This window comes from Paenibacillus sp. TCA20 (assembly GCF_000732325.1).
In the GTDB taxonomy this organism is placed as follows: Bacteria; Bacillota; Bacilli; order Paenibacillales; family Paenibacillaceae; genus Paenibacillus; species Paenibacillus urinalis.
Window position 1 is genome coordinate 1 of the sequence record NZ_BBIW01000015.1, and the last position, 57,671, is coordinate 57,671.

41 protein-coding genes, 2 pseudogenes and 1 riboswitch (1 of these 44 running past the window's edge) are annotated in these 57,671 nt (G+C 45.0%); of the genes and pseudogenes, 38 read left to right on the forward strand and 5 right to left on the reverse strand.

What is annotated here, in order from left to right; genetic code table 11:
- Positions 1-753, forward strand: a pseudogene (locus tag TCA2_RS26395) (hypothetical protein); the annotation flags it as partial.
- 326 nt (positions 754-1,079) lie between these two features.
- Positions 1,080-1,748: a PilZ domain-containing protein gene (locus tag TCA2_RS22130; protein ID WP_238546480.1), complete on the forward strand. Its 669-nt coding sequence runs from the start codon at positions 1,080-1,082 to the stop codon at positions 1,746-1,748.
- 82 nt (positions 1,749-1,830) lie between these two features.
- Here the strand turns inward: TCA2_RS22130 and TCA2_RS28095 are convergent.
- Both TCA2_RS28095 and TCA2_RS27730 read right to left on the reverse strand, forming a co-directional pair.
- Positions 1,831-2,438: pseudogene (locus TCA2_RS28095) on the reverse strand (GGDEF domain-containing protein).
- 55 nt (positions 2,439-2,493) lie between these two features.
- Positions 2,494-3,477 carry a cache domain-containing protein gene (locus TCA2_RS27730; RefSeq protein ID WP_238546482.1) on the reverse strand — a complete coding sequence of 328 codons (984 nt, stop codon included), beginning with the start codon at positions 3,475-3,477 and terminating at the stop codon, positions 2,494-2,496.
- Between the two features lie 192 nt (positions 3,478-3,669).
- Here TCA2_RS27730 and TCA2_RS22140 point away from each other — a divergent pair, with 192 nt between their 5' ends.
- On the forward strand, positions 3,670-4,941 hold the full coding sequence (locus TCA2_RS22140) for an FG-GAP-like repeat-containing protein (protein ID WP_047913785.1): 1,272 nt from the start codon (positions 3,670-3,672) through the stop codon (positions 4,939-4,941).
- A gap of 58 nt (positions 4,942-4,999) precedes the next feature.
- On the opposite strand, the gene TCA2_RS22145 is transcribed toward TCA2_RS22140, so the two are convergent.
- Entirely contained in the window at positions 5,000-5,854 is an 855-nt protein-coding gene (locus TCA2_RS22145; RefSeq protein WP_047913786.1) for an SDR family oxidoreductase, read from the reverse strand.
- Between the two features lie 136 nt (positions 5,855-5,990).
- On the opposite strand from TCA2_RS22145, the gene TCA2_RS22150 reads away from it, so the two are divergent.
- The 8 genes from TCA2_RS22150 (at position 5,991) to TCA2_RS22185 (ending at position 18,441) form a co-directional block, all read left to right on the forward strand.
- Positions 5,991-6,269: a hypothetical protein gene (locus TCA2_RS22150; RefSeq protein ID WP_047913787.1), complete on the forward strand. Its 279-nt coding sequence runs from the start codon at positions 5,991-5,993 to the stop codon at positions 6,267-6,269.
- A gap of 117 nt (positions 6,270-6,386) precedes the next feature.
- Positions 6,387-6,653, forward strand: coding sequence for a DUF2798 domain-containing protein (locus TCA2_RS22155; RefSeq protein ID WP_047913788.1), 267 nt, complete (start codon positions 6,387-6,389; stop codon positions 6,651-6,653).
- 119 nt (positions 6,654-6,772) lie between these two features.
- A complete protein-coding gene (locus TCA2_RS22160) occupies positions 6,773-8,665 on the forward strand; it encodes a TerB N-terminal domain-containing protein (protein ID WP_052512268.1) in 1,893 nt (630 codons plus the stop codon).
- A 16-nt stretch (positions 8,666-8,681) separates the two neighbouring features.
- Positions 8,682-10,043 carry an ATP-binding protein gene (locus TCA2_RS22165; RefSeq protein WP_047913789.1) on the forward strand — a complete coding sequence of 454 codons (1,362 nt, stop codon included), beginning with the start codon at positions 8,682-8,684 and terminating at the stop codon, positions 10,041-10,043.
- Positions 10,040-12,244: a DEAD/DEAH box helicase gene (locus TCA2_RS22170; protein WP_370510380.1), complete on the forward strand. Its 2,205-nt coding sequence runs from the start codon at positions 10,040-10,042 to the stop codon at positions 12,242-12,244. The genes TCA2_RS22165 and TCA2_RS22170 overlap by 4 nt, the downstream gene beginning before the upstream one ends.
- 393 nt (positions 12,245-12,637) lie before the next feature.
- Positions 12,638-13,108, forward strand: coding sequence for a heme-degrading domain-containing protein (locus TCA2_RS22175; RefSeq protein ID WP_047913790.1), 471 nt, complete (start codon positions 12,638-12,640; stop codon positions 13,106-13,108).
- Positions 13,109-13,318: 210 nt separating this feature from the next.
- Positions 13,319-14,824, forward strand: a complete 1,506-nt coding sequence (locus TCA2_RS22180) for an extracellular solute-binding protein (protein ID WP_052512269.1) — start codon at positions 13,319-13,321, stop codon at positions 14,822-14,824.
- Between the two features lie 200 nt (positions 14,825-15,024).
- The gene (locus TCA2_RS22185; protein ID WP_052512270.1) at positions 15,025-18,441 is read left to right on the forward strand and encodes a pectinesterase family protein; all 3,417 of its coding nucleotides are present in this window, start codon (positions 15,025-15,027) and stop codon (positions 18,439-18,441) included.
- Positions 18,442-18,507: 66 nt separating this feature from the next.
- Here TCA2_RS22185 and TCA2_RS22190 read toward each other — a convergent pair whose 3' ends face one another.
- The gene (locus TCA2_RS22190) at positions 18,508-19,302 is read right to left on the reverse strand and encodes a helix-turn-helix domain-containing protein (RefSeq protein ID WP_047913791.1); all 795 of its coding nucleotides are present in this window, start codon (positions 19,300-19,302) and stop codon (positions 18,508-18,510) included.
- A 114-nt stretch (positions 19,303-19,416) separates the two neighbouring features.
- A riboswitch (ZMP/ZTP riboswitch) is annotated at positions 19,417-19,494 on the forward strand.
- A gap of 99 nt (positions 19,495-19,593) precedes the next feature.
- On the opposite strand from TCA2_RS22190, the gene TCA2_RS22195 reads away from it, so the two are divergent.
- The 19 genes from TCA2_RS22195 (at position 19,594) to TCA2_RS22285 (ending at position 45,256) form a co-directional block, all read left to right on the forward strand.
- Positions 19,594-20,205 carry a DJ-1/PfpI family protein gene (locus tag TCA2_RS22195; protein ID WP_047913792.1) on the forward strand — a complete coding sequence of 204 codons (612 nt, stop codon included), beginning with the start codon at positions 19,594-19,596 and terminating at the stop codon, positions 20,203-20,205.
- Between the two features lie 177 nt (positions 20,206-20,382).
- Positions 20,383-21,318 (forward strand): LytTR family transcriptional regulator DNA-binding domain-containing protein, encoded by a 936-nt coding sequence (locus TCA2_RS22200; RefSeq protein WP_238546483.1) that lies wholly within the window; start codon positions 20,383-20,385, stop codon positions 21,316-21,318.
- A gap of 169 nt (positions 21,319-21,487) precedes the next feature.
- A complete protein-coding gene (locus TCA2_RS22205) occupies positions 21,488-22,342 on the forward strand; it encodes an ABC transporter ATP-binding protein (protein WP_047913794.1) in 855 nt (284 codons plus the stop codon).
- The gene (locus TCA2_RS22210; protein WP_047913795.1) at positions 22,339-23,085 is read left to right on the forward strand and encodes an ABC transporter permease; all 747 of its coding nucleotides are present in this window, start codon (positions 22,339-22,341) and stop codon (positions 23,083-23,085) included. Before TCA2_RS22205 ends, TCA2_RS22210 begins: the two co-directional genes overlap by 4 nt.
- A gap of 52 nt (positions 23,086-23,137) precedes the next feature.
- Complete coding sequence (locus TCA2_RS22215; RefSeq protein WP_238546484.1) at positions 23,138-23,341, forward strand: DUF6440 family protein; 204 nt, start codon at positions 23,138-23,140, stop codon at positions 23,339-23,341.
- A gap of 325 nt (positions 23,342-23,666) precedes the next feature.
- Positions 23,667-25,352 (forward strand): carbohydrate-binding protein, encoded by a 1,686-nt coding sequence (locus TCA2_RS22220; RefSeq protein WP_047913797.1) that lies wholly within the window; start codon positions 23,667-23,669, stop codon positions 25,350-25,352.
- A 342-nt stretch (positions 25,353-25,694) separates the two neighbouring features.
- The gene (locus TCA2_RS22225) at positions 25,695-27,221 is read left to right on the forward strand and encodes a helix-turn-helix domain-containing protein (protein ID WP_047913798.1); all 1,527 of its coding nucleotides are present in this window, start codon (positions 25,695-25,697) and stop codon (positions 27,219-27,221) included.
- A 44-nt stretch (positions 27,222-27,265) separates the two neighbouring features.
- Positions 27,266-29,089 (forward strand): sensor histidine kinase, encoded by a 1,824-nt coding sequence (locus TCA2_RS22230; protein ID WP_047913799.1) that lies wholly within the window; start codon positions 27,266-27,268, stop codon positions 29,087-29,089.
- Positions 29,079-30,638 carry a response regulator gene (locus tag TCA2_RS22235; RefSeq protein WP_047913800.1) on the forward strand — a complete coding sequence of 520 codons (1,560 nt, stop codon included), beginning with the start codon at positions 29,079-29,081 and terminating at the stop codon, positions 30,636-30,638. Before TCA2_RS22230 ends, TCA2_RS22235 begins: the two co-directional genes overlap by 11 nt.
- Before the next feature lie 118 nt (positions 30,639-30,756).
- Complete coding sequence (locus tag TCA2_RS22240) at positions 30,757-32,433, forward strand: extracellular solute-binding protein (RefSeq protein WP_047913801.1); 1,677 nt, start codon at positions 30,757-30,759, stop codon at positions 32,431-32,433.
- A gap of 140 nt (positions 32,434-32,573) precedes the next feature.
- Positions 32,574-33,539 carry a sugar ABC transporter permease gene (locus TCA2_RS22245; RefSeq protein ID WP_047913802.1) on the forward strand — a complete coding sequence of 322 codons (966 nt, stop codon included), beginning with the start codon at positions 32,574-32,576 and terminating at the stop codon, positions 33,537-33,539.
- On the forward strand, positions 33,539-34,492 hold the full coding sequence (locus TCA2_RS22250) for a carbohydrate ABC transporter permease (RefSeq protein ID WP_081872760.1): 954 nt from the start codon (positions 33,539-33,541) through the stop codon (positions 34,490-34,492). Before TCA2_RS22245 ends, TCA2_RS22250 begins: the two co-directional genes overlap by 1 nt.
- Positions 34,493-36,046, forward strand: a complete 1,554-nt coding sequence (locus TCA2_RS22255; RefSeq protein WP_047913803.1) for a glycoside hydrolase family 43 protein — start codon at positions 34,493-34,495, stop codon at positions 36,044-36,046.
- 66 nt (positions 36,047-36,112) lie between these two features.
- Positions 36,113-37,132, forward strand: a complete 1,020-nt coding sequence (locus tag TCA2_RS22260; protein WP_047913804.1) for an endo-1,4-beta-xylanase — start codon at positions 36,113-36,115, stop codon at positions 37,130-37,132.
- 88 nt (positions 37,133-37,220) lie between these two features.
- On the forward strand, positions 37,221-38,207 hold the full coding sequence (locus TCA2_RS22265) for a glycoside hydrolase family 43 protein (protein ID WP_047913805.1): 987 nt from the start codon (positions 37,221-37,223) through the stop codon (positions 38,205-38,207).
- 254 nt (positions 38,208-38,461) lie between these two features.
- A complete protein-coding gene (locus TCA2_RS22270) occupies positions 38,462-40,000 on the forward strand; it encodes a glycoside hydrolase 43 family protein (protein WP_047913806.1) in 1,539 nt (512 codons plus the stop codon).
- A gap of 141 nt (positions 40,001-40,141) precedes the next feature.
- The gene (locus TCA2_RS22275; RefSeq protein ID WP_081872762.1) at positions 40,142-41,812 is read left to right on the forward strand and encodes an extracellular solute-binding protein; all 1,671 of its coding nucleotides are present in this window, start codon (positions 40,142-40,144) and stop codon (positions 41,810-41,812) included.
- Between the two features lie 67 nt (positions 41,813-41,879).
- Positions 41,880-43,646 carry a sensor histidine kinase gene (locus TCA2_RS22280; RefSeq protein WP_152557826.1) on the forward strand — a complete coding sequence of 589 codons (1,767 nt, stop codon included), beginning with the start codon at positions 41,880-41,882 and terminating at the stop codon, positions 43,644-43,646.
- Complete coding sequence (locus TCA2_RS22285; protein WP_047913808.1) at positions 43,631-45,256, forward strand: response regulator; 1,626 nt, start codon at positions 43,631-43,633, stop codon at positions 45,254-45,256. Before TCA2_RS22280 ends, TCA2_RS22285 begins: the two co-directional genes overlap by 16 nt.
- Before the next feature lie 112 nt (positions 45,257-45,368).
- On the opposite strand, the gene TCA2_RS22290 is transcribed toward TCA2_RS22285, so the two are convergent.
- Positions 45,369-46,121, reverse strand: a complete 753-nt coding sequence (locus TCA2_RS22290; RefSeq protein WP_052512271.1) for a helix-turn-helix domain-containing protein — start codon at positions 46,119-46,121, stop codon at positions 45,369-45,371.
- A 272-nt stretch (positions 46,122-46,393) separates the two neighbouring features.
- On the opposite strand from TCA2_RS22290, the gene TCA2_RS22295 reads away from it, so the two are divergent.
- The 8 genes in view from TCA2_RS22295 to TCA2_RS22330 are tightly spaced (at most 58 nt apart) and all read left to right on the forward strand, a layout consistent with a single transcriptional unit that may run on beyond the window.
- Positions 46,394-47,764, forward strand: coding sequence for an extracellular solute-binding protein (locus TCA2_RS22295; protein ID WP_047913809.1), 1,371 nt, complete (start codon positions 46,394-46,396; stop codon positions 47,762-47,764).
- A 32-nt stretch (positions 47,765-47,796) separates the two neighbouring features.
- Positions 47,797-50,694: an extracellular solute-binding protein gene (locus TCA2_RS22300; RefSeq protein ID WP_047913810.1), complete on the forward strand. Its 2,898-nt coding sequence runs from the start codon at positions 47,797-47,799 to the stop codon at positions 50,692-50,694.
- Positions 50,695-50,752: 58 nt separating this feature from the next.
- On the forward strand, positions 50,753-51,670 hold the full coding sequence (locus tag TCA2_RS22305; RefSeq protein ID WP_238546488.1) for a carbohydrate ABC transporter permease: 918 nt from the start codon (positions 50,753-50,755) through the stop codon (positions 51,668-51,670).
- A 2-nt stretch (positions 51,671-51,672) separates the two neighbouring features.
- Complete coding sequence (locus TCA2_RS22310; protein WP_047913812.1) at positions 51,673-52,548, forward strand: carbohydrate ABC transporter permease; 876 nt, start codon at positions 51,673-51,675, stop codon at positions 52,546-52,548.
- A gap of 15 nt (positions 52,549-52,563) precedes the next feature.
- Positions 52,564-54,027 carry a hypothetical protein gene (locus TCA2_RS22315; protein WP_047913813.1) on the forward strand — a complete coding sequence of 488 codons (1,464 nt, stop codon included), beginning with the start codon at positions 52,564-52,566 and terminating at the stop codon, positions 54,025-54,027.
- On the forward strand, positions 54,011-54,646 hold the full coding sequence (locus TCA2_RS22320) for a YIP1 family protein (protein ID WP_047913814.1): 636 nt from the start codon (positions 54,011-54,013) through the stop codon (positions 54,644-54,646). The genes TCA2_RS22315 and TCA2_RS22320 overlap by 17 nt, the downstream gene beginning before the upstream one ends.
- An 18-nt stretch (positions 54,647-54,664) precedes the next feature.
- On the forward strand, positions 54,665-57,235 hold the full coding sequence (locus TCA2_RS22325) for a DUF5696 domain-containing protein (protein WP_047913815.1): 2,571 nt from the start codon (positions 54,665-54,667) through the stop codon (positions 57,233-57,235).
- Positions 57,232-57,671, forward strand: the beginning of a protein-coding gene (locus TCA2_RS22330) for a carbohydrate ABC transporter permease (protein ID WP_047913816.1). Its footprint extends 463 nt past the window's final position; only the first 440 of its 903 coding nucleotides appear in the window; it begins with the start codon at positions 57,232-57,234; its stop codon lies off the right edge, out of view. Before TCA2_RS22325 ends, TCA2_RS22330 begins: the two co-directional genes overlap by 4 nt.

Below are 57,671 nucleotides of genomic sequence, written 5' to 3' on the forward strand. Positions count from 1 at the left end.
GGGGCAGTCGGTGCAACCGGTCCAACGGGTGCGACGGGTGATGCCGGGGCAGTCGGTGCAACTGGTTCGACAGGAGCAACGGGCGAAACCGGGGCAGTCGGTGCGACCGGCTCAACGGGAGCAACGGGAGAAGCCGGAGCAGTCGGTGCAACGGGTCCGACAGGAGCGACAGGAGAAGTCGGAGCAGTCGGTGCAACTGGCCCTACAGGAGCAACGGGAGAAGCAGGAGCAGTTGGAGCCACGGGCTCAACAGGAGCAACCGGTGACGCAGGGGCAGTCGGTGCAACTGGCCCGACAGGAGCAACCGGTGATGCAGGAGCAGTAGGGGCGACAGGTCCGACAGGTGCAACTGCCGCATCGCCTGTGCTGGCTTTTGCAAATGTTCCCGCAGCCATAGCTATGCCTGCAGCGACGGAGATTACGCTTGCGACAGTAACACAGGATACTACAGCAGGCCTCCCGCTTAAGTTAGATTACACACTCTCTGCAGAAGTCGATACGACAGCAGATTGGTCGGTTCAGATGGAATTTAGATTGTACCGGGATGCAACCTTGATCAATTCACAGATCATCATTAGAAGCGGTAGTACCGCAGGTATTCAGCGGTTTATCATTGCGAATACCTATGTAGATACAGCTCCTGCAACGGCGACAAACACGTATACTGTCAGAGGATTTTTGACGGCAAGCACGAATGTGACCTCTGTATCCGCAAATAATACCAACTTCAACGCGATTTCTTTCCCAACATGATGGTGCTGTTATTTTATCCCTACCTTCGTTAGATTAAATATCAATTCACAAGCAGGGCTTCAATAAGAGCCCTGTTTCTTTTTGTCAAATGAAGCTCTTAAAATGGAATAACAGCAAATATTTCAAAAAATGACGTATTATCCGATAAATTTTAATACAGGGCTGAATCACATTTCGATTCTAGCTATAGTGACTATGACACGTGAATATAAAAAACTACATTTCAAATCTCTGATATTCTTATATAATAATGCTGATCATCATTTTTCCAAAAACACACAACGATGTATTTTCAATGCAGCTTTTTATTATTTCAGGAGGAATACATGATGAGCATAGATAAAATTAACGAAGCCTCATTAATAGACTGCGTCGTCGTTGTACGGAGTAAGCTCCGCTCGGTTGGAGGGCGTATCTCTTATATAGAAGGCGATGTATTTGAAGTGATGTTTGAGGTGGAGGAGAATATCCCGTTTCCGTTAGGTAATTCGGTGGGGATTACGATCTACTCAGCTGATGGGTTAATTGTGTTTGATACCTATCCCATTGCAAGCTACTTGCAGCGGATTCTATGTATTTTGCCACCAGATTTGCAGAAAAAGATGCTGAATAGACGAAAAGATATCCGTATTCCGGTCAGACACCTGAACTCTTGTCTAGAGTCTTTGATACCGCACGCTTCCTCCAGTCCGATTATATTTGAGCAAGGGCTGCAATGTGATATTAAAAATATTAGCTTGGGAGGCTTGCTGTTCTCCTTAGAAAGTCCGATTCCAATTCAGGAGAAGGATATCGTCCGTGTGAATCTCGACGGGAATCTCAGGCTTAATGCGATAATCAGACATCATCAGAACCTGGATACAGAGTATAGATACGGTGCAGAATTCGTGGAGATATCGAAGGAGGATAAGCATACGCTCAAATCCCTTATTATTAACCAACAAGCTACGCATCGTCCAATGCAGATTGGGATTGAGCATTATTTGAACGATTGATAATGGTGAAGCGAGAACAGGGCTTTTGCGTCAAAATGTATTGGATATAAATAACCCGGCATCTGCCGGGTTATTTGCATAGCTATTCATCCGATGATTTGATATCTTCATGCTGATAGAAGGTGACCCGGTTTTTTCCGGATTGCTTGGATTGATACAGGCTTTCGTCTGCAAGCCGAATTATACTTCCCACATCACTGTCATGGGTCGGGTAGAAGGATACACCCATACTGCAGCCGATCGTTACATGATTAAGATCAATTATAAACGGGCTGTTGATCGATTCAATCATCCGAAGAGAAATCGTGCGTGCCATCTCCATCGCTTCATTCTTCTCGGTGCGCAGAATAATCAAAAATTCATCACCGCCTAAGCGGACAACGATATCATACTCTGAGTGGCTTCTCTTAATCGGCTTGCTGCCTTTTGCAATAAAATATCACCCGTCTGATGTCCCAGAGTGTCGTTAACAAGCTTAAATCCGTCCAAATCCAAATACATAAAAGCTAACGTCTCATGCTCTGGATTCATATCCATAATGGTGCTCTCCAAATAAATCTCAAGTGCCGCCCGATTAGGTAAGCCTGTCAGCTGATCCCGATGAGCCTGATTCTTCATATCACCCAGCGCTGTTTCGGTTCGAACCAGTGTATCGACCAGACTGCGAAGAGACAAGGAGAGGATCTGCATATCTGAGAAACTCTTATATACCGGGATTTTAACATCTTTCCCTTGTCTCAGCTGATTAGCCGCATTGGATTCCCCGGATCGGCTTCGTAATTCGCTCGGACAATAACCAGCCGATCGCAGCAAAGATGAGGGCAGCGGCTGCCCCTACCATAATAAACTGTCTTGTCAGCTCGTTAAGACCAATAAAGGCTGTGGCTTCGGGCTGCCTGACGAGTACGGACCAGCCGAGACCCTCATAATTCAAATATCCATCTCCATAGGCATAGCCGGTTAGATATGTTTGTCCATCGGGCCATTCTTCAATTTTCCATGAATTTTCACCGTTTTGCACATTTTGGATGGATTGAATGTCTAGTTGTTGACCCACCATATCATCGGGCCCTAACAGAATCGTGTTATCGTTCTTACTCACTATGAACAGCTCCATACCCTGCGTATGCTGCTGCTGAGGCTCTAATATCGTGCGCTCTACCTCTCTAGACCATTCCCAGCTGAGGTGAGCGGCGAGCACTCCTTTTACCTGACCGTTACGGTCCATTACCGGCATACTAATATCGACAAACTGCAGCGGCTCTCCGCTAGGATTGGGCAGAAGCTTGGCCAGCAGAACAGCATCGTGAACATCACCAATGAATTTCCCTTTGATTCCTTCCTTGAAGACAGGACGTTCAGAAATATTGGACCCGACCAGAATTCCATCCGTCGCCGCCATCACATCTCCGTTCACATTCATATAACCTATCCATGAGAAAGAAGGAAAGCTCGTTTGAAGCTGGCCCATTAATTTTTGAATTTCGGAGATCTCGTTATTCTGGGCCAGTGTATATGTAGCGGCCAGCATTTCAACTTCTCCCTGCCTTGACCACATAAAATTGTCCAGCTTATCTGACATCTGATAGGCGATGTTGGCAAGGGATTGACCAATCTCCTTCTGGAGGCTGTTCTCGGCACGATGACTGAGAATGGACCCCATTATGAGTGTGAGCATGATAACGATTACAGTGAATGCAAAGACAAGAACAGTACGAAGTTTGAACATGAGGCCTCCTAAGCGCATGACAGAAATACTCGAAATTTGACGAACAGAGTGAATATATCATGAACAGGATATATATTCCATACCCAAAAGCACATCTACAAAAAAGTCCAATTGATGGAAAGATCGTGTTAACGTATGCTGTACAAAGTAAACGCTAATCTACACTACATTCAATGATATGGAGGACCACACATGATACTTCAGCAATCCGATCCAGTTTGTCTTGCATCTGTTGATGCGAGTGCAGCTGGCCCTAACTGTAAGATGTTATTCGGGGATCTCAATAACGATGGAAGATTAGAACTGGTCATGATTCAGCCGGATAACCGCAAGGATGTAAGGTATATCCCTCATCAGGTGCAGTGTATCACGGTATTTGATCTGGAGGGACGGATGCTCTGGCAAAGAGGAACTTCGGATAGGGATGCAGGCACACAAGGATCGGATTATCCTGCACAAGTGTATGATCTGGACGGTGATGGACAGCTGGAAGTCCTGTGCGTGATGAATGACCAGTTCCATATCATTGACGGGACCACAGGGGAGAGTAAACAGGTCTATGACCTTCCATCTCCGGAAGCGCATGACTGTATTATTATCGCGAATTTGTCGGGAAAGGATCGTCCTACAGATCTATTGCTTAAAGATCGTTATCATCAGATATGGGCATTAAATTCTGAGTTTGAACTGCTGTGGACGCATCAAGGAAATCCCGGGCACTTCCCGTGGGTTTACGATATCGATGGTGATGGTAAAGACGAAGTCATGGCAGGGTATGATCTGCTGGATTCAACTGGAAACGTACTATGGAGCTGTCAGGACTTGTCTGATCATGCAGACTGTATATGGGTAGGGGATGTAAACGGTGACGGAGAAATGGAGATTGTCATTGGCGGCAGTGTAACGGTCATGATGGATAAGCATGGAACTGAAGTATGGAGATATGAGGACTCCATTGAATCCCAGCATATTGCGCTTGGACGATTCCGAGACGATCTGCCGGGGCTCCAAATTGCAGGACTGGACCGGATCATTCGCGGAGATGGAAAATCAAGCCTTAAAGGCAAGGATGGAATGTTCATGCTGGATGCAAACGGTCAAGAAATATGGAAGGAGCATCGTCAAACAGACGGCTGGCTCACCATTATAGATACCATCAGCGGCTGGGATGAGAGCGGGATGGATTACATACTAGCTTATAGACGTGGAGGGGGTATATTTCCTACGCTCTATGACGGTGATATGAATGTGGTTACAGCCTTTCCGGTAGATGGTTATGTAGGGCATGCTGATTTTCTAGGTAACGGCCGGGAGCAAATTGCAATTCATGATGGGGATACGATTCACATCTATTCTTCGCATGCAGATTCTATCGCAGTTATGCCGGGAGCGAAGCCTTTAGTTCAAACGAAGCGACTATACAGCTCTACCATTTATATGGGCGGAGAAGTTATCAAATCTTAAGTTAATACAAGGGACACCTATTATTGTTGATCATGCCAGCAAAATAGGTGTCTTTATTTTATTTACCGTTGCGTGTCATTCTAGCCAGCTCATCCCACTGTTCATCCGTCACTTCTGATAGCCCGTTAAACTGTCCTGCTCCCTGCAGCCATTCACCGCCATCAATCGTTATGACTTCACCGTTAATGAAGCCTGCATAGTCTGATATAAGAAAGGCCGCCAAATGAGTAAGCTCCTCCTTACTGCCAGCGCGTTTGATAGGGATGCGATCAATCAATTGCTGCTGGAGCTCAGGTGTGGGAGAGAGTCTTGAGTCTGCACCATCGGTTGGAAATGCTCCCGGTGCAATGGCAACCTGACGAATTCCATAAGGCGCCCATTCCACCGCTAGTGAACGAGTAAGGGCAAGCACGCCTGCTTTGGCTGCAGCAGAAGGGGTTACGTAGCCCGATCCCGTTGAAGCATAAGTCGTTACAATGTTCAGTATCGTTCCAGGATGACGAAGCTCAATCCATTGTTTGCCGACTTCAAGGGTCATATAGAAGGTACCATGCAGCACGATGCCAAGAATGGAATCTACTGCCCGATGAGACAATCGCTCGGTTGGACTTATGAAGTTGCCTGCTGCGTTGTTGACAAGAATATCAACTTTTCCGTAATGAGAATAAACCGCTTTCACAAATTCACTCACTTGAACAGGGTCTCTTACATCACAGGATTGTACATAGATGTCCTGACCTTTAGAGCGAAACACCTCAGCCGCTTGATCCAGGGCTGTCTGTCTTCTTCCGCATATGGCGAGCTTGGCACCAAGCTCTGCGAATTGCTCACTCATGGCCTGGCCGAGGCCGGTAGCACCTCCCGTAACGATAATGACTTTGTCTCTTAACAAGTCGGGTGAAAAAGGATTCATATGATCACTCCTTATGGAGATTTTACTTCACTGTGATAACAGATTATCATGAATAGTAACCGAAGTCATCGTAAAAAAGACTCGTGAAGATCGGGTGATTTAAGCAGCACTATCATTCAATTAAGGAGTGAAGAGCATGGAGAGGCTCGCCACACAGGCCTACTATAAAATGTTACGTAAAATCGAAGGTATTCATATGGAGACGATAGCTGATGAGCGTGAATTAGTTCTGTATCCTGATAAAATTGTTACAAAATATCGGGAGTTTCCACTGGAAAAAGTATTTGATCTTTCCTACAAAAAGGTTGGGGAGATGGATGGACTGCTCTATCTGCACACACAGCAAGGCGTTTATCCTTATACTGTCAAAGAGAATCCGGCAGCATTCATTCAAGCGGTCAAAGAAAGAATATGAGGAACAGAAGGTCTGGACAGATCATTGACGAACTACAGTCTTACTGATAAAATACATCGTTATGCGGCTCAGCAGCAACATGAGCATATAGATCAAAGAATAACGGAGAGTAGCATAATGAAGCTGAACAAAAAGTACGAAACGATTATTTTTACCTTTTTTATGGCGTTCGGAATGTCATGTCTGATGTCATTTGTCATGATGTCCATTAATTACGGGTTCCATGATTCCTTCTTAATGATATGGATGCGTTCTTGGGGTATTGCCTTTTTGCTGGCCTTTCCTGTCGCCTATTTTCTTCCGAAAGGGATCCGCAGAGTGATGAAGAGAATCCAGTTTGTGGAATATACGAGAGATACACCGCAGAGCACAGAACTGAAATAATATGCCCGCGCTGAGGAGGAGGATTCGCACATTGAATCCTTCTTCTTTTTTGTGCAGGGATAGATGCTCATTTCCTTGAAGTGTTATAATCTAAGTTGTGATGGAGGGAGGTATGTCCTATGAGTAACAACGATCGGATCCGGTTTGCCGAATTTGATCTGTCAGGAAATGAACGGGATGTTCCCATTGCTCCAATTGAAGCCAATTCCACGGATATTAAGCATAACAATTCTAGTTCTAGTGATTCCACATATAATCGAACCCTTAATTTGCCGATAGATGATCTGGACATTCCAGATGTGCTGATCTGGGAGGAAGCGAAGACTGAGAAACCACCTAAGGAAGGTTATGCAGAGCTCAGTAAAATGCAGGATGACCGTCAGAATCAGTCAGATAAACTACCTATTCAAGAGGTTCCTTATAGGGAATCTGTTCGTCAGATTTATGCCCCTAAGGAAGCTGTACCCCAGGTGAACTGGGAACAGGATTTTCGGTATATATCCCGTGAGCAGCAGTTTGTACATACAGCCAAAGAGTTGTCCGGGCATACTGCTGAGCAGGCCTCGTTTGTTCCTTTTCACAGCTACTGGCCGACTTATGACCAGATGAGACCTGAGCAATACCAGTGGTATTTTTACTGGAGATCTGAAGTGCGGATGGGTCATTATCCAGTGACGGATTTGTCCTATCTGTTTGTGTATATATACGAGCTTATTAACGGGATAGGCTGGGTTGACCCTACCGATGGCTGGGAGCGGCTTAATAAGGTATGGCAGGCTTACCGTAAACATCATCCGAAGCTGGACAACTACATGAGAGAATGGCTCTATGATTTTGCGACGCTGCATCAGCTGGGTTATGTCCCGCCTCCTATGCATAAGAAGCTGCCTCGCAACATGTCGAATGAATTGAAGGAGCTGGAATGGAAACGGAGATTCACCGCTGAACCGGTAGAGCTGTCTTGGGACAACCTTTTTGTCATGCTGGATTATGATCCTGAACGAAGCCGGTTTTATATCGAGAGTGGTCGATATGAGATGACGAGATTTACTCCGAAGGTCATTGCCCTTGTTGATCAATATTTATACAGATCCCATGGAGCCCGGCTGATCCAGCGCTTTGAACCCCAGTCTTGGCGTGTGAAACGGACGCTGTTCAAGAGTGCACTATATGATAGTGACATCTACGGACGAACGATAACCGTTGACTATGTTCCCATCAGCGAGCATAAGCCGCTAAGAGCTTATCTCACTCAGCTAGTACGGTTCACTGAGAATAAGCTGCGAGAATTGAAAGGATTTAAAGGCCGACTAAGAGGGATTGAGCTGGAACAAGATGTGGAGGAGCTTATTTCACGCTACTTGGCAAAAGAAATGAACGCACTCCAAGCCGAAACAGCTCGGGCAGTTAAGCCACAGATCCACATCAATCACCACAAGCTTGAGCGCTTAGCACGTGAATCCAATGAAGTAAGAGATATGCTGATGCTTGGCGTAGATGATGAAGAGCAGGCAGTGAATACATCCAGTAAGGCACAGATTAAACATAGAGGACATAACAGATTAATGGAACATAGCGGCTCCCAAGCAGCTTCCTTGAAGCGCGAGACTGGAGGACAGCAGATTATTCAGGCCGTTATGGACTTTGATGCACCTGCTCCTCTATCTGTAGACGAAATTGAAGAAGTGAATCTCGTATCAGCTGTTGTTGCGGAGAATCAAGTGGAAGAGCAGCCTGCTGTGGTATGGAACGTGGAAGAGCTTGATGAGGAATGGAGAGATTTTGCCGCTAGCTTACAGCATACACATCTCGAAATTTTGCTCGCACTTAAGAACAGCCATGGTGCACAAGCGCTGCAGGCTGCTGCCAGCAGAGCAGGCTCCATGCCCGCTGTGTTGATTGAGGAGATTAATGAAGCCGCAATGGAGCATATCGGAGACTTGATCATTGATGAGGACATGATTGTCGAAGATTATATGAGTATGCTGGACAAGCTATGTTCCGGAGAATGAAACGGGGTAATAAATAATGAAATCATTGAAAATTCCAAAACGTCTGACGACGGCGCTTGTAAACTCGTTAACTGCAGGCGTAGTCCCCAGAGTCGGACTTGAACATATTGCTGTTGGACGCAAACCTGAGGTCGAATCGATCTTAAGAGATATGGACAATATCGCCGAAGGCGGCGCTGCCTTCCGTTTAATTACAGGTAGATACGGAAGCGGCAAGAGCTTCTTGCTCCAAATGATCCGTAATTATGCGATGGACCGAGATTTTGTCGTCGCAGACGCGGATCTGTCCCCGGAGCGTCGTCTGGTCGGTACAAAAGGACAGGGACTGGCCACTTACCGGGAACTAATGACCCATCTATCCACCAAGACCCGTCCTGATGGCGGCGCACTAGAGGCCATATTGCAGAAATGGATCGCTGCGATTCAGCAGGATCTGATGCTAGAGTCCGGACTTAAGCCGGATGATCCCGCGATCACCCAGAAGGTTGAGGTCCAGATCTATGCTGTTGCAAATGAAATGCAGAACCTGGTACATGGATTTGATTTTGCCAAGGTGCTCGCAGCTTATTGGAACGGTTACAAGCTGGGGGATGATGATCTCAAGGGTGCATCCCTTCGCTGGCTCCGCGGGGAGTATACGACCAAGACGGAAGCTCGCAAGGAGCTCGGCGTCTCTGTCATTATAGATGATGACAATTGGTATGATTATACGAAGCTGTGGAGCGAGTTTATTGCCAGGATTGGTTACAAGGGTCTGCTGTTATTCATAGATGAAGGTGTAAACTTGTACAAAATTACGAACAGTATATCCCGGCACAGCAACTACGAGAAGCTGCTGACGATGTTTAACGATACGATGCAGGGCAAAGCAGAGCATTTAGGTATATACATGGGAGGCACGCCACAGTTTGTTGAGGATGAGCGAAGAGGGCTGTTCAGCTATGAAGCACTGCGATCTCGTCTAATCGACGGTCGTTATGGCGGAGGCCTGTTAAAGACGTACACTTCTCCCATTCTTAAGCTTGAAATGCTGTCGAATGAGGAGATACTCATTCTGCTGCAAAAATTGCGTGAGATTCACGCGATGCATTTCCAATATGAAGCTCAGCTGTCCAATGAGCAGCTGATAGCCTTCATGCAGGCCGCAGTGGGCAGACTGGGAGCAGAACAGCTTCTGACGACACGTGAAGTGATCCGTGATTTCATGGACCTGCTTCATACGATGCATCAGCATCCAGAAACGACCTTTGAAGAGCTGCTGTCTGACCGTGAACAGGAGAGTGAACATCGTAACGGGTCTGGGTCCGTATCCGTGTCATCTAAGGAAGAACGCGCTTCAGATGATCTGGATGACTTTCTCGCGGAGTTTGACCTATGAGCATGAACCGGACACCCAATCCTTTTACGCGTCTGGCTCCCTTCATTCAAGAATTTATATACAAGAAGCGGTGGGAGACGCTTCGTGAAGCACAAGTGGAAGCGTGCCGTGTCATCTTTGACACACCGAATCATTTGCTGATTGCTTCGGGTACTGCTTCGGGGAAGACTGAAGCCGCTTTTTTTCCCGCACTAACAGAGCTGTATAATCATCCTCCAGAATCCGTAGGGATACTCTACATCGGACCGTTAAAGGCGCTGATCAACGATCAGTTCGAGCGCGTAAGCGATCTGCTGAAGGAAGGTAATGTACCAGTATGGCATTGGCATGGGGATGTTTCGCAAGCAGAGAAGACCAAGCTGATGCAGAAGCCTTCGGGAGTCCTCCAAATTACGCCGGAATCATTAGAAGGATTGCTTATGAATCGGCCCAATGCAATTCCAGCCCTGTTTCATGATTTAAGATACATTATCATCGATGAGGTTCATGCCTTTATGGGAGCCGATCGCGGTATACAGGTTCTGAGTCAGATGACAAGGATAGAGCGGATGGCTTCCTGTTCGCCACGTCGGATCGGCTTGTCGGCAACCTTAAGCGATTATGAATCGGCTGCAGGATGGCTTGGTGCAGGAACAGCCATATCCACTGAAGTGATTTCCCCACAAGGAGGGAGGAAGCTGAGGCTGTCTGTTGAGCATTTCTCCCTGCCGGATGCCCGGGATGAGAAGCAGGCAGAGCAGTTAGAGCTGGCCAAGCAGGCCTATCATCAATTCATATATGACGTAACTCATCTGAAGAAGGCGCTCGTGTTCACTAACAGCAGATCAGATGCGGAACTTACTACACTTGAGCTACGACGGATCGCGGCAAAAAGGGAGCAGCGTGATGTTTTCCACGTCCATCATGGCAGTATTTCCGCCATGCTGCGAGAAGAGACCGAAGCTGCACTGAAGACAGGGCAAGGACCCGCGGTGGCTGCCGCGACCGTTACACTAGAACTTGGCATTGATCTTGGTGAGTTAGAGCGAGTGATCCAGCTCGGCGCACCCTACAGCAGCTCCAGCTTCGTTCAGCGTCTGGGCCGCTCAGGCCGTAGAGAGGATCAGGCGTCAGAGATGATGTTCCTCATTCCTGAGGAAGAAGATGAAGAAGCACAGCTTCCTGCTCGGATGCCGTGGACACTGCTGCGTGCTATAGCTGTGATCGAGTTGTATCTGCGGGACAAGTGGGTAGAGCCGGTGGACGTACGGAAGAAGCCTGTCGGTGTGTTGTATCATCAGACGATGAGTACGTTAAAAAGCATGGGGGAAGCAACCCCGGCTGAGCTCGCAAGACATGTACTCACACTGCCTTCCTTTAGAGAATTTACTACGCATGAGTATAAGCAATTCCTGACGTATCTATTGCAGACGGATCATATTCAGCGTACAGAGGAGGGCAGCCTGATCATCGGACTGGGCGGGGAGAAGATTGTGAACAATTACCGGTTCTACGCAGTCTTCAAGGATGATGAGGAGCATGTTGTATATAATGGGTCGGAAGAAATCGGATCAATTACAACAGTACCGCCTCCTGGCTATTGTTTCTCTCTAGCAGGTAAGCTCTGGAAGGTCGAAGAGGTTGATGTCAAGCACAAAGCACTGTATGTCAAATCAGCTAAGGGCAAGGTCGATACACTATGGCTCGGTGCAGGAGGAGATATCCACACCAAAGTCATGCAGAAGATGCGAGAGGTCTTGGCAGGCAGCACCATATACTCATATCTAGCTGCAGGCGCAGTTAATCGGCTTGAGCGAGCTCGAAGACTGGCTCGGGAGAGCGGGCTGCTAAACAGCATGATTATACCTGCAGGAGGAGATTCGCTCTTCATTCTGCCGTGGGCGGGGAGCAAGCAGTTTCGTACCTTGGAGCGGCTGCTTAAGCATAATTTATCCCAGCGATTGAATTTACGATCTATCGTGCCTATGGAGCCGTACTATATGGTTGTTTCCGGTAAGACAGATCCGATCACCATGGATCATGCGATCAGCGAAGAGCTATTAAATCTTGAGGACCCCAGCCTGTTGCTGGAGGCGGAGGAAGCGCCATACTTAGGAAAATATGATGAATTCGTATTTCCTCAGCTTGTGCGAAGCGCCTTTAGTGTAGATGGGCTTGATGTTGTGGGTCTTGCACAGACGTTAGGATTAAAGAGCAAATAGAGGATCAATATAAATAGTAAGAACAGGTTTGGAAAAGTGATATGTAATTTTTAGACAGTGTGATCATATGAAGGTCACACTGTTTTACGTTGAACTGAGTGACGGGTGTAGCTGTTGACCAGATTGCTGAAGCAGTAATAGAAGGTTACAAAATGGTATTTATCTTCCACAGCTAATCAAAAACAACATTTAATACGTAACTAATAAGGAACAACCATTATTTTCGTAATAAATATTATGTAAACTAATCTGTTTTATAAATGATGATAGAAATTTCATTCTAATAGTATGATCCTGCAATAAAAATTTTCTCTGCGACAAAAGCAGCTCTTCGTGATACGATTTTCTTAGATATTACAATACATACTTAACTAATCATGAGGAGTGAAGAGGATGCTGGAAATTAGTGAACGAATTAAACAGATGGAGCTTGAGGAAGAGGAGCTGCGTTTTCCTTCATTTACGAACGAAACTGCATTGAATTTGGGTCTGGCGATCATTGAAGAAGCCAAGAGAACGAATAAGAACATCACTGTAGAAATATATCGCTCCGGCCAGCGGCTGTTCAGTCATGCGATGGAGGGGACATCGGCTGATAACGAGCATTGGATTCGTCGCAAAAATAACGTCGTTCAGCATTTTGGCATGAGCTCCTGGCACGTGGCTCTGCAATTGCGTGAAGAAGACAAGAATCTTGAGAATGACTATGGACTTGCATTTGCTGATTATGTGGCTGCAGGCGGTGGTTTTCCCCTCATCATTAATGAATTAGGACAAGTTGGTACAATCACCGTCTCCGGCCTGCCTGATCAAGAGGATCATGATTTGCTGATTAGTGCACTTAGAAGATTTTTAGCATTATAGGACTACAAAAGTGAAAGCTTCGGAAAGATCAAACTCTTTCGAACTTTCACTTTTTTTGTTGTTATAGGTGTTAAGAGAGCCGTGATGTCATATGACTGAATTCTTTATATAGAGCAATTTTTGGCCAAATTTGAATGCTCTATGTCCAATTTCTCAGCTCCTCGTATGATAAAATCCAATTAATTATCCATTAAGAAAAGGGGAGTCTGAATGAATATGAAGTTGATGAAGCTCGCGGCACTGACCCTATGCGGCTCACTGTTGTTAACCGCTTGCGGTGAAGCAAATTCCGCTGAAGAGCCGCCTAGTAATGAAAACGGTATGGCCAATATCAGCTGGATGAATATTTTGCATGCACCGTCGCCACCGACCGATACCGTGCTAAGCAAAATTGAGGAAGTAACACAAACAAACATTGATTTTGCTTGGGTGCCCGATTCCTCGAAAGAAGAGCGAATCAATACCTCGCTTGCTTCTGACTCATTGGCCGACATTGTATCACTTACGATGCTGGAGAATTCATCCGTTCGCAATGCTTTGAAGGCAGGCGTTTTTTGGGAAGTGAGTTCCTATTTGGATGAATTCCCGAATTTGGCGGCGATCTCACAGGACATGAGAAATTCAGCGTCTATTGAAGGTAAGCTATACGGTATTCCGATGCAAAAGGATGTAGCGAGAAACGGTGTGATCATACGCAAGGATTGGCTCGATACATTAGGGCTGTCTGTACCACAGACGACAGATGAGCTGATGGAAGTGGCAAAAGCATTTACCGAACAAGACCCCGATGGCAATGGTGTGAAGGATACGACCGGTTTTATCGATCGAAGTGATCTCGTATTCGGGGCATTTAAGACGCTCGGATCTTATTTTGGAACACCTAGCAGCTGGGCTGTCAGCGATGATGGCAAGGTGACTCCCGAGTTCGAAACAGAAGGTTATGTGAAAACGATGGATTTTATGAAGCAGCTTTATGAAGGCGGTTACATTAATCAAAGCTTTGCGGTTACAGCCAAATCGGATCAGCAGCAAGGTTTCTCACAAGGTAAGGCAGGCATATATGTGGGAGCCCTATTCGACAGTAAAAACCTGCTTAACTCTGCCAAAGGAGTTCAGGATAATATGGAGCTTGTCATGGTTAACGATATCACATCTACAGGGAATAAAAGTGATCGCGCCATCTGGTCTACGAGTAATGGGGTAGGAGGACTCCTAGCTTTTCCTAAATCGGAAGTAAAGGATGAACAGGAGCTGAAGCGAATTCTTCAATTTGTAAACGATGTAATGTCTGAAGAAGTGTACACGCTAATGACTTATGGTATTGAAGGTATACATTATTCAATGAATGAAGATAAATCGGTAACCATTATTAATCAAAAATTGTGGGAACAGGAGGTTCAGCCGTTTGCCTCCTCCAGACCGAAGGAGCCCGGCTATGAAGTCCACGATAATGATCCGCTGAAAACGGAAGCAGGAAGGCTCATTCAAGATAACGCCACCTTTGCTGTACTCAACCCTCTATACTCGCTGGAGTCTGATACGTATTCCTCACAAGGGTCTGAGCTGCAAAAAATCATTACGGACGCGACCTATAAATATATTCTTGGAGATATCAATTTGGATGAATTTAAGCAGCAGGTTCAAAGATGGAGAAAGAGTGGAGGAGATCAGATCATCTCAGAATATGAAGCAGCTTATAAAGCGGTAAACAGCTAAGAAAAGTGAATATCAGGCTCAATCGTCGGGTGCCCGAGCAGTGCGAAGTTTTTCTTACTGCTCGGGCACCCGAGCTAATCTCATAATATGACAGCGCATTCATAAAAGAATCCATTTTCACTTGAAAGGGGTGATTGTATTGGACGAGTAAAGAAATGAACTAGGCAGAAGACGAAATTATAACTTAAAGGAGGAAGTTTATGAAAAAAATAGTGTCAGTATTACTCGCTGCATCTATGCTCATGATGACTTCATTAACGGGCATGACATTTGCGGAAACAGCACCTGCTGTGCAAGATGAACGACTGCCGGCAGTCAGCAGAGATTACACGACGGTAGAGAATAGCAGTGGCACAAGCTTTAATTCTAGTGAAGAAAGCGCAACACCAGAGGGAGAACAGGGAACGGTCTATTATGTTAATGAGGATTTTGAGGACACGGCTGTCGATACAACTCCAACTGGATACACATTTATGCCGAATCCGCAGGACACGGATCATATAGTAGTGGTTAAGGACATCCCTTCCGATACCACTGGTAATGGATCAGACAAAGCCCTCTTACTATACGATAATGCGGTCGGAAGTACCGAGTTTTTACGCAAATTTGCACCGCAGAAGGGTAAGTTTATTCTGGAAGTCGATATGACCTCTCCAGGCTGGCCAGGTACCGCAACCGTTCTCAATCTTCAGGACGAGACAGGAAGCAAAACGGCCTTGTCCATCCAATTACGCAAACCAACAGCGCCTGTTGCAGAGCCAGATTACACATTGGTTTACAAAAGAAATGGAGCAGATTACAAACTCGCCGATCCTTTAGTTAATAATCAATGGTACAACCTGAGATTAGTGACGAACGTAGCAGCGAAGACTGCAGATATTTATCTAGATAATCAGCTAGTGGCAGATGATGCGCCACTTGAAGCAGATCTGACAGCTTCAGGAATAGGCCGGATCTCTACCAAAACGCCAGGAACGGGTAAAGGAACGATCTACTATGACAATCTTAAAGTATATGTAGAGCCGGTAGAGAGTCCGAAGGGACTCACTGCAGTACCCGGCAACGAAAAAGCCCAGCTCCAATGGACGGCTGCTGAAGGCGCTTCTACTTATACTGTCAAGAGGAGCATGACAGAAGGCGGTCCTTATGAAACTGTTGCGAGTGGAATTACTGATGTTTCCTATATTGATGAGGACTTGGTGAATGATACAACTTATTATTACGTCGTGACTGCAGTGGGATCAACGGGAAAGAGTGGCTCTTCGAATGAAGTGACAGTAACTCCTTCCTCGGCAGCCATCAGACCCGATCCACCCGCGGGAATTATGATCTCCGCTCGAAGCGCGCAAGCTGATTTAAATTGGCAGGGTGTTGAGAATGCCATCAGCTATACGATTAAGCGAAGCACGAATCCGGAAGGTCCATTTGAGACGGTTGCATCGAAGATAACCACAACCTCCTACAGAGACGGTGGATTGGATAATGGAACGACGTATTATTACGTCATTTCTGCGGTAAGCATTGGTGGAGAAGGTGACAACTCCAAAGCGGTAACAGTAACACCTACAGATCATCTATCGACCCCAACGGTTACAGCAGCACCGCTGCCTAATGGAGCAGAGCTCCATTGGGAGAGGTTAGATGGCGCGTCACTTTATGAAGTGCGTCGTTCCGATACTTCGGAAGGTCCCTATCAATTAATTGGAACCGTATCCGAATCTACGTATCTTGATTCCGGACTCATGATCGGATTTCCGTATTATTACAGAGTCACTGCAGTGAGCGACCACTCGCGTAGTCTCGATTCAGCAGCCGTAGGCATCCGTCCATCTGCTATCGACGGCACACCTGCAGCACCTTCTGGATTGACAACTGAACCGGCAGCCGAGAGTGTGGTACTGAATTGGGATTCCGTCTCAGAGGCAACATATTATTCTGTCAAACGGAGCAGTTCAGAGAATGGTCCATATGAGCTGATTGTAAGCGATCTAACCGAGACAAGCTACACGGACAGCGGACTCACGAATGGGGTTCCTTACTACTATATTGTTACGGCTACAAACGCTGCGGGGGAGGGAGCTTCCTCTATTCCCTTAAAAGAGGTACCTGCACAGGTGATTGTAGTTGCTAAAGACGACGCCGGACAATATTCTAATGTGCAAGATGCCATTAATGCGGTCCCAAGCAACAGTCCGGCTCAGACGGTAATTAAAATTAAAGACGGCACGTATCGGGAGAAAATCAGTGTACCATCCGATAAAATCAATATACGTGTAATCGGAGAAAGCAGAGAAGGCACGATACTGATCTATGGAGACTCTGCCAGCACCTTAGATGGGAATGGGAACCCGCTGGGAACTTCCAACAGTTATAGCTTCAGGGTTCTGGCGAATGATTTCACAGCGGAGCGGTTAACTATACAAAATGATGCAGGCATTGATGCGGGCCAGGCAGTCGCGTTATATGCCAATGCAGATCGACTCGTATTCCGGGATGTCAGCTTGCGAGGACATCAGGATACGTTATACGCTAATAATGGACGTCATTATTATAAGGACAGCTATATCGAGGGAACTGTAGATTTCATATTTGGAAATGCTTCTGCTGTATTTGAAAATAGTGACATCCATAGTCTCCGTAATGGTTATGTCACGGCGGCTTCGACTGGTGCAGGAAAGCCAGGTTATGTATTCATTAATAGCCGGATTACAGCAGATCCAGGCGTAACAGGAGTAACACTGGGAAGACCATGGCGTGCTGATGCCAATGTTATTTACGTGAACAGCTACCTTGGTGAGCATATATCTCCAGAAGGCTGGAATAACTGGGGCAATGTGAATAATGAAGCCACTGCACGTTATGGCGAGTATGCGAGTTATGGACCTGGAGCCAATCCGAAGAGCAGATATCGCTGGACTAAGCAGTTAACACTTGAAGAGGCGGCATGGTATACGCCGGCTAACATTTTGAGTGGAAGTGATGGCTGGAACCCGGTTGATTCAATTGACTTGGCTAATAGTAATCGGGAGCTGGAAGCATTGAATGTGGATGGTGTGGCTGTACCTGATTTTGATCCTCAGGTGACTGATTACCAAGTTGAGCTGGAAGCCCAAAGTGAGATCCCAATCGTTACTGCTACAGCTCAATCAGAGAAGTCTGTCATTTCGATCGAGCAAGCAGAGAACGTTCCTGGAAGTGCGGTTATCCATGTAACTTCTCAGGACGGAGGCGTCAAAATCTATGAGATCGAATTTGTCTTCGGCGAGGATGAATTGCCCCCTGTTCTACAGCTTGAAGTGGATAAGCCTGTCCTCAAGGCAAGAGGGCATCGAATGGAGACGATTCGAGTCACTGCTAACGCAACCGATGAGGAATCTGGAATAGCTTCCATCACTCTCGTATCCATTACCAGCAATGAACCTGACAATGGAAAAGGCGACGGAAACACGAATAATGATATTCAGGGAGCAGAATATGGTACTTCAGATTTTGAATTTGAATTAAGGGCAGAGCGTTCAGGCGCTGGTTCAGGGCGAGTGTATACAATAACGTATGAGGCTGCTGATGATGCCGGTAATCGAACCACTGCGAATGTAACCGTCACTGTTGAACACTGATTACATTAATCGAAGTAAGGGAGTGCCTATCTTAATAGGCACTCCTTTGCTTTTATTCATGCTGATTCATTTCAGGTATTTTGTAACGTTATTTCTAAACTCTCTCGGCGTCATGCCGTATATGCTCTGAAATACTCGATTGAAGGTTCGTTGACTATCAAATCCAGCATTGCTGCTAATGGTCGTAAAGGATGCGTCTGTGGTACGAATCAACGTTGAAGCGTATTCGACACGGAGAAGGGCAAGATAATTTCGGAAGTTCATTTTTATCCGTTCCGAAAAGATGCGAGAGATATAGTATTTGCTGACAGAGAATTCAGCAGCAAGGGAATCTAGTGTAATCGGCTCGGTAAAGTGATTAGCTAAGTATTCCATAATTTTTTTAGACATGTCCTGGACAGGTATTCGCGGCCTCTCAGTGAGTTCGATTTGGCGAAGAAGATGTGACATGATGATATAAGTAAACCCCAATTTTGCAGCAAAATCCTCGCTTTTGACAATTTGATTGAGAGCATAAGCTGCATCTTGATGAATATTGGCTCTCGATATTAAAGGTGTAGCCGGTTGAAATTGAATCAGATCAGGAAAGATACCTCCAAGGATACGAGGATTAAATATAATCAGCATGGCGTCTGCGGGATCCTGTCCAACTCTATAGTACCTGTGTACAATGTCCGGTAATATTAACGCTGCCTCGCCTTCTTGCACTTCGTATGCGCTTTCATTTATTTGTATTCGCTGTTTACCGGAGAAAACATACAGGATTTCGATATGTCCATGCAGATGAGCAGGAAACGTGAGCTGTCTCGCATTATGTTTAATAATCAAATCACCAGCACGAATTTCATAAAAAGGTATCATGACATGACCTCCGATTTGCGCAGTATTAGACTGCTGGGGGTTGCATTATGTGGTATATGTCTATTTTCATATCATGTGTTTGAGTTTAATTCAAGTATTGATATAATCATGATATCGGATATGCGTAACTGGCGTAACGTGGAGTTCCACGAGGAAGCGCATATTGTCATGCCGTACGCCTGGGCGGAGTATTTGATATAGATCAAAGCTTATGGTTCTGTCTTCTACAGTATTTGATCTTACATCAGATACTTTTTTTGTTTAACAAATAAGAAAAGGACGGGTGCACAAATGAAGATTGGATTTGTACTTTTCAACGGCATGACAAGCATGGACTTTACTGGATTTTACGAGGCTATCACCTGGTTAGGCATATTAAAGGCGAAAGAGAACGTATCATGGACCTTTTGTTCGGACAGGGAAGAAGTAACAGATGATCGGGGACTAACGATGAAGGTGAATGAAGTAGGTCCGGATCTAAGCAAGTTTGATCTTGTCTTTGTCCCTGGAGGAATGGTGACGAGAGAACTTCGGAATGACAAGGCTTTTATCGATTGGATCCGGACTGCCGAGAATGCTCCATATAAGGTGTCTGTCTGCACAGGTGCGTTATTGCTGGGAGCTGCAGGTTTTCTTGAAGGAAAACGAGCCACCACCAACTCTTCGGCTTACGATTTGCTGGCTCCGTACTGCGAGGAAGTTATTGAAGCACGCGTCGTTAGGGATGATAGGGTAATAACCGGCGGTGGGGTGACGGCCTCTATCGATTTGGGTTTATATATCATCGAGTGGCTTACAAATGAAGCTACGGCACGACTTGTACAGAAGAAGCTTGAATATCCATATTATCAGGCAGGTAAACTGAGTGATGTATATATAAGTTGCACGAAGCTTAGATTGTAATCTTCAGTCGTATTAAGCTATTCTTTCTCTTCTTTTGGGAACTTTATCAGTAACGGAATCGTATTAGTCAGAGTGTTATGGATCCTAAAATACGAAAAAGAAAGTGTGTATTGAATGCCTTTGATCTCTTTAGAAAAAGTAATGAAGCAAGTTGAAAATCGTACGGTGTTAAAAAATATGGAGCTCGTTATTGAGAGTGACTCACATATCGGCATCAAAATGTCCAATGAAGAAAGTGCAGCGCTATTTGATCTAATCTCGGGGAAGCTTCAGCCAACAAGTGGGTCGATTCGGAGAGAAACGAGTTCCATTCTAGCAGCCAGCCAGGATGATGGCTTATACGATACGCTGACGGTCTACAGCTACTTAACGTTTTTTAAACGGATCGCCTATTTTCCTCATCCATTAGAAGAATATATTGCCGCTTTTTCTCTATCCGATGTTTGGCGGACAAAGATTAAGAAATTGACAGAAGACCAGAAGAAGAGGGTCAGCTTATTTCGCATGTTTCTATTCCGCGCGGATATAATATTAGTTCAGAATCCACTCCATAATCTAACAGCCGAAGGAATCGAGCTCTATTTAACGGCACTGGAATATCTTCGTTCACATCATACGGCCACCTTAATTACATCGAACTCTATAGAAGAGTTATTGCTGTTAAGCCGTGATATATATCGATATAACCGATTGATGGGACTTGAGAAAACGGACCTTGTCAATGAACCGATCCCTGTTACATCTGAACAGAATGAGAGCATTAAATTTACGCCAAACAATGTATTCAAGGTCAGCAGCAAGCTGGCAGATAAGACGATCTTTTTTAGTCCAGACGAAATTGATTATATCGAGAGCATCAACAGTGTAAGTAATATTCGCATCGATGAGGATTACTTCCCGACGGATTTAACGATGAACGAACTGGAAGAGAAGTTAACTAAATTTGGTTTCTTCCGATGTCACCGATCTTTTTTAGTCAATTTGCAGCGCGTGTCTGAATTGATCAGTTATTCTAAAAATAGTTATACCTTGATCTTGAAAGGGAATTCGGATGTGAAGCTTCCCCTCTCCCGCAGCCGGCTGGAGGAAATGAAACAATTAATTGAAATTTAAAGTACATTTGAGGCTGGAATGAGTACATTTCGGCCTCTTTTTGTTACATTTGAGCTGTTTGCATTACCGTTCGGCGTTATTTTACGACATTTTTGCTGCCATTCGTTAAATTAGAGTACAGAAGGACAACATCATCATCTTTCAATATTAGCGGAGGAGAGAAGAGCGAATGGACAGAAATACGGTGATTTACGCTGAACAATTATCCAAAAAATTCAAAGACGAGTCTGCTCTGAAAGGGCTCGATTTTTCAGTACAGTCAGGAGAAATTTTTGGCTTTCTTGGACCTTCTGGTTCAGGGAAAACAACGACGATCAAAATATTGACAGGACAATTAGCACAAACTTCAGGAAGAGCCATCGTGTTAGGTAAGCCAGTTGAACAAATGAATGAACGTAGTTATGAACAGATGGGTATGGTTACAGATCATAGTGGCATTTATGAAAAAATGTCGGTGTACAGCAATTTGAATTTATTCGCCAAAATTTTGGGGGTCAAGAAAGAACATGTAGATTCTCTCCTACAGAGAGTTGGTTTATTGGAGCACAAGCATAAACCAGCCGGCAAATTATCGAAGGGCATGACTCAGCGCTTAGTTCTCGCACGAGCGATTCTGCATCAGCCGAAGGTGCTCTTTTTGGATGAACCTACAAGCGGGCTAGATCCGAGTACAGCAATTTCTGTGCATGAATTACTAATCGAGTTAAAAGAGAAAGGGACGGCTATTTTTCTAACGACTCATAATATGGAAGAAGCATCGACCTTGTGTGATCATGTTGCATTGCTAAATGATGGTCTGATTGTAGAGTATGGGACCCCAAAAGCGTTATGTCTCAAGTACAATCAGAATAAAAGCTATCGCATTTTGTTAAAGGATGAGAAGGAGCTGACACTACCGCATTCCGAAGAAACAGGCCGAAGAATAAATCAATGGATGGCTGATGATCAGCTTGTTACGATACATTCTAATGAACCGACACTTGAAAAAGTCTTCTTGGAATTGACGGGGAGGGAACTACATTGAACATTTCATTAAGAAAAATAAGAGCCATTACAGGAATGAAATTTCAGACCATTATCAATAATACAGGTGTTATATTAGCACCTATACTTGCCCTATGCTTTGTGTTTGCCACCCGAAGTTTATTACCGGATTTGAACGTAAGCAGCGAAGGGTTGACGTTCTCAACGAATGCATTTGTGCTAAGCTTTGGGATTGTTTTTAATATCGCCATCGCTGGCATCTCCATGAGCAGCAGTCCACTTGCAGAAGAAAAAGAAAAAAACACGTTAAGAGTACTCATGACATCTTCAGTAAACGGCGTAGAGTACCTCATCGGAACTTTGCTGCCACCCTTATTTATTCTCATAATCGTTAACATTCTGATGATTCCGGTGAGTGGAACTTCATTCGCAGAGGTGCAGTTTGGAAGCTTCTTGTTGATGACAACGGCTGCCAGCTTTATAAGCCTGATTATTGGATACATTGTAGGCATATTTGCGAATAACCAGGCACAGACAGCGCTTGTAACGATGCCGATTACAGTAATACTAACTTCTGTCCCTGCAGTCAAGCTGTTCCATGAGGATTTGTCAAACATATTAAACTACACTTACACAGGTGTCTTAACGAACTTTACCAATAGTATATTTGCTGATGGTGGTTACCAATGGAATTTGAGAGATATTAGTGTGCTCTTAGGCTGGCTCATCATTTCTATCGTCGTATTTGTGTATGCTTACAAGAAGAATGGACTGGATCGTTAACGATATTAATGGTTTATGTCATGAATAACAAAAATTTATTGAGGAGTGGTAGATGATGTTTAGTAAAAAAGGGGATAAACGTTTTGAAGAAAAGCTGGTACAAAATTATCAGCATGGCTTGCTCTATATTTTGGTGGATCGTCAAACTGGTGTGAATTATCTTCATGTATGGAATCCGCAAGGCAGTGGCCTTACCCCTTTATTGGATGCGGATGGAAAAGTGATTGTCGATCCAGTAGAAGGAACGGATCAATAATATCTTCGACATGAATCCAAACGGCAATCATGCAGAAGCAGTAAAGCTCATCGTCGGTCTTCTTGAACAAAAGTAATAACTTTACAAGAATCACTAGGGGCCTTGGCTCTTTGTGGTTCTTTATTTTTCTTGATCGGATCTGCCTAACACGAAATTACTATAATATGTCCGGTATTAACTGAAAGAAGAATAGAGTAATATTTACAAATAAATCCATCTATATAGCTTTTCGAAAGGAAGTGATAGGTAGGTATTCTATTAAATGATGAATGGGTTGTATATTTTTGATTGCGCTTTCATTTGTTTGATCATTTTAAGGAGGTTGATGATATTGAGAGTGAACATAAAAAAATCAGTCCTTATTTTATTGGCATTTTTAACGGCTCTACCTCTGATTGTAACTCCAACACAGGTGACAGCAGCTAGCGATGCTAACATTAATTTGTCCTCTGAGAAACAGCTCATTAAAGGATTTGGAGGAATAAACCATCCCGCCTGGATCGGTGACCTGACACCAGCTCAGCGTGAAACTGCCTTTGGTAATGGAGCGAATCAGCTTGGGTTTTCGATTCTACGAATCTACGTAGATGAGAATAGAAATAATTGGTACAGAGAGGTTCCTACCGCACAAAAAGCGATTGAGCAAGGAGCCATTGTATTTGCTTCACCCTGGAACCCACCGAGTGATATGGTCGAAACCTTTAATCGCAACGGGGATCCGAACGCCAAACGACTGAGATACGACAAATATGCAGCTTACGCTCAGCATCTGAACGACTTTGTCACTTATATGAAAAACAATGGTGTAGACCTGTACGCCATTTCGGTGCAAAACGAGCCGGATTATGCTCATGAATGGACCTGGTGGACACCACAGGAAATCCTCCGTTTCATGAAAGAGAATGCGGGATCTATTCAAGGCACCAAGGTTATGGCACCTGAATCGTTTCAGTATCTAAAGAACATGTCTGATCCAATCCTGAATGATCCTGGGGCACTGGCTAATATGGATATTCTAGGAGCACATACGTATGGAACTCAGATCAAAGATTTTGCATACCCGCTCTTTAAGCAAAAAGGTGCAGGTAAGGAACTGTGGATGACCGAAGTATATTACCCGAACAGTGACAACAATTCATCGGACCGTTGGCCAGAGGCACTGGAGGTATCCTACCATATGCACAACGCCATGGTTGAAGGAGATTTCCAGGCTTATGTATGGTGGTACATTCGGAGACAGTACGGTCCTATGAATGAGAACGGCACCATTAGTAAACGTGGATATAATATGGCTCACTTCTCCAAATTTGTGCGACCAGGCTATATCAGAGTAGATGCAACCAAAAATCCAGATACGAACACTTTTGTTTCCGCTTACAAAGGTGATAACAAAGTCGTCATCGTCGCCATTAATCGCGGCACTTCAGCTGCAAGCCAAAAATTCGTTCTGCAAAATGGAAACGCATCTACTGTCTCCTCATGGGTTACAGATAGCAGTCGCAATATGGCAAGCGGAGCACCGATCACCGTATCGTCGGGAGCCTTTACAGCGCAACTTCCTGCCCAAAGTGTAACGACGTTTGTAGCAAATATTACTGGCGGCGGGGGGAGTCCAGTTACTGGAACCACATACGAAGCAGAAACAGGGACTACACTTACTAATGCTGCTATTGAATCACTCTATCCAGGATACACTGGATCCGGATATGTTAACTTTAATGCTTACACCGATTCTGCGATTCAGTGGAATGCCATCAATAACACGATAACAGGTACCAAAAACATAAAGTTCCGATATGCATTGGAAAGCGGGACACGTAACCTCGATATTTTTGTCAATGGGACCAAGGTGATCAGCAACGAGCCTTTCCCGGCAACGGGAAGCTGGTCAACTTGGAGCGAGAAGAGCATTCAAGTCCCCATGAACGCGGGAACCAATACGTTAAAAATAGTAACAACCGGAACTGAAGGACCAAATGTGGATAACATTACAGTGACAGCTGTTCAATAAATACGATAAAGCGGCGATCTAATTTAAAGATCTTCCACTTGTATGAACAAGTATAGTGAAACATGAGCAATAAGCTAAAGGCGGCCTACTTATGAAGGTCGCCTTTTTATTAAGCAAGTAAAGAGAATACCATTCCCCTATTTTAGAAGGTGTTATCCCTCCGAATCCGTTTAAATAGTAAAGATTTGGTCGCGAACTAAAGGATTGTAGGTTGCATATGAGATTAAAGCTTTAGATAATTTTATGTAGCAACCTTTTCTTGGGTGTGATATTTTTATCCTGTTGATGATTGATTCTTAAAATTCAATTCCATATGTATTGAATAGAAAAGGGGAAACATGAATGCTGGATGTCTTGTTGGTAGATGATGAGCCATGGGTACTTGAGGGATTACGAACTATGGTGAACTGGGACAAATACGGTTTCCAAATTTGCGGAGAGGCTGAGAATGGAAATGCGGCTTGGGCCATGATCGAGAATCTTCAGCCAGATCTAGTATTTACAGATATTCATATGCCTTCGGTGAACGGACTTGAACTGATAGACCGTTCTAAACAAGTGCTTGCCAGACCTCCTCGATTTGTTATTCTAAGCGGTTACGATAGTTTTGAGTATGTGAAAACAGCGCTGGAGCAACGTGTGGAGGACTACTTACTTAAGCCGATTGATGAAGATGAGATTGAAACCGTATTGGAGTTAATTCGTCGTAAAATTCTAGAAGAGCAGATTTCAGCCAAAGTGCATCAACGCGAAAATGCACTCTATGTAAATTGTTTGTTCAATCGCTTGTTACAAGGTGATGACAGCATTGAGTTGCGATACGAGGTGAGTAAAACGCTTCGAATGGAAGCTCATGAGAGCATGGCCTGTCTTCTAATTTCAACGGATACGAATAAGGACGAAGTCAAAACATGGCTGTACAGTCACGCTGGGATCCCTTATGCCGAACCATTTTTAGATGAGGAAGGTAACATCGGATTGTTTGCTGACGGTTTGCATCATTCTCTGAAGCAGCTGGAAGCGGCGGGGAGAAATCTGGTTGAAATGTATTCAGACCGAGCATTAATGACAGTGGCATGCGGACATGATTCAAGTGGAGTAAACACTTTGCGTTCAGCTTACGAAAAAGCTTTGTTCGCATTAAAATGGAAGCGCTATCAGTGTGGCTCCGGCTTTGTGAATCACCAGGAATTACCTCAGAAAGACAGTATGGCTAAAGTGAATCAAAAAGCTTTGTCAGATGTGATGGACGTCATTATTTCGGGCGAACAGGACAGGGTGGAAGGTAAAGTAAATGCGATGCTAGCCAATCCTGACTCAGAGCAGACTGTATCGGATATAGAATATGTTCGAGTTCAGCTGATTGCCCTTGAGATGAGTATTCTTAAGCATCTAAAGGAGCTTGAAGGGGATGTAGACCGCTTTGTACAGCAAGTTCAGCAAATGGCAGGTGACATTATTGGGATAAACTCGTATCCTGCGTTTCAACAGTACGGGGTCATATTGAGCCTCAATGCTTTGAAAGCCCTTCAGGAACAGCGAAAAAAAAAGGAATTCAGCACGATTTTTCAAGTGGAGCAGTACGTCAATCAGGAATTCCGCAACAAATTGCAGCTTCAGGAGCTAGCACAGAAATTTCATATGAACGCCAACTATTTAGGGCAAGCATTTAAACAGCAGACGGGTAAGACTTTTCGTGAGTATTTGAATGATAAGCGGATCGAAGAAGCAAAGCGATTGCTGCGTCAGAGCAACATGAGCATTACTGACGTTGCCGTGCATTCGGGTTATCTGAGTGCCGACTATTTTATTAGTCAGTTCAAGCGAATGACAGGTACGGCTCCTTCGCAATATAGAAAACTACAGTAGGTCTTTGCAGAGCTAAGCATGAAGCGAAGGATGGCGATAATGAAATGTTCAGAAAATTCAGAGTCCGTAGTATCGTGAACGATATTCCTTTGAACTATAAATTTATGCTCATATTTGTCATAGGAATATTACTCCCCATCTTTGCAAGCTATTATCTGTTTATGGATCGTATGTCAGAGCTGATCAAGGAGCGGGAGGAGCAGAATTTGCAAATCTCAATGGAGAGGGCCCGAAAGGATATCCATACCATGATTGATGGCGGTATAGCTGTCAGTCATGCCTTGATCACGGACAAGGTGTTATCTGAATCCATCGATCGGGGCTACAATGGCCAGTCGGAATTCTACAACACGTTCGATGATCTGCTTCGTCACCGCGTAACCTCGTATATTCCAACGAATAACCAAATTCAGCGTATTGGCATTTACACGGACAATCCGACCATTGTGTCCGGTGGGGATTACTATGTGCTGAACAGTACGATGCATGCTAGTAACTGGTATAAGCAGTGGAAAGCAACGGGGGAATCTTTAAAAGTACTTGCCTACCGGGACCAGGCCATGAATAATCGTGCTGCGACCTCTTCTTATTTAAGCATTATTGAAAAAATGGACTACTACTATGCCTACAGATCTTATCAGAAGTTGGTGCGTATCGACTTTTACCTAAATCGTTTCTATGACGTGATTGCAAGAGAGAAGAGCTCTCTGGAAATGTATCTGGTTAATGACAAGAACCAAATCATTGTGTCTGCGGATGACAAGTATCATGGCGAGGTGGACAGCCAATATGAATTGTTTGATATGAATAAGGTGGAAGATCAGGATATACATATTGTCCCGATAGGAAGTGCTAGTTATATAAAAGGATGGAAATTAATTGGTGTGCCTCAAGAAACGCGTGTCAAAGAAGCCATGTTATCCATGCAGCTTTATTTCGGCATGCTGGCCGGTATTATTACACTGATTACTTCCATTTTTATTTATATTATGCTGCGTTCCTACAATCACCGGGTAAAGCGACTGTCCAGACATATGCAAAAGGTAGGAAACGAGAAATTTGAGCTGATCAATATCGATGGTGGACAAGACGAAATTGGTCATTTGATTACGAACTTTAATATGATGACTGCTCAAATCAAGTCATTAATTAACAACGTGTATAAGCTTGAAATTCAGCAACGAAGTCAGGAGGCTGAACGTATTCGCGCCGAGCTTAATATGCTGCAAAGCCAGATGAATCCTCACTTTTTATTTAATACGCTGAATGCACTGCTTGTGGTCAGCACCAAAAATAATTATGTGGACGTCAAGGACATTATTAAGGATCTGTCCAAGCTGCTTCGTCGCCTTTTGAATTGGAAGGACGATGTCGTCACGCTAGAGGAAGAAATGAGTTTCACCATTATGTACCTGGGGATTGAGAAATTCCGTTTTCGGGACAAATTTGAATATGACATTGAAATTACGGATGAGGCTCGGTTTTATAAAATACCTAAAATGAGTATCCAGCAATTAGCGGAAAATGCCTGCAAACATGGTATCCAAGCTATAGAAGGGACGGGCTCTGTTAAGATTCGAGCAGACATTGTGGACAAGCATCTGCGCATCGTTGTATCCGACAATGGCAAGGGCATGGATAAGGAACGACTGAAAGAAGTGCAGTGTCAAATTCGAAGCCAAGAAGAGAGCGGAGGCTACAATATTGGGATGCGTAATGTGTATCGTCGTCTCGAATTGTACTATGACAATCAAGTGAAATTTAACCTGAAGAGCAAAATTGAAGAGGGTACGGAGGTATCCTTTGAAATTCCATTACAGCTGTTGGAACGTCAAGGTGAAGAAGGAGGAATGGACAGTGGTATTTAAAGTGCTGTTGATTGACGATGAGCCCTTGGCCATTGAGGGCCTGCAGTTATGGATACCATGGGAGAATCTTGGTTTTGAGATATGCGGGGTGTGCTCTAACGGCGCCGAAGGTTTGAAACGAATGGAAGAGCTGCATCCGGATCTAGTCATGGTTGATATACATATGCCAATTATGGATGGCCTCGAGATGATTGAGGAGTGGAGGCGAAGAGGAAACCATTCCACCAAATTTATCATTCTGACAGGATATAGTGATTTCGATTATGCTCGAAAGGCACTTAAATTTAAAGTATCCCGTTATTTGCTTAAACCACTGGATGAGGAGCAGGCGGAGCTCGAGATTCGGCAAATGAAAGAAGAAATCATTAAAGAGCAGAAGCAGATTTATATTGGACAGATCGCACGAAGAGAACAGGAACTTATTGCGTTGAAGGACGCTCTAGTGGGCAAAGATCTGTCTACAGAAGCGGCTCGTATAATGGAGAAACTGTCTCAGTCTGCTGATGTCTGGAATGTATGTTTGATTCAAATTCCGGGAGAAGATTACGGGAAGTGGAGCTCCATAGCTGCAGAGTGTCTAACTGGAATGCAAGCCGTGTTTATGATTCGTTTACAATGTGATCTGGTTTCTATCGTGTTTAAGGATGTAAACGAGGTAAACGAGGGATCCAAAGAAAACACGGTAAGAGAGCGATTGGAGGTCATGGCTCGCCATCTGGCGGGCTTTCGCGCATTTCTGGCTATTGGAGCTCCCGAAACCTCCCTTCATCGTATCAGCCATTCCCGAGTGACAGCAGAGAAAGCGCTTCTGCATGCCTTCTATGAAGGGGCTGATTACTTAATCATAGATTATGATGAATTCAAGGATCAGGCCTTTCAATTAGATTACAATCAGGTAGAACTACTGGAGAGAACATTGGGAACTTTTGAGCTCATTGATCATGCAGCATACCAGTCTGTTGTCCTTTATATTGAACAATCGTTTCGTCAGATGCGGGTTCATCCAGATAAGGCTCGTAAATTCGTAATCTATCTGCTCCATGAAATTCGTGCCTATATGGAAGCCCAACTAGCGAAGGATTCAGATGCTTCCAACCTCTTGTTTGATATACCCAATCTGGGTGAAGTTCTGTTAACCTTGAATGATTTGATCGGCATGCTGCAATCGTGCGGGCGAGTCTGCTTTGAGCTTCTGCTTAAGGAGAACGCCTCCGAAGCACATGGTATAGCCCAAGAAATTAGTGATTACATTCATGCACATTACCGAGAGAGCATCACTGTCAAAAAACTGGCGGAACGATTCTTCCTGCATCCTGCCTACTTAGGACAATTACTGATACGCAAAAACGGAATTGGTTTCAACGAATTGCTTCATAATCTGAGGATTCAGGAAGCTTGTCAGCTGCTTCAGATGAATCAATACAAAAATAGTGAGGTTTCTGAAAAAGTTGGATACTCCAGCTACCATCATTTTTTAAAGCAATTTGAGAAAAGGGTGGACATGTCTCCTAATGAGTATAAGAAAATACATGTAGCGCAGAAGACCTGAGCTTTTCTCGGAAAGAGCTTTAATTCGAATATAGTTTCTTAATAGCTAGAATTTTATAATGAAATAGTTCTATTGAAAGGGCTTACATTTAAGTCCGAATCAAACTTGGAGGTGCTTTATGGGGGACAGTAAAAAGAGGCTTTTCCGCAAGGGAGCAACACTGCTGTTGTCACTGAGCGTTGTGCTAGCCGCTTGCTCTAGCGGTGCAGACGATTCAGGAAGCAGCGGAGAAAAAGGAACTGACGTGGCGGCTGACCAACCGATAGAAATTTCGGTATTTCTAAACGAGGCCGGACAGCAGCCAACGGCCGACAACAAGATTTATAAAAAGATAAAAGATGAGCTTGGCGTTTCCTTTAAGTTTGAATTTTTGGCTGGTGACAAAAACCAAAAATTGGGTGTAATGATTGCTGGTGGAGATTATCCTGACCTTATCTCTGCAGATACCAAACTAACAGCAGCGGGTGCAGTCATTCCACTCGAAGATTTGATCGAGGAGCATGCTCCTAACCTGAAGAAACATTACGAAAAATACTGGAATCAAATGAAGGATCCTAATGATGGACATATTTATTACCTGCCTAACTACGGTGCGTACAACGGTGAAGTAGCTGATACTTACTACAGCGGACCAGCCTTCTGGATTCAAAAAGAAGTATTAAAAGAATTTGGTTATCCAACACCAAAAACACTGGACGAATATTTTGATTTGATCGAGCAATACAAAGAGAAGTATCCGACCATTGACGGACAGCCAACCATTGGATTTGAAATTTTGAACTACGACTGGAAGAACTGGGGCTTGCTGAACGCACCACAGCATCTGATCGGTCATCCTAATGATGGCGGTGTAGTCGTAAAAGATGGAATTGCTGAGATCTTTGCAGACAAGGATTATGCTAAAGATTATTACGCGAAGCTAAACGAGATCAATGCAAAAGGTCTGCTGGATAGAGAAGCTTTTGCTCAAAACTATGATCAATACATGGCCAAATTGTCTAGTGGTGCAGTTCTGGGTATGTTCGATCAACACTGGAACTTCGGGAGCGCAGAAGATTCTTTGATCACGCAAAACAAAATCGAACGCACTTATGTAGGCTTCCCGCTTGTTTATGATAGCAGCATCAAAGATTATTATCGTGACCGTGCAGCCCTTAACCTTAACAATGGTTTCGGTATTACCGTGAGTGCTGAAGATCCTGTCAAAATCATTAAAACACTGGATAAGTTGATGGAAGAAGAGTGGCAGAAAGTACTCACCTGGGGTATTGAGGACGAGGACTACTACGTCAATGAAGAAGGTCGTTTCATGAGAACACAGGAGCAGCGGGATAACGCCGCAGATGCGACTTGGAAGCTGGCTAACAAAGCGGATGCATTTTATGCAACCGCACCCAAAATGGAAGGCTACTTCAGCGATGGTAATGCAACATCGGCGAGCAATCAGCCAGAAGAATATCAAGCTGGTCTGAGACCGTTTGATAAGGAAGTATTAGATGCTTACGGCTTTAACAGTTATGTAGACTTCTTCAGTGCACCGCCAGAAAATCCGGTTTATTATCCAGCTTGGTCTGTGGATCTTGTTGATGGATCTCCAGCCAATATTGCAAGTACTAAGCTAAATGAGTTGTCTACAAAATATTTACCAAGAGCAATTCTGGCTGCAGATGGCTCTGAATTCGAGAGCATTTGGAATGAATACGTTTCCGAAATTTCCAAGCTGGATATCCAGGCTTATGAAGACCGTATGAACGAAGTTCTGAAATGGAGAATTGAGAACTGGTCTGTGAAATAAAGCAATGATGAAATAATCAGGAAGGAAGTTTTTCTTCCTTCCTGATTTAAATTGCTGCTGTATATGATCTGTAATCATATATGAAATGTCGATCTGTCGTACTTCGTTCGAATATAAAGATGGATAGGGAGCTTGATATTATGGAGGAAATTGTAGCGGGATCCAAACCGCACAACCCGAAGAAAAAGCGGAAAATAAGGCAGATAACTTGGCAGAACATCAAAGCACAAAGACAGCTCATCTGGATGTCTGTTCCTCTGCTTGCATACATCATTACCTTTGCTTATGTGCCAATCTGGGGCTGGACAATGGCCTTCCAGGATTATAAACCTGCACGAAGCTTCTCTGAGCAGACCTGGGTAGGATTTAAGCATTTTGAGTTCTTGTTTACGGATGACAATTTTATACGTGTGCTTCGAAATACGCTCGCCATGAGTATTATTAACCTGATTTTAGGCTTTGTTACTGCCATTATTTTGGCGCTCCTGCTTAATGAAATCAAAAAGGTGATGTGGAAGCGGACGGTTCAAACCATCTCTTATCTTCCCCATTTCTTATCATGGATTATCGTTACTGGTATTGTGGCGACATCGCTCGCTTCTGACGGTATTGTGAACGATATTCTTATGAGGCTGAATTTAATAAATGAGCCTATTCTCTGGCTGACCGAAGGAAAGTATTTCTGGGGGGTCGTTGCGGGTTCACATATCTGGAAGGAAGTCGGCTGGAATACGATTATTTATTTGGCGGCTATTGCATCCATCGATCCTGCGCTATATGAAGCATCGGATATTGATGGAGCAAATCGTTACCAAAAAATGTGGAATATTACCTTACCAGGAATTAAGCCTACGATTGTCATCCTGCTGATTATGCAGACTGGACATATTCTTGAAGCAGGCTTCGAGGTTCAGTATTTGTTAGGGAATGGTTTGGTTGTTGACTGGTCAGAAACCATTGATATCTTCGTACTCAAGTACGGAATTGCGCAGGGTAACTATTCACTCGCCACTGCTGGAGGAATATTTAAGACCGTAGTCAGCATTACAATCCTGCTCTTAGCGAATTGGACTGCCAAGCGGCTCGGGGAAGAGAGGCTGTTATAATGATGAAAAAGACACCTTTATCGGGTTCAGGAAATACAGCACCACTAGCTGTACGTCGTCCAGGCAGTAAGGGTATTGAACCGCTTGTGTTTAATACGTTTAACACCATCTTTATGATTTTGCTGGTTATGGTGACCCTGTACCCCTTTTTAAATACGATTGTTGTTTCATTTAACGCAGGGAACGATACGATCCGTGGAGGACTTTATCTGTGGCCTCGCGAATTCACTTTGCAGAATTACAACGCCGTATTTGCGTCAGGTACCATTTATAACGCGTTTTTTGTTTCTGTTGCGCGTACGGTTCTTTCCACTGTTCTTAATATTTCCTTAACCTCTATGCTGGCTTACACCCTGAGTCGGCGGGAGTATATTTTCCGCAGGCAGATTACGACAATCTTTGTAATGACCATGTATTTCAATGCAGGACTTATTCCTGGATATTTTCTAATTAAGGACCTGGGCTTAATTAATTCCTTCTGGGTTTATGTGTTGCCATCCATGATCAGTGCGTTCAATTTGATCGTTATTCGTACTTATATTTACACCATTCCTGAGAGCTTGATTGAATCAGCCAAGATTGATGGTGCAGGTGAATTCAAGATTTTCTGGAAAATTATTTTTCCGCTGTGTAAACCGGTACTTGCGACTATTGCACTGTTCGTCGCCGTAGGTGCGTGGAATTCGTGGTTTGATGCATTCCTGTACACGTCTTCACGTCAAGAGCTGAGCACGCTGCAATACGAATTAATGAAACTCTTATCCTCTAGTATGAATGCGAACAGTAATCCTTCCGTAGCTAACGGTATTGGCGCGGAACTTACAACGCAGGTAACTCCAATCTCTATTCGCGCAGCCGTGACCATTGTTGCTTCTGTACCAATTCTGTTCGTGTATCCGTTCATGCAAAAACACTTTGTTGTTGGACTTAATGTAGGGAGTGTGAAGGAATAGATGCCACAGCTTCAATCACATACAATTCGTTATGCCAATCCAATTCTACCCGGATTCTACCCGGATCCGAGTATCGTGAAGGCAGAAGAATTTTTTTACCTCATTTGCAGTTCGTTTGAATATTTTCCCGGTGTTCCGATTTTTCGGAGCCGGGATCTGATTCACTGGGAGCAGATTGGGAACGTACTGGATCGAGTCAGCCAGCTTAACCTGACCGATCAGAAGAGCTCGGACGGAATCTTTGCTCCTGCGCTGCGTTACCATGAAGGTACATTTTATATGATTACGACAGATGTAAGAGGGATCGGCAATTTTTATGTGACAGCTACCAATCCTGCTGGCCCGTGGTCAGATCCCATTCGAATTCCTTATGGTGGAATAGACCCCTCTTTGTTTTTTGACGAGGATGGCAAAGTCTATGTTACCGCTCAGCAAGGTGCGGATTATAATTCTCATGCGATTCAGTACGAGATCAACATTGAGACTGGAGAGGCGCTTACTGAACCCCAAGTTGTCTGGTACGGGGATGGCGGACCATGGACGGAAGGGCCGCATTTGTACAAAATCAATGGTATGTACTATATGATGTCTGCCTCGGGTGGAACGGCCAAGGAGCATCGCGAAATCATTGGCAGAAGCAACAACCCTTATGGTCCATTTGAACGCTATCCGGAGCCAATTCTGACCCACCGCAATTTGGATCATCCTATTCAATATCTGGGACATGCTGACCTCGTGGAGGATCATCAGGGTGACTGGTGGGCAGTATTTCTAGGTGTTCGTTTGACAGAGGACGGATACAGTGTGCTTGGACGGGAAACATTCCTGGCACCGGTCATCTGGAACGATGGCTGGCCGCATATTGATAATAATGAAGGAACGGTAAGCTTAGATATGATTGTTGAGCGCACGCCGTTGTCTGTGCCTTCTACAACAGAGGGCCATACAGCTGTTCAGGCTCGAGAAGACTTTAATGAAGAGCTTGGGCCACACTGGATGTTCGTACGTAATCCGTCAGCAGGCAAGAGCTCTCTTACAGAAAAGCCAGGTTCACTGACCATGTATGGTCAAGATTCCACCCTCAGCGATGTGGGTCAAATTACTTTTGTTGGGCGGAGACAGCAGCATGTTCTGGCCAGTTTTAGAACTTCCGTCTCATTCGCACCAGTCGCTGACGGAGAAGAGGCGGGATTGTGCATTCGCCGGGATGAGGATGCACACTATGAGCTCGGCATAAGACAATCGGAAGGCCGCAAAGTGATCTTTGCCCGATTGACAGTACGAGGAGTGTCCGAAATTGTACATGAGAGCGATACGGAATCAGAAGAGCTAATACTCCAGATCAAATCTACAGAGACGGAATACCAATTGTCCTGTTCAGAAGATGGAATAAACTGGATGTCATTGGGATCAGGCTCTGCACGTGCAATATCTCCTGAGGATTTCGTGCATAAAATGTGTTTCACTGGGGCGGTAGTTGGACTATACGCCACCGGTAATGGCCAAGCAAGCCGCACGCCTGCACACTTTGACTGGTTTGAATACAAGTCCTAACTCACGGCTATTCGGATTGATGAGCTAACATAAAGCATTCATTATTGCATTTAGAGGAGGGATACAATGAATTCTATACGAGAAGAGGCACCTCTAAGAACATTGTACAAGGATGCGTTCCACATTGGAGCTGCAGTGAATCCCAGAACGATTGAAAGTCAACGCTTATTACTCACGTACCATTTCAACAGTTTGACAGCAGAGAATGAAATGAAATTCTCCAGCGTACATCCTCAGGAGGATGTGTACACCTTCGAGGACGCAGACGCCATCGCTGCATTCGCCAGAGAGCAAGACATGATGCTGCGTGGACATACACTCGTCTGGCATAACCAAACACCAGATTGGTTATTTGAGAATGAGACAGGCGGCCCAGTTGATCGAGAGGTCTTGTTGGCACGCCTCCGCTCACATATACAGACTGTCGTTGGCAGATATAAAGACATCATTTATGGCTGGGATGTCGTAAATGAAGTCATATCTGATGATGCAAACGAGGATGCTTATCTGCGGCCATCCAAATGGCTGGATATTGCAGGAGAGAGCTTCATTGCCAAAGCATTCGAATTCGCTCACGAAGCAGATCCTCAAGCGCTATTATTCTATAATGACTATAATGAGTCTAATCCACATAAACGGGAGCGTATTTATCGACTCGTCCGTTCATTACTGGATCAAGGCGTACCAATTCATGGAGTTGGCTTGCAGGCGCATTGGAATTTGTACGATCCGACACTGGACGACATGCGTGCTGCAATTGAACGCTATGCTCAGCTTGGACTGCAGCTTCAGCTCACCGAACTGGATGTCTCTGTATTTCGTTTTGAAGACAGACGTACGGACCTGACTCATCCAACAAAGGAAATGCTGGAACTACAGGCTGAGAGATACGATTCTATTTTTCGACTGCTTTACGAGTATCGTGAGCACATCAGTGCCGTGACATTCTGGGGAGCTGCTGATAATTACACGTGGCTGGATCATTTCCCTGTTCGGGGACGTAAAAACTGGCCCTTCCTGTTTGATGAAGCACTTCGTCCCAAAGAAGCTTATCAACGTGTTGCCCAAATTCCTTCGCTCAAATGAGAACGTGGGCTGATGTAATATCTTCAATCCTTAAACATCGATCGTTGATTTGAGCAAGATTGTACATTATTTGGAAGGAGTCATCGGAATGTCCAAATTATCTAACCAGCACCAACCTTTAGTTACTCATATATTCACTGCCGATCCATCAGCGCATGTATTCGAGGATCGCATCTATATTTATCCTTCGCACGATCTGGATCATAACGAACCTGTGAATGACAATGGGGATCAGTACAAAATGGAGGACTACCATGTTCTATCCATGTCTGATCCAGACTCACCTGTCACGGATCATGGGGAAGTACTGCATGTAAAGGATGTACCTTGGGCATCACGCCAGATGTGGGCACCAGATGCCGCTTATAAAAACGGAAAATACTACTTGTTTTTCCCAGCGCGGGATCATGAAGGCATTTTTCGCATTGGGGTCGCCACATCACCCTCTCCGGCAGGTCCGTTTGAGCCGGAGGAAGATTACATTCAGGGGAGCTTCAGCATCGATCCTGCCGTCTTCACTGATGAAGATGAACAGTCCTACATGCTCTTTGGCGGACTATGGGGCGGGCAATTGGAGAAGTGGCAGACTGGGAAGTATGAGGAGGATGCTGACGGTCCAGCACCGGATGCTCCTGCACTTGGTCCAAGAATCGCGAAGCTGAGTGAGGATATGCTCTCTATGGCTTCAGAGGCAATGGAGATCGTTATATTGGATCAGGAAGGAAAGCCTTTGACTGCTGGCAACGAAGATTGCAGATACTTTGAAGGTCCGTGGATGCACAAGTATAATGACAAATATTATCTGTCCTATTCCACGGGAACGACGCACAAGCTGGTGTATGCCATAGGGGATAGCCCAACAGGTCCATTTACGTTTCAAGGCACAATTCTCCCACCTGTTATGGGTTGGACAACGCATCATTCCATAGTTCAATTTAAGGACAAATGGTACTTGTTCTATCATGATAGTTCCCTCTCCGAAGGCATCGACTACAAACGCTGTATTAAATTTGCTGAGCTGACGTACAATCCGGATGGCACCATTCAAATGATTGATCCATATCCAGAAAAGTAGCAGTGTTGCGGATTCTATAGGGTTGACAGTCTCTGATGTTAACCGCAGTCACTGAAGTGACTTGAGTTTTTGTTGTCTCAGCGAGTGGCATGGAATTACGTTCACGGCCGAAAAACCTTCTCTGCCAATACAGACATGGCATAGAAGGTTTTTCGTTTATATACTCAGCTTCTTCACTAGAATGGTCAACATCACATTGAATATTGTTCTTTTCCTTATTCATTCTTCAGAACAAAATGGGGTGAAATTATAAAATGTATTCAAATCCAATGATATGGGCTGACTACCCAGATCCTGATGTTATACGCGTGGAAGATACGTATTACATGGTGAGTACAACCATGCATATGATGCCGGGCTGCGTCATCCTTCGCTCTTATGACCTAATCCATTGGGAAGTAGCCACTCATGTTTACGACACACTGGATAACACACCTGCTCAGCGACTTGAGAGCGGTCAACATATTTATGGCAAAGGCATGTGGGCTGCATCCTTACGGTATCATCAGGAAATGTTCTACGTCATCTTTGTCGCCAACGATACTCGAAAAACGTATTTGTACTCATCAACCTCTATAACAGGACCGTGGAATAAGCAAATTGTAAAGGGATTCTATCATGATTGCTCCTTATTTTTTGACGATGATGAACGGATTTATCTTGTGCACGGGAATACCGAGATCTATTTAACTGAATTAGATACAGATCTGACCGGACCTAAGCCTGGTGGACTAGAGCGTATCATCGTAAAGGAAGAGCAGCCTAGTTACCTGGGATACGAGGGGGCTCACTTTTACAAAATAGATGGGAAGTATTATGTGTTTTTAATTCACATAACGAAGGCTTCTGGCCGAAGAACACAGGCTTTTTACATGGCCGATTCCCTGGAAGGAGTATTTACCGGTGGAGATGTATTCAATGATGATATGGGTTACTTTAACTCCGGTGTTGCCCAAGGGGGGATCGTAGATACACCGGACGGTGACTGGTATGCGATGCTATTTCAAGATCATGGGGCGGTTGGCCGTATTCCTGTCGTGGTACCGATTCGTTTTAATCACCATGTTCCAGAGTTTGGAAGTGAAGCACCTAAACAGATTGATATCCCGAGCACGAGACCCGGTTATAGCTATCGTCCTTTGGTCGGTAGTGATTCATTTCATTATGAAATCGGTGAGGATGGGAGAATTCGTCTTCGTGATATCTGGCAGTGGAATCATACCCCGAATGACAATCTCTGGACCGTAACCGAGAAACCTGGCGTTTATCGAGTACGGACGGGTCAGATCAGTCCGAATCTGACCTTTGCCGTAAATACGCTAACCCAGCGTTCCATGGGACCTGCTTGCGAAACTACGGTTAGGCTTGATGGCAGCGGTCTGAATGACGGTGATTATGCCGGATTGTGCTTCCTGATTGGTACATACGGTATGATTGCCCTTACGAAAAATGAAGGTCAATTTTACTTGGTTATGCAGGCTAGAAGCAGTGAAGACTCCACCATCTTCGGAAATCTGATTGACCAAGAGCCTGCTACTGAGTATGCCCGTATTCTCGTAGCAGATCCGGTAGTTACCTTAAAAGCTTATGGAAACTTTGTAGACAATCAAGACGAGTGTTCTTTCGCTTACTTGGATGGAACGGAGTGGAGGAGCTTAGGCATTTCCCATAAAATGGTTTACAAGCTAGATCATTTTATGGGTTGTCGAATTGGTTTGTTTTTGTATTCAACAAGTGCAATTGGTGGTACTGCCGACTTTTCAAATTTCAATTACCGAGTAATCATGCCCTAAGCGTTAGATTGAGTATATAAGAAGTCGCCAAACGGCGGCTTCTTATATACTCAGCAAGCATAAGTTGTTGTACAATATAGGGATTCCAGATGATAGAGCAAGAGAAGTGTTCATTTCCAGCTGAATTGGGGGAATGTTGTCATGAATATGAGATGGCAGGATATAACAAGGAAGACCTTCGTTCTGTTCATTGTTCTGTGCATCCCAGCAAGTCAATATGAAGAGAATGTAGAACCACAAAATATACAGTCGAATGGGCAGCAAATTCAGAACTTATACAGTTTAGGGAAATACTCCCCTCCGATAGAAGTGTCGTTTGTCATGGAAACCGGAGAAGAACTGCAACAGATCATTAGTGAGCTTCCAGATGAGACCGTGCTGGATAATCGCTGGACCCGTTTGTACGAGAATGAATTAGGCATTCGGATTCACTATGAGTGGATTGCGAGTGGAGATGTATACAACCAGAAGCTGGGGGTATCCCTCGCTGCTGGACGTTTCCCAGACGTGGTCAAAGTCAATCCATACCAGCTCAGGCAACTAAGCAATGCCGGATTGATTGAAGAATTGACCGAAGTGTATGATACGTATGCTTCAACGCTTACAAAAGATATTTTGGAGGCAGAGGGAAGAGGATCGTTCAACGCAGCCACGATTGACGGTAAACTTATGGCAATTCCCGAGACATCTTCTTCGATCGAAACTGCACAATATCTGTGGATTCGAACGGACTGGCTGGAGCGTTTAGATCTGCAGCCACCTGAAACCATGGAAGACTTGATTCGAATATCGAAAGCGTTTACAGATGGAGATCCTGACGGAAACGGAGAACACGACACATATGGATTGGCGCTGACGAATTATTTATGGGATCCCGTAATGGGGGCTTCCGGGTTGATGGCTGGATACGGCGCTTTTCCTAATATATGGATTAAAGATTCTGAAGGGAAGCTTGCTTACGGCGGCATACAACCTGAAGTCCGCGAAGCGCTGAAAGTATTGCAGACCATGTATCGAGAGGGTCAATTGGATCCGGATTTCGGTTACAAAAATGGAAGCAAGGAGCTGCGTCTAATTTCCGACGGAAAAATCGGCATGCTCTATGGCGAGCAGTGGGCGTCCTTTATACTGCAGAGCAGCCGGGATAACGATACGAATGCGGAATGGCAGGCTTACCCTATTGTAGCGGAATCAGGGAGAAATCTCTTTGTCCCGCTTCGTTTAAATACGGGTCAATATTTCGCTGTTAAAAAAGGGTTCTCCCATCCTGAAGTGATCGTGAAGCTGATGAATCTTCATCTCGATACAAACTGGGGTGAGCATGCAAAGTATGAAACTTACTATAACGATGACTCCCGAGCGGTGTGGAAGCTGTCACCGGTTACTCCGTTTCCGGGTAACAAAAACATTGATGCCTACAAACAAATTCGCGATGCTAGGAAAACAGGAGATTACTCGGGCTTGAAGGATGAAGCTCTTGTCATTCACAAACGAATGGTAGCCTACGATTCACAAGGTGTAGATAGTGGCTGGGGCTGGAAACAAACTTATGGGCCTACAGGAGCTTTTAGCATCGCTGATTCCTATGAGAAGAACGGTCAGCTTCTATATGATCAGTACACGGGTGGGGTAACGGACACGATGGTTGATCGGCAGATCATCCTCCGAGATCTCCAGCTTGAAGCTTATATGAACATCATTCTTGGCAAGCCAATCGAAGAGTTTGATCGCTTCGTAGAAGAATGGCGCAAGCTGGGAGGAGATCAGATTACTTCGGAAGTTAATGCGTGGTTCGAAGCGGAGGTCTCTTAAGCAGCTCTATACTTTCCCATGACCATACTCTATATAAAGAAGGATTTCTACCATTTTTGCATTGGATGTGAGTGGATTGAAGATACCTGCCGAATCATGGTTTAATAGTATATTTGCACGATTAATCATCACCTACCTGGTCTTCGTACTTCCTCTAATTCTTCTCGGCGTGTACTTATATCAATGGAGTTATGACAATGCCAGCAAGGAAATATCCTTATCTGCAGAAAGAACATTGAACCAGTATGTAGCGGAGTTAAACCGGGAAGTAGAATGGATTGAGCTTCAGCAGTTTAATATCGCTGAAGATCGAAAACTCAATCGGCTGGCGATTCTCTGGGATATGATGGATCAAGTTGAGCGACGTGATACACTGAATTATTTATCAGAACGACTAGCGGCCTTCAAGAACAGCAGTGCCTATATTGAGAATGTCAATATTCATATTCCTACCGTTGGCAAGAGCATTTCCTCAACTATAGGAATCGACGACTTCGATGAGGACTCCTATGAATACTTCAGCTCAGGGAACCAGGGGAAAGGCACGCGCTTCACCATAAAAGAGGAGACAATAAACCTAAGTGCCGTTCGTCTATCTGGCAAGAAGAGTGAAGCAGCGCTGTTTGTTATACAAGTGGAGCTAGATACAGAACATTTTCAGAATGAATTATCTCGGCTTAACTTGTATCCTGAGAGTGTTACATTTCTGGTTGAGGACAAAACGAGACATGCCATCACGGATAAACAACAAATCAGCAATGTCATTCTATCCAATTATCAAGAGCAGAGTGTACAGGCTTCAGGTGACGAAGTGTGGATGAAGGTGGACGGACAAAGGTATCAAGTGACCCAGTCCCATATAGATGCCCTCGGTTTGTCCGTGGCTTCGTATATACCGGAAGAAATTGTAACCAGTCCCCTCAGCAAGTTCAATCATTGGGCCTGGTTGTTTGCAATCACATCATTTGTTGCGATTGCAGCGTTTCTTTATTCAAGCTACAAGCTAATTCACATTCCTTTACTACATTTGGTCAAAAGATTTAAAAAAATGGAGGCAGGTGTGCTGGATATCCCTATTGTCCACCATCGAAAAGATGAATTTGGATTCCTCTACTCCAGGTTTAATCAGATGATTGAAAATCTTCAGCTGCTCATTGATCGAGATTTTAAAAAAACAATGATGATGCAGCGTGCGGAGTTAAAACAGCTTCAATCGCAAATTAATCCGCATTTTCTATACAATAGTTTCTTCATCCTCAATTCGCTTGCAAGAACTGGGGAAACGCAGCGGATCGAAGAGTTTACGAATATGCTTGGGGAATATTTCAGATTCATTACCCGTAACGGGACAGACCAAGTCAGGTTGAAGGAAGAAGTAGAGCACTCAAGAATATATACCGAAATCCAGCAGCTCAGATTCTCAAGGCGCATTAAAGTAGATTTCGGAGCATTACCGCAGCAGATGGAACATATTCAGGTGCCCAGGCTCATTATTCAACCTATTATTGAAAACGCCTATGAGCACAGCCTTGAAAAGAACACGACTACAGGCCTCCTGGTCGTCCGCTTTAGCCTTATAGGTGAATATGCCGAAATTACGGTCGAAGATAACGGGTGTGAAACGAGAGAAGAGCTTATTCAAAGTATTCAAGATCGATTAGAGCAGGAAGATGGTACGGATGAAATGACCGGATTGATGAATATTCATCGACGTCTACGACTGACATATGGAGAAGGATGCGGCCTATTCCTAGCAAGAGGCGAACTTCAAGGCTTCAAAGTCACTATTCGAATTCGTGCGAAGGAAGGGGAAATCAAATGTATCGACTATTGATTGTGGATGACGAGGAAATTATTACAGACAGTCTGTATGAAACGTTCGCCAGAGCCATGCCAGACCGGCTAGACGTATGTAAAGCCTACTCCTCAAAAGAGGCTTTGCATTGGATGCAGCGCACTAGAATCGATATTATTTTGACGGACATTCGCATGCCAGGTATGAGTGGACTGGAGCTGGCAAAACAGATTCAAGATTATTGGCCGAATTGTCGGGTTATTTTCTTGACAGGACATAGTGATTTTGACTATGCCTATCGAGCTCTGCAATTACAGAACGTACGTTACTTGCTCAAAACGGAAGGCTATAACAAGGTGATGTCTGTTGTTGAAGAAGTGTTGGATGAGATTCATCGGAGTCACATGATGCTGGATTTGATGAATCAAACACGTGAAGTAACCTCCCAACTGGCAGCGATGCAGCAAGATGAATTTTTACGAAAATTACTTCAAGATAGTATGGCTGCTACATCTACGGCAAACGATTTACAGTATGAGTTGAACAAACGAAATATTGATTTACAGGCTGGCCACCCAGTACATATGGTCTTGGGTCGATTAAACCCATCGCTTGAGAATACATCTGATCTGACACGGGTTCAAGAATCAGTGCGCATTATTGGATCCTCGTTCATGCATGAGAACGCAGTATATGCAAGTGTTACAGACCATTCTGGTGATACTGTCTGGCTCGTTCAGATGAAACGAGAAGACGGGATGGCGGATAGCACCTTAGTAAAATTTCTGGAGGGTACACTAGAGCTGGTGCAGAATGCATGCATGGCTTCACTTGGCGTATCCATCACCTTCACATTAAGTGGGCGAGGCTGTAGTTTTGCAGAGATTACGAGACAATATGAACGCTTAAGATTGCTTCAATGGATGAATACAGGCGAGTGCATATCCATGGTACTCACAGACGATGACAAATCCCCCTCTACAGGATTTGCAAAAGAGTCCGTAAGAATTTCGAGCAAGATTGAGCTTATGTCAGGATATTTAGAAACAGGACGGATTCAATCATTCTATGACATGTTTGAGGAGCTTACCGGAGAATTGCTGCAGTCGGATATTACAATGGAGGGAGCTGTAGAAACCTATTATAACGTAGCATTGCTGCTACAGTCGACGATCAATCGTTGGGGACTTCAGCAGAATATTGAAGATCAAAGAAGCTTGCTTCATTTAGGGGAATTCACCAGTAGAAAAGATGCTGTAAAGTACTTATATCGTGTAGCTGATGAATTGGTATATTTCAAGAGATCGAATGAACAAGACGGTACGAATATGGCGATCCGTTCTTTGTGCAGCTACATTGAGGAGAACCTTGAAAAAGACCTCTCGCTGGTAAGACTGGCTGAGCTGCATCACTTTAACCCATCTTATTTATCGAGGTTGTTTAAGCAAGAGAAGGGGACGAACCTATCTGAGTTTATCGACGATTGCCGCATTAGAAGAGCGAAGGAGCTGCTGCAGAATACGGATCTCATGATCCGGGAGGTCGCAATAAAGGTGGGCTATGAGGCAGCACATTCGTTTACGCGGCTCTTCAAGAAACTCACAGGCATGACCCCTCAGGAGTACCGAGAATCTCAGGTAATACGCTAAACATAGGCAGCGGGAAATGTGAAGGGCAAGCCTAAATTTGTAAATGACCACAGGGACAGCCCTGTGGTTTTTTTTGGTGAAGCAGGAGCCATATTGGGATGGAGAATTTAATCTAGGCGGTGTAGCTCGTTTGTCTTCTGTAGGCATTGGGGCTTGATCCGGTATAGGCTTTAAACTTTTTGTAAAACCAATCGAGATCTTTGTAGCCTACCTCTAAGGCAATCTCATAATTTCGCAGACGGGTCGAGGACAAGAGGAGCTTAGCCTTCTCCATTCGCTGCTGCAGCATGTAGTCATTGAAAGACATTTTTTCCTCCAGCTTGAACTTTTGACCAAGGTAAGCACAGTTGAAATGCAGCATGTCGGAGATTTTCTTCAACGTGATGTCATCACATAAATGTTCCCTCACATAGGTCTTGACGACATGTATCACATGACAAGAATCCATTCGCTTGCCTCTCATATCCATAGGGTGAAGAAGAGACGATGACTCTGTATCCAGCTTGGCTATCAGTCCATGCAAACTGTGAAGAAAGGAAGAGAGGCAGACGGGAAAAGGGAGATAATCATTTACCTGATAAGTTAATGCTTTACGTACAAGTCTAAAGTGATCCCTGCCACCCATCAGGAGGATCGGTATCTGACTGAACTTACGTATGTTATGGCATAACCATAAAGCAGCCGTGTCACAACGCTCTGTATTTACGACAATGACAGAATAATCACTCTTCGTTAAGGCTTCCAGGGCAGCAGAAGAGGAAAATACATAATTTCTGATGGTGTAGTTATCGTTCCTATGACGCAGAAGCTGTTCCAACTCTTTGTACAGATAGCGGCTGTAATCCACAAGTAATATTTGATGCACGAAGCAATACCTCACTTTCTCTTGAATTAGGTATCCATGGATCAACTGAAATATAGCTTAAAACTATTATGGTAATTAAAGAAAGCGCATACAATATGCATATTTTTGTTGAATAAGCATTTCTTTACCAATTGGAAATTCATTCCTCCCGCTGTTCCGGGTTTAGGACACCTATCTATAATCTGCCAGGATAAACATCTGTATTTCCCCGGGTTGTTTGCGTTTTCATTCAAGATATAAACTTGAGAACAAATGATAACAGGGGGAAAACAATGAGAAGAAAAAATGTCTTGAAGTTACTAATTATGGTATTTGCAGTCATGCTATTTATCACGGCATGCAGCCCTGCTCCAAGCGCTGAACCAGAACCAGAAACGACTCAAGAAGAACAATCTCCAACAGAAGAACCGGCGGTGCCGGAAGAGGAAGTAGCGAACGAAATGTCGACACCAGAGATGGATTTTGACTTGGGGGGAAGGACAATTAAAGTCGTTGCCTGGTGGGATATGCAAATCCCAGATAACAACCCAGATAACATTCAACGGATTGAGAATTTGGAAGCATTGAAGAAAAAGCATAACTTCGAAATTGAATATGTTTCGATTGATTTCGGGGAGTATCAAGAGAAAGTGGTCGCTTCACTGATGGCAGGGGAACCGCTCGGCGATATTGTAAGACTGGGCAAAGACTACGCTATACCGGCTTTAACCAAGCAGGATCTGCTGTGGCCGGTGGATGAGTATATCAAAAATGACAAGGTATTTAATCAGAAAACCACTAAGGAGTACATGCAATATGAAGGCAAGGGGTATGGATTTACCGAGGATAAGTCCTCCTTCATCAATGGGATATTCTATAACCGTACATTAATGCAGGAGCTTGGCTTAAAGCCTTTGCAAGAATATGTGGATACAGATGAATGGAACTGGGATACGTTTATCGACGTAGCCAAGCAAGCAAATCAAGATCGAAATAACGATGGCAAGCTCGATACCTGGGGATTGGCACAAACGGGCCTGCTCGAACCGATCCTGTATTCCAATGAAGCTTCTCTGACAAATGAGGATAAACAGAACCTGGAAGATCCTAAGACGAAAGAGGCATTGAATTTCCTATCCAAATTGGCAACAGAGAAGGTCGGCAGAGCTTCTGAAGGCGGTGACTGGACAGAGCCCGCCACATTCTTCCGTCAAGGTAATACGCTCATGTATGCAGGTGCCATGTATGAGGTTGAAGGAATTATGACGGATATGCAGGATTACGACATCGGCTTCCTGCCGTTTCCAAAAGGACCTAGCGCTTCGGCCTATCATTCGGGTGAATCACGCTATCAAGCTTTGACCATTCCGAAATCTGTGGAGAATCCGGAACAGTTGATGTACATCTGGGAGAAAATTAATGAAATTGATTCCATTTATGAATACCCCGAACAATCCACACTGGAGACCTATCTGATCGATGAAGCCGATATCAATAATGCGAGAATGGTGGCAGAGGGCATGCTGGTTCTTGATCACAACACCTTCCCATCCTTACCATATTGGGATTTTGATGCAGAGCTCAAAGAGGGCGTATCCGTATCAACCCTGATTGAGAAATACAAGGCACCTTTCCAGGCCGCAATTGATGAGGTATACAAATAAACACGCAGTAAGGAAAGGGGATACATTGGAACATGCGGTCACGTAAGAATAAGGGACTCATCGTGGTACTTGTCCTGGCCCTGGCGCTCTCCATATGGACCCTATATCCATCACAGGATCGCAGGCCGGGAACGCTACATGCGCTTGAGGATTTTGAAGCGGTATCGGGCAGCGAGGATGAGCACAGCTATGAGCATTATCTGACTTCCCATGCCAACACGGCCCGACCTGATGAAATAGTTCGTATTGAAGGCGAATCGTATGCTCAGTCGGATGGCGGGGAGTTCGAGATCGTGGAAGGCTATGCCGGCTTGGAGGGCAGCGCCGTAATTACGCCAGAAAGAGGAACCCTTCGCTGGGATGTTCCAGTTCAGGTAAGTGGTCTGTATCACATCCGCATTCATTATTATCCTGTTGAAGGTAAGAGCTCGGGCATCGAACGCAGGCTTGAGATAAACGGAGAGATTCCTTTCAGGGGAGCTGACGCTCTCCTGTTTGACAGAGTATGGGGAAATCGGGAAGAGAACATACGCCAGGATGATCGCGGAAACGATCTCAAACCGAGACAAGTGGAACAGCCTGAATGGCAGCTTGCTTCCTTCAAGGATAGCGCTGGTTACTTCGAGGAGCCCTATCAATTTTATTTTGAGAAGGGCAGCCAGCAGTTATCACTCACTTCGTTAAGAGAAAACATGGCTATTGATTATATTGAATTGTATCAGGAAGGGGATGTCCCGTCCTATGAAGAGCTGGAGAAGACCTACGATTCGCTCGGCCTAAAAAAATCGAGCCCCTCCCTTCTTAAGATACAAGGGGAAGATGCGGTAAGTAAGTCGTCGCCGACGCTTGCGCCCATCTCGGATCGATCTAGTCCTTCGCTTGAGCCATACCACGCATCTAAAATTCGTATGAACGCCATTGGTGGTATGAACTGGAAGCTGCCTGGTGAATGGATCGAGTGGGAAATTGATGTACCTGAAGACGGGCTGTATCAAATGGCGTTCAAAGTGAAGCAGGATCAATTACGAGGGATCTATGCCACCCGCAGTCTAACAATTAACGGCAAAGTTCCCTTTAAGGAAATGAAGTGCATCAGGTTTAACTATAGCCCAACTTGGCAAACTCACGCGCTGGGTATCGAAGAGGATGAGCCTTATCAGTTCCATCTTGAAAAGGGCAAACATCGAATACGGTTAACGGTCACGCTAGGGGACATTGCTCCGCTGCTTCGAACCGTGGAATCCAGTGTGCTGGAACTGAACCAGATGTATCGCAAAATATTGATGATCACCTCTAATCAGCCGGATCCACTCCGGGATTATCAGTTGGAGCAGCGAATTCCAGAGATGACCGAGGTCTTTGAGCGGCAGGCAGATACCCTTCGCTCGGTTGCAGACTATTTGGAACAGAGTACAGGAGAGCAGAGTGATAAGGTCGCCGTATTGAATGCCATGGTGGTCCAGCTTGAGGATATGGCAGCTAGACCAGAGACGGTACCTAAAAGGCTGGATACGTTCAAAATCAATGTAGGTGGTCTCGGCACCTGGATTTTGATGGTCCGTGAACAACCGATTGCAATCGATTACCTTGTCGTATTACCGCCTGATGAGGAATTACCGAAGGCGGAAGCAACCGCCATTCAACAGGTCAAGCACGAGCTGGGTGCATATATCGCTTCATATACCGAAGATTACGACAGCATTGGCAATGTGGAGCGTAAGAAAGATTCCATCACCGTGTGGATTACGACCGGACGAGATCAAGCACAAGTGCTGAAAGGGATGATCGACGATTCGTTTACCCCGGATACTGATATTTCAGTACAATTGCGTCTGGTCCCGCCTAACATTTTGCTGCCTGCAACACTTGCCGGGGAAGGACCAGACGTAGCCATGCAAATGGGGGAAGACATCCCGGTAAATTATGCAATGAGAAATGCAGCAGCCGATCTAAGTGAGTTCCCGGATTTTCAAGAGATTTCGACGAGGTTCCGTGAAAGTGGCTTAACACCTTATCGCTACAACGATGGAGTGTATGCACTCCCAGAACAGCAGCATTTTCCTATGCTCTTTTACCGCAAGGATATTCTAAACGAGCTGGGTCTGGAACCGCCGCAGACATGGGAGGAAGTATATAACACCATCTCCGTACTTCAAAAGCATAACATGGAGTTCTATCTACCCATTGATGATACCTTGAACAACGCCAATTTAGTACCGAATGCGACCTTTGCCATGCTCTTATACCAAAATGACGGTACCTTCTATAACGAAGACGGGACAAGAAGCGCGCTGGATTCGGAAATCTCAATGGATGCCTTTAAACGCTGGACACAGTTCTACACCAATTATAAGTTTCCGCTCAAAGCTGATTTTCCCAACCGCTTCCGTACCGGCGAGATGCCAATCGGGATAGCTGATTACACTACGTATAACATGCTTACCGTCATGGCTCCGGAAATACGTAACCTTTGGGACTTTACGATTGTTCCGGGTACAGAACTACCAGACGGTTCGATCAGACATGAGGTAGCGAGTAGTACCAGTGCAGTGATGATGCTTGAAAATGCCGCCAACAAGGAGGCTGCGTGGAAGTTTATGAAGTGGTGGACCGATGAAGAGACGCAGATCGAATACGGAAGAGAAATGGAAGGCCTTATGGGGGCTGCTGCCCGTTATCCAACGGCTAACATTAAAGCCTTGGAGCAATTGCCTTGGCCAGTGAAAGATTATCAAAACCTGGAAAAGCAGTGGAAATGGGTGAAGGGTATCCCACAGCTTCCTGGAGGTTATTTTACAGGCCGGCATCTTGACAATGCCTTCCGCAAGGTCGTCAACGCCAGTGAAAATCCACGTGAGGCTTTGTCGGACTATGTACTGTATATCGATGAAGAGATTGAGCTTAAACGCAAGGAATTTAATCTGAAATAGAGGGAAGGGAGGGTAACGGTTGCAAGCCAAAACAACCAAGACGGCAGCCGCTCCTGCCATTCATGCGCGTCAGGTGGGCTGGTGGTCCCTTTTGAAACGGGATCTATACCTCAGCAGACACTATTACGTATTGATGGCACCGTTCATGATCATCTTTTTCATGTTTACTGTGATACCGGTGGGCATTTCGCTTGCCTTGAGCTTCTTTCACTTCAATATGCTGGAAATGCCGCGTTTTATCGGATGGCAGAACTATTCGCGGCTATTCCTGAACGATGACGTATTTCTGATTGCACTGAAGAACACATTGCTTTTTGCCGTAATTACGGGCCCTGTCAGTTATATCGCCTGCTTTTTGTTTGCTTGGATTATCAATGAACTTTCTCCCAAGATTCGGGCGGTCATGACGCTGGTCTTCTATGCTCCATCCATATCGGGAAACGTCTTCTTCATCTGGCTTATTATTTTCTCTGGTGACAGCTATGGATACATGAATGGTTTCCTGATGCGCCTTGGTGTTATTCTGGAACCCATTCAATGGCTCGCAGACGAAAGGTACGTGCTGACCATCGTCATTATTGTGCAGCTATGGCTCAGTCTAGGGACCAGCTTCCTGGCCTTTATTGCAGGCCTTCAAAATATTGATCGTTCGCTTGTGGAGGCCGGCACCGTGGATGGGATCAAAAACCGATGGCAGGAGCTATGGTACATTACACTGCCTTCGATGAGACCGCAGCTGATGTTTGGTGCGGTGATGCAGATTACGGCATCCTTCGCTGTGGCAGAAATTTCGATCGCGCTGGCAGGGTTCCCAAGTGTAAACTATGCGGCGCATACGGTCGTCACTCATTTGATGGATTTTGGTACGATTCGCTTCGAGATGGGATACGCTTCAGCCATTGCTACAGTTCTTTTTTTACTTATGCTGGGAACGAATGTGATGACGCAAAAAATGCTGAGAAAGATAGGTGAATGACAATGACTAGCAAAGTACGTGGCGTCTTTGGTATGCCGAAGAGACTTAACCGGTCATTTACCGTTAGCTTAATGTTATTTGCACTGCTGGCTCTGTTTGGAGCATTCATGATACTCCCGCTAATCTATGCTGTAAACAATGCCTTTAAGCCACTCGATGAGCTGTTTATATTTCCGCCGCGCTTCTGGGTGAATAATCCGACGACGGAGAATTTTGCAGACTTGATTAATCTGATGGGCAACTCCTGGGTTCCCTTATCAAGGTATATCGCGAATACGCTGCTTATAACGCTAGTGGGAACAGCAGGACATATTCTCCTTGCTTCTGCAGCAGCTTATCCGCTGGCCAAATATCGTTTTCCCGGGTCAAAAGTGCTGTTTACGATTGTCATTCTATCATTGATGTTCTCTCCTCACGTAACGTCGATTCCGAACTACATGGTCATGTCTTGGCTTGGCTGGATTAACACGCATACATCCATTATCGTGCCTTCGCTCGCTTTCTCGTTAGGACTCTTCTTAATGAAGCAGTTTATGGAGCAAATTCCTAATGCATTGCTGGAGGCAGCCAAAATCGATGGAGCGAGTGAATACCGAATTTTCTGGAGCATTGTGATGCCCAATGTGAAACCGGCCTGGCTTACGCTCATGATTCTGCAGTTCCCTGCGCTCTGGGGCACGGATGGCGGGAGCTTCATTTACAGTGAAAATCTCAAAACGCTGCATTATGCACTGAGTCAGATTGTTCAGGGAGGGATAGCAAGAGCGGGAGTTGGGGCTGCTGTTGCCTTACTGCTCATGATTGTACCCATCACCCTATTCGTCATTTCCCAGAGCAGCGTCATGCAGACAATGGCCACTTCGGGCATGAAGGAGTAGAAAGGAGGCAGCGACGTGCAGAAAAGCATATGGAAAAAACATAAAGTGATCATCTTGGGCATAGTCTGCCTCCTGTTATTCAGTCAAGAAGCATCCTACGTAAGTGCAGACACCAATTCAGATGCTTACCATTATTCCTACTGGGGCGATACCGTTCCAGCTCCAGCGGCATATGAGGCAACCGAAATCATCACAGGCAAGGAGCTGAACACGGTCCATTTCAAAGAACCGAGCGATATGCATGTAACAGAGAATCAACACGTCTTTATACTGGATTCTGGCAATGGCCGGGTTATTGAAATGGACCACACTTTCAAGCTGGTGAGAACAATTGACTCATTTGAACGGGAAGGCAAGGAAGAATATTTTAATAATCCCCAGGGACTGTACGTTACGAATAAAGGCCACCTGCTTATTGCCGATTCAGATAATCACCGGGTTGTGCATCTAGATGAGGAAGGGCAACTGGTTAAGATTGTGGCTGAACCGAAATCGGATCTGTTAAAGACGGATTTTATATTTAAACCGTTACGGATCGTCATGGACAAGGGGGAACGGATCTACGTCATGGCCGAAGGCGTTTTTGATGGATTTATGGAGTTCAGCGCCGATGGCACCTTCTCTTCCTTTATCGGAGCAAACAGGGTTCAGGTTGATCCGGTGGAGTATTTGTGGAAACGATTCGCAACCCGTGAGCAGCGCAGTCAGATGGTCATGTTTACCCCGACGGAATTTACCAATCTAGATATGGATGAGGAAGGCTTCATTTATGCCACAAGCGGCGATCGCGGTAAAGATTCTATCAAGAAGCTGAATGCCCAGGGAACAGACATCCTGCGCAGAGAGGGCTATCAGCCGCCTCAGGGCGATCTAGTGTACACCAACGAAGCCGGACCATCACGCTTGATTGATATTGATGTTGGTGATAGTGACATGTATTCCGTGCTGGATTCCAACATGGGAAGAATTTTCACCTACAATGGCGACGGTTATCTGCTCCATATATTTGGCGGTATTGGCAACCGACGGGGTCAGTTCAATACACCTGTGGCTCTGGAACGTTCGGGCGATCGCATGCTCGTTCTCGATAAGTCGCTCGGCGAGATTACGGTCTTTCAAACGACGGAGTACGGGCGCACGCTGCATGAAGCGGTACGCAGTTATTATAACGGCGACGAAGATCAGTCCTCGGTCATGTTTGCCAAAGCTGCTGAGATGAATGCCAATCTGGAGTATGCCTATGCGGGAATCGGCAAAGCGCTGCTTCGCCAGAAGGAGTATGAGGATTCTGCGCAATACTTTAAGCGGAGTATGGAGCGCCAAGGCTACTCCAAAGCTTTTCTTTTGTTTCGCAAAGAATTGATGCGTGAGCATTTCTCATGGATGATGTCTGGCTTATTCCTGGCTGCAGCTGCGTTTGTCACCGTCATCATTGTTCGCAGACAAAAAAGGAGGACAGCGAATGCAGACGTCAAGTAAGCAATTATATCAGTACCCATTGCATCTCATATTTCATCCATTCAATGGATACTGGGAACTGAAATACGAACGGAATCAGAAAACAACACTGCTGATTGCATTCCTAATTCTAGTACTTTTGGTTATCACTAAAATTTTGCATGCCCAGTACAGCGGTTTCCTCATTAACTTCAACAATCCGAAGTATCTGAACAGCCTGCTTGAAATGGTATATGTCATTATTCCGGTACTGTTCTGGTGTATTGCCAATTGGTCTTTAACCACGCTTATGGACGGGGAAGGTAAATTCTCTGAAATTTTTATGTCTACGTGCTTTGCACTGGTGCCGCTGTTTCTCATTCATTTTCCATGGATTTGGCTGAGTCTCGTCATTTCCGCACAGGAAACTGCATTTTATTACTTCTCTAACGCACTTGCAGTCGGCTGGACGTTATATCTGTTATTCGTGGGAAATATGACAGTCCACCAGTATACGCCGGCCAAAACGGTGCTGACGATGCTGCTCACCCTAGTTGCTATGGCCTTTATGGCATTTCTGTGCCTATTGTTCTTTAGCCTTGTACAGCAGATCGTTTCCTTTGTTGTAACTATTTATCAGGAATTAGTGCTTCGGGGCTAAGGAAGGAGGAGATATACAATGAAATATGCCGTAGCCAAAAGAATCAGCGGAATGCTGCTCATTGGCAGTCTGCTTCTCAGTGGTTGTCAAATCTCGCCAGCTTCCCAGGTCCGTGAGACGGCGACTACTGTTGACCAAGCTGAGGTTCCCTCCCTGCCTCCCGGAGAAAAACTGAAATCGTCTTTCAGCGATGCTCGTCTTTCAGGCATGCTTGGAATCGCCCAGAATAATTCGCTTCAGCTGTTCATTCACGAAGAGACTGCTGAGATTGCAGTTGTTCACAAACAGAGCGGTCAAATATGGCGAAGCAATCCAGCTGATCGTGACAAGGACGGAATCGCAACCGGGATTAACAAAGATCTTCTCTCATCACAAACAAGACTCAGCTTCTTTAACAGTCTGGGTCAGAGCAGTTCCGTAAACTCTTACACGGATAGTGTTGGACACAAGCAGGTAAGTTATGAAGCGATTGATAACGGAGTTCGGGTTCATTATCAGTTCGGAAGCACTGAACGCTCCATTGAAGATTTGCCAGTGAAGATCAGCAAAGAACGATTTGAAGAGAAGCTGCTCTCCCAGCTCGACAGCGCTGGGCAGCGTGCATTAAAAATCGGTTATACAGAAGACAAGGAAGAAGGAATCTACACTCGAAATGATAAGGCGCTGCAAGGACTTCAGCTTTCCAGAGCTTTAAAAGCCTTTGAGACAGCCGGCTATACGGAAGAAGATCTGGAACAGGACCATACCGAGCATGGGATTGAGCTTGAGCAGAGCGGGCCGCGACTGTTCATGCTCACCATGGAATATGAACTGGACGGTGAGGATCTGCTTGTATGTATACCCTCCTCCGGAATTCATTTTCCAGAAGAATATCCGGTTAACACGATCTCTGTTATGGATTATTTCGGAGCCGGTGGTTCAAATGAAGAAGGCTCCATATTTGTACCAGATGGTTCTGGGGCATTGATTCATTTTAATAATGGCAAAGTCCAGTATCCTGCGTATCAGCAAGATATTTACGGCCCGGATATGACAATGAAGGTTCGCGAAGTCAGCTCAAATGAAGCTAAAGCCAGATTGCCCGTCTTTGGACTAATTCGGGAAGAAGGAGCTTTTCTGGGGATTATTGAGGAAGGAGATGCTGTTGCGGTTGTCAATGCTGATATTAGCGGCAAGCTAAACAGCTACAACAATGTATATCCGAGCTTCTATGTGGTGAACAAGAGCGATGTAACCCTTCAGGCAAGTGACATGGTCCGAACGCTTCCGAAATTCCAGGCCAAACCGACCGCATCCGACTTCGTCGTTCGGTATGCTTTTGTCGGCGCAGAGAAGGCATCTTACTCGGGCTTGGCCTCTCTCTATCGAGATTATCTGCTGCAAACGGGCGGCCTGCCCGAGTCCAAGACCAGTAGAGAGCAGAACAGCCTTCCGTTTTATCTTAAACTGCTTGGCGGCATGACCACTCGCCAACATATACTAGGCATTCCTTATGATTCTACGGAGGCATTAACTACTTTTGACGAAGCTCAAAATATACTCTCCGCGCTGAAAGAAAAGAAGGTGTCAAACATTCTAGTTCGCTATGCCGGTTGGTTTAATGACGGTCTTTATCATCGGATGCCGGACTCCATTAACGTGGATCGTGCTATTGGCGGGAAAAAGGAAATGCGCGAATTCAGCTCCTTTACACGAGAGTCGGGGATCGGCTTTTATCCGGATGTTGCTATGTTGAGTGTACAATCCAAAAAAGGTTTTAGACCATCTAAAGAAGCTTCACGAACGTTAACACAGGAACCAGCGGTCATCTATCCTATGGACCCGGCAAGACAGCGGCGTAACTTGGATCGATCTCCATCCTATGTGCTTTCTCCCAATTTACTAGACGAATTGACGGAAGAGATGCTGAAGGATACAGCTCCTCTTCCGATGGATGGAATTTCTCTTAGGGATCTGGCAGAACAGTTGAACAGTGACATGAATCCGAAGAAGCTGCTCGATCGAACGCAATCGCTTAGTGTCGTAACCAAGGCACTCGAACAGATTAAACAGCAGACGGGCTCCGTTGTTGCGGATGGCGGAAACGGCTACGCGCTGCCTTATGTAACAGACCTGACAGATGCTCCAATGACAAGCAGCCGCTTTAAGCTGGAAGATGAAGAGATTCCGTTCTATCAACTCGTTCTGCATGGGAGCATCAGCTATACCGGCACTCCATACAATCTCTCAACCTATACGAACGCAAGACAATATGTCCTGAAGCTGATTGAATATGGAGCGAGTCCTTATTTCGCCTGGTTCAACGCCCCGAATCATGTTGTGAAAGAGACCGATTACGATCACCTCTATGCGTCAAATTATGAGCAGTGGATCGACCTAGCTGCCCAAATTTACAACGAGGTCAATCAGGCGAACCTTCCGTTTGCCGGGCGTTCAATGAAGTCACATGAATCCCTCGCGGAAGGCGTATTTCGAACAACGTATGAAGGCGGAGGGTTTGCTATCGTCAATTACAATGACTTCCCCGTGGATGTGGAGAACTATACCGTAAAAGCTCTTAGTTACGTGACTGGTGGTGAGCAGCTCTGAAGACACTTCTGAAATGGAAATGGGGAAATCGCACGTATGCTCAGCAGAAAGCCCTGTGGGGCGTAATCTACGTACTGCCTTGGTTTATTGGATTTGTATTGTTCTTCTTCATTCCTCTAATGGCTTCGTTGCGTTACAGCATGAGTACGATTCAGGCTAATGCGGAAGGCATAGCGATTCAATTCACCGGTGTCGTCAATTATGTTCAAGCGCTCACCGTTAATACCAGCTTCAACCGTGCATTGATTGAGTCGGTAACAGACGTACTTGTCAACGTGCCTCTTATCATCATATTCAGCCTGTTTCTTGCCGTCATCCTGAATCAGAAATTCAGGGGTAGAGCCTTGGCACGATCTATCTTTTTCCTGCCGGTTATTCTGGCATCAGGCGTTATTATGTCACTGGAGAGCACCAGTTTAATTGAAGCAGTTAATCA

Bases quoted from the DNA above. Each gene is read 5' to 3' on its own strand.
- TCA2_RS22200 (WP_238546483.1), top strand. From the start codon at position 20,383: ATGGAGCTCGTTATTGAGAGTGACTCACATATCGGCATCAAAATGTCC.
- TCA2_RS22170 (WP_370510380.1), top strand. From the start codon at position 10,040: ATGAGCATGAACCGGACACCCAATCCTTTTACGCGTCTGGCTCCCTTC.
- TCA2_RS22205 (WP_047913794.1), top strand. From the start codon at position 21,488: ATGGACAGAAATACGGTGATTTACGCTGAACAATTATCCAAAAAATTC.
- TCA2_RS22180 (WP_052512269.1), top strand. From the start codon at position 13,319: ATGAATATGAAGTTGATGAAGCTCGCGGCACTGACCCTATGCGGCTCA.
- TCA2_RS22195 (WP_047913792.1), top strand. From the start codon at position 19,594: ATGAAGATTGGATTTGTACTTTTCAACGGCATGACAAGCATGGACTTT.
- TCA2_RS22145 (WP_047913786.1), bottom strand. From the start codon at position 5,854: ATGAATCCTTTTTCACCCGACTTGTTAAGAGACAAAGTCATTATCGTT.
- TCA2_RS22150 (WP_047913787.1), top strand. From the start codon at position 5,991: ATGGAGAGGCTCGCCACACAGGCCTACTATAAAATGTTACGTAAAATC.
- TCA2_RS22240 (WP_047913801.1), top strand. From the start codon at position 30,757: ATGGGGGACAGTAAAAAGAGGCTTTTCCGCAAGGGAGCAACACTGCTG.
- TCA2_RS22270 (WP_047913806.1), top strand. From the start codon at position 38,462: ATGTATTCAAATCCAATGATATGGGCTGACTACCCAGATCCTGATGTT.
- TCA2_RS22175 (WP_047913790.1), top strand. From the start codon at position 12,638: ATGCTGGAAATTAGTGAACGAATTAAACAGATGGAGCTTGAGGAAGAG.
- TCA2_RS22185 (WP_052512270.1), top strand. From the start codon at position 15,025: ATGAAAAAAATAGTGTCAGTATTACTCGCTGCATCTATGCTCATGATG.
- TCA2_RS22245 (WP_047913802.1), top strand. From the start codon at position 32,574: ATGGAGGAAATTGTAGCGGGATCCAAACCGCACAACCCGAAGAAAAAG.
- TCA2_RS22260 (WP_047913804.1), top strand. From the start codon at position 36,113: ATGAATTCTATACGAGAAGAGGCACCTCTAAGAACATTGTACAAGGAT.
- TCA2_RS22230 (WP_047913799.1), top strand. From the start codon at position 27,266: ATGTTCAGAAAATTCAGAGTCCGTAGTATCGTGAACGATATTCCTTTG.
- TCA2_RS22155 (WP_047913788.1), top strand. From the start codon at position 6,387: ATGAAGCTGAACAAAAAGTACGAAACGATTATTTTTACCTTTTTTATG.
- TCA2_RS22310 (WP_047913812.1), top strand. From the start codon at position 51,673: ATGACTAGCAAAGTACGTGGCGTCTTTGGTATGCCGAAGAGACTTAAC.
- TCA2_RS22160 (WP_052512268.1), top strand. From the start codon at position 6,773: ATGAGTAACAACGATCGGATCCGGTTTGCCGAATTTGATCTGTCAGGA.
- TCA2_RS22295 (WP_047913809.1), top strand. From the start codon at position 46,394: ATGAGAAGAAAAAATGTCTTGAAGTTACTAATTATGGTATTTGCAGTC.
- TCA2_RS22300 (WP_047913810.1), top strand. From the start codon at position 47,797: ATGCGGTCACGTAAGAATAAGGGACTCATCGTGGTACTTGTCCTGGCC.
- TCA2_RS22190 (WP_047913791.1), bottom strand. From the start codon at position 19,302: ATGATACCTTTTTATGAAATTCGTGCTGGTGATTTGATTATTAAACAT.
- TCA2_RS22220 (WP_047913797.1), top strand. From the start codon at position 23,667: ATGATATTGAGAGTGAACATAAAAAAATCAGTCCTTATTTTATTGGCA.
- TCA2_RS22225 (WP_047913798.1), top strand. From the start codon at position 25,695: ATGCTGGATGTCTTGTTGGTAGATGATGAGCCATGGGTACTTGAGGGA.
- TCA2_RS22285 (WP_047913808.1), top strand. From the start codon at position 43,631: ATGTATCGACTATTGATTGTGGATGACGAGGAAATTATTACAGACAGT.
- TCA2_RS22130 (WP_238546480.1), top strand. From the start codon at position 1,080: ATGATGAGCATAGATAAAATTAACGAAGCCTCATTAATAGACTGCGTC.
- TCA2_RS22250 (WP_081872760.1), top strand. From the start codon at position 33,539: ATGATGAAAAAGACACCTTTATCGGGTTCAGGAAATACAGCACCACTA.
- TCA2_RS22255 (WP_047913803.1), top strand. From the start codon at position 34,493: ATGCCACAGCTTCAATCACATACAATTCGTTATGCCAATCCAATTCTA.
- TCA2_RS27730 (WP_238546482.1), bottom strand. From the start codon at position 3,477: ATGTTCAAACTTCGTACTGTTCTTGTCTTTGCATTCACTGTAATCGTT.
- TCA2_RS22215 (WP_238546484.1), top strand. From the start codon at position 23,138: ATGATGTTTAGTAAAAAAGGGGATAAACGTTTTGAAGAAAAGCTGGTA.
- TCA2_RS22140 (WP_047913785.1), top strand. From the start codon at position 3,670: ATGATACTTCAGCAATCCGATCCAGTTTGTCTTGCATCTGTTGATGCG.
- TCA2_RS22275 (WP_081872762.1), top strand. From the start codon at position 40,142: ATGAATATGAGATGGCAGGATATAACAAGGAAGACCTTCGTTCTGTTC.
- TCA2_RS22165 (WP_047913789.1), top strand. From the start codon at position 8,682: ATGAAATCATTGAAAATTCCAAAACGTCTGACGACGGCGCTTGTAAAC.
- TCA2_RS22320 (WP_047913814.1), top strand. From the start codon at position 54,011: ATGCAGACGTCAAGTAAGCAATTATATCAGTACCCATTGCATCTCATA.
- TCA2_RS22325 (WP_047913815.1), top strand. From the start codon at position 54,665: ATGAAATATGCCGTAGCCAAAAGAATCAGCGGAATGCTGCTCATTGGC.
- TCA2_RS22265 (WP_047913805.1), top strand. From the start codon at position 37,221: ATGTCCAAATTATCTAACCAGCACCAACCTTTAGTTACTCATATATTC.